Genomic DNA, 55033 nt, shown 5'->3' with positions numbered 1-55033 from the left:
TCCCCGCGATCCAGGCGGATCCGGCGCTCGGTCGCCGTATAGATCACCTTGGCGCGGCTGTCGGTGTTGAGTGTCAAGCGTGAGCCGTCCGCCAAGGTCATGGCGCGATGCTGCCCCTCGTCGGTGACATAGACCGGCCCGCCCTTGATCGAGATGACCCCGACGGCCGCCAGCACGCAGGCCGCCAGCCCCAGTCCGATCAGCGCGGGTCGGATCGCCGAGCGGCGAGGGGCGGAACCTCGGCTCGAGCGCACGGGCGCTGAGCGCCGTGGCGACATCAACGCCACCGCGCCGGGCAGGAACTCCCAGGTTTCGGTGACCTGCTGGAAGGCGACCCGGTGCTCGGGATCCAGCGCCAGCCAGTCCTGCAGGGCCTGGCGGCTCTCCTCCACGCCGGTCTCGCGCTGGATGCGTGTCAACCAGACGGCGGCCTCGGCCCGAACGCGGTCGCGGCGCGATGCATTCGGTGTCACCATTGGTCCATCCACTTCGTCAGCTCAAGGGTCGCGCGCGCGACGTGCTTTTCCACCGCCGCGACGCTCATGCCCTCCTTCTCCGCGATCCGGGCGTAGCTGAGTCCGTCTATCCGGCGCGCCAGCAGAAGTCTGCGCGTCCGTTCGGGCAAGCGTTCCAATCCCTTGGCCGCGTGACGAAGCTTGGAGCGCGCGCGGAGAATCTCATCCGGAGCCGGCGTTTCATCGGCGATCAGCTGCGCGGCGTCGTCGAGGTCGATGAAGGGCGCGGCCCGCCGGCGCCGCGCCGCGTCGATCGACAAGTTCACCGCAGCCACCACGACGCGACCTTCGGTGACGGGGCCGCCCTCACGCCGCCCGAACGCCTCGACCCGCAAGAAGGCTTCTTGGACAAGATCCTCGGCGTCCTGCGCCAGGACGCCGCGTCGGATGACCGCTCCGCGGGCCTTACGCAAGATTTGCTTCAACCCATTCATGGCCAGCCTTCGAACGCGCCCATCTCCGTAGACGAAGGGGGGGGGCAAATCCGACATTTCGGCCCCAGTTTTGTGACGCTGACGTCCGCAAGGGCGTGGCGGCCCTTGCCCTGCTCGACGCGGAGAGGTCGAACAGCACCTCAATTGTTTCCCGCGCGATGTCGGCGGGTTGCTCGGTCATGGCCAACTGCACCGAGACTATCCAGCTGAGCAAGTCGGTGTGTTGGGCCGAGAGCTGATTTCCTCGCGCGAGATTGCTTGTCGTTGGCGCGTGTCTCCGACTATGCGCGATCGCCTGCCTGCCACGTACGACCAGAAGCAAGCCAGGTTCCTCTCTCCAATCGGGACGGCGGCCGTTTCAACGTCGGGCCTGTATCACATGGACCGGCTCGCGCCCGGGACGCCCCACCACATCCGGATGTGGGTGGGGAAGGGGCAGGGCGCCGCCTCGAAGCCAATCCGCGTATAGAGGCGTCGGGCGCTGTGATTGGTCTTCTCGACATACAGGGTCAAGGCGTCAGCGCCCGCCTCGACGGCGGCCTCCTGGACCGCCTGGATCAGGGCGCCGCCGACGCCCGCGCCGCGCGCCTTGGTCAGCAAGCACAGATCGATGGCTTTCCATTCGCGTTCGCTACGATCGAGATACACCGTCACCGGCGACGCGGGCACGCGCGGCTACCTGGAAGGCCACCCGTCGCTGAAGGGCCGCGTCGCGTTCCTGCGCGCCGAGCCGGGTGAGGACCATGCCGCCTTTCTGATGTTCGACAACGCCCTGGTCCGCCAGGACCAGATCCGCCAATACGTCCGCCAGGGCTACATAATCCGCACCCGATCGGACATCGAGGCCTACGAGGCCAAGACCAACGACCTGACCCGCGCCGACGCGGCCTTCGCCAGCGGCGCTCAGATTGTCTCGACCGACTTCGAGCATCCGGGCAATGCTTATGGCACGCCCTATGTCGTGCGGCTGCCGCACGGCGGCGTGGCGCGCGCCAATCCTCTTTCGGAAGGTCGATGACGCGCCACTAGCGGTCTCAAGATCACCCCAGATTCGGGACCTGTTCATCGGGGCCGGCCCGAGGCCCGGATCAAATCCCGTCAGGGGTGCTCCGCCGGTCGGTCTGGCTCGACCTCATCGGAGGAAGGCGGCTCAACGGTCGGTGGCGGATCGTCTGCTGGCCGATCCGGTGTCGCGGTGGCCGGCCGCTCAGCTTCGAGCGCCACTTTCAGCCCCGCCAGACGCTCGCGAAACGCCTCATAGGGCTGGACGAGCGCCAAGAGGTCGTCGTCTAGGCGGCGACGGTCACGCGGCCTCGGACCGCGCGGTATCGAAGTTCGGCGGCGTTGTCTGTATCCGCCGCGCCAGTCGCGCCTGGATCCGCTCCCAGGTCTTGAGCTTGATCGGCTCACCCTTGCGCAGCTTGGTCCAGGTCGTCTCGCTGATTCCATAGACGTCGGTGAGATGTTCGCGCGTGATCGCCGGCAAGGCGGACTTGAGGGCTTCGAAGCGCTCGAGGCTGATGGTGATGGTCTGGATCACGTCGAACTCCAATGGACGTCGAAGGGGGCGCGGCCGGCGCCTGGGAGGTCGGCGCCGGCCGCTGACGATCGCTGGGGGGGGGGGAGCGATCGTTATTCGCGTCCCGCCGAGGCGGGTTTGCGGTAGTCCAGCGCCGGCGGACGGTCGCCCAGCATGGCCTTGTAGGCGAAGTTGGGACCGCGACGCTGGTCCAGCTCGGCCTTGGCCTTCTTGACCACGTCGGGGTTGGAGAAGAGATCCGCGCCCGTCAGGGCCAGGGTCTTGGCGGCGTTGACGGCGCCCTTGACGCCGATCGACGAGCCGGCGGCGGCCACGTTCTGCCAGCTATGGCCAGCCGAGCCCGGAACGAAGGTGGCGGTGCCCAGGCCGACGGTCGGCGTCACCCAGCTGATGTCCGAAACGTCGGTCGAGCCGCCGCCGCCTTCCAGTTCGATCTTGTACGGCTCGATCGTCTTGACGGTGTCGATCGACGGCGCGCCCGGCAGGCTCTCCTGCATCTTCTTGGCGAAGGCCTGCTCCTCGGGCGTCCAGGTGATGCCGCCGACCTTGCGCAGGTTGGCGTCCATCACGCGACCCAGGGTGTCGTTGGGCAGCAGGGCGTAGACGCCGCCGGTGATCTCCTTGTCGACGGTGGTGCCGGTGGCCAGGGCGGCGCCATCGGCGGCCTTCTCGACGCGCGACCAGACGTCCTTGACGACGGCCGGGTCCGGATGGCGAACGTAGTAGTAGACCTCGGCGAAGTCCGGCACGACGTTCGGGGCCGTGCCGCCGGCGGTGATCACATAGTGGATGCGCGTCTTATCGGGCGTGTGCTCGCGCAGGAAGTTGGTGGCGACGTCCATGACCTCGACGCCGTCTAGCGCCGAACGGCCCTTCTCGGGCGCGCCGGCGGCGTGGGCCGAGACGCCGTGGAAGCGGAACTTGCCGCTGATATTGGCCATCGACACGCCCTGGACGGCCGAGTTCGCATTGGCCGGGTGCCAGTGCAGCGTGGCGTCGACGTCGTTGAACAGGCCGTCGCGAACCAGATAAACCTTGCCCGAGCCGCCTTCCTCGGCGGGCGTGCCGAACACGCGCAGCTCGCCCTTGATGTTGTTCTTGACCATCCAATCCTTGATGGCGACGGCGGCGCCGACCGAGGCGGCGCCGAACAGGTTGTGGCCGCAGCCGTGGCCGGCGATCTGGCCAGGGATGCCGGTCTTGACCGGAGCGACCGTCTGGGCCAGGCCGGGCAGGGCGTCGAACTCGGCGAGGATGGCGATGACCGGGCCAGCGCCGTTCTTGAAGCTGGCCACGAAGGCGGTCGGTTCGCCCGCGACGCCAGCCTTCACGTCGAAGCCGGCGGTCTTCAGCTGGCCTTGCAGCAGGGTCGAGCTCTTGACCTCCTGATAGCCGACCTCGGCGAAGCCCCAGATCTTCAGGGCCGCGTCCTGGATCTGCGGGGCGTCGGCGTCGACGGCCTTCAGAATCTGAGCGCGCGCGGCGTCGTTGAGCGGCGCGGCGTGGGCCTGGGTCGCGAGCACGCTCGTCGCCATGCTGGCGGACAGAAGGGCGAGCTTCAGAGCGGAAAGCTTCATGGAACGGTTTCCCCGGGTGGCGAAGGACGACGCCAGACGGGCGCCCATCTATACGACGTAGGGCGAAGCGCGCCCCTCACCTGGAGCGTGAAAAATTTGTCGCGCCGCGCGTCAGGCGCGGGGACGCACCAGTTCGACCCGCTCATCGTCGGCGCGGCCGACGTCGGCCAGGCCGTAGGTCTTGAGCGCGGCCACGAACGCGTCGATCTGGCCGGTCTTGAAGACGCCGCTGACCGGGGTGGCGCCCAGGGCCGGATCGGCCAGCGCCAGCTTGCGCTCGGAGAAGCGATTCATTTCGGCGACGACGGCCGACAGCGGCTCGCCGTCGAACACCAGCCGCCCCTTCAGCCAGGCGGATTCCTTGGCGGTGTCGACCGCGGAGATCAGCCAGTCGGCGGGATCGGCGGCCACGAAGCGCGAGCCGGCCGACATCTCGACGCGGCGTTCGCCCCCATGTCCATTGGCGGGCGCGTCGGCGGCGATGCGCACCCGGCCCTCGACCAGGGTCACCGACAGCTTGCCCGGCTCCATGCGCACGTCGAAGGCCGTGCCGACGGCCGTCACGCGCTTGTCGCCGGCCGCGACCACGAAGGGGCGCGAGGGATCCTTGGCGACCTGGAAGAAGGCCTGGCCGCGCAGCAGCGTCAGCCGGCGCTCCTCGGCCCAATGGTTCACCCGCACGGCGGAGTCGGTGCTGAGCGTCACCACCGAGCTGTCGGCGAGACGGAAGGTCGAGCGCTCGCCCACCGCCGTGCTGAACACCGGTTCGTCGGCCGGCGGGACGCCTGCGGTCTCTCCGCTCAGCCAGCGCTTGCCGAAGATGCCGCCGCCGACAGCGGCGACCAGGCCGGCGGCCGCCAGGCCCAGGGCGCGGCGATCCAGATGCGGACGCTTGTCGCCGGCGTTCAGCGCATCGGCGCGCAGGGCCGCGAACGCGGGATCGCTCTCAAGAGCGGCGACGCCGTTCCAGGTCCGGTTGAGATCTTCCCACGCGGCGGCGTTGCGGGCGTCGGCCTTCAGCCAGCGCTCGAATTCCCGCCGGTCGCGCGGCGGCACGTCATCGCCTTGCAGTCGCGCGAACCAGAGGGCGGCCGCGCTATCCGGGTCGTCGTGTATCTCTTTGCCCGACGTGGTCGACGTCATCCTGGTCTCGCAGACGCTCGTGCAGGTGACGCAGCGCCTTCATCACATGTTTCTCGACAGCGCTGACGGAGACCCCCAGGCGCTGGGCGACGAGCTTGTAGCTCATCTCCTCGAAGCGCACGAGAATGAAAACCCGTCGCGTGCGTTCCGGCAGCTCGTTGAGGGCCGCCATGGCGCGCGCCATCTGCTCACGTCCCTGTAAGACGCGCTCGGGCGAGACTTCATCAACGGGATGATGAATTTCTTGCAGTTCGCAGTGATCGGACCGTCGGCGTGTGCGATCGCGACGTCCGCGATCGATCAGGACATTGGCGGCGACCTCGAAGAGATAGCCCTCGACATTGGTCACCACGGCGCCCGGCTGGCGTTTCTGGATCCGGAGAAGAACCTCCTGCACCAGGTCCTCGACGTCGTTGGCGTTCGCGCGACGGGAGAAGAAGGCGCGGAGCGCCGGCGTGAAGCGCGCGCCGCTATCCGACAGGTCGCGGACCCGCTCGGGAGCCTTGGACGGCTCGCGGCCCCAGATCATTGTTTTCGCCCCGACATGACAGTCAGGTGAAATCGCGCTCTCGCCTGTGTCAAGAGAGGTTCCCCGCATGAGGCCGCGAGGACGCAACCTTTGACTGGTTGCCTATTGGCTATGCAATACGCGATCTTACGCCGTCAGGATGCGCCGCGAAGTACGGCGGGCCGGCAAAGCAAGGCATGGTGCGCGCCCTCGACGGCGTGAGATTCCAGGCCGCCAGGGGAGGTCGGAATTCGTTGTTGCCCAGGGTCAGAGGCTCGGAAGCGTGCGCGAGGCGTGGCGCGGTCTTGGCCCTGCTGTGCGCTACGGCCCTGACAACCGCGCCGACCGCGGCGGCGGTCGCCGCGCCGCGGCGCCCGGACGCCGCCCTCCGCTTCGACATCCCCGCGCAGCCCTTGAGCCAGGCGCTGAATCAGCTGGCGCTGAGGAGCGACCGCGAGATCCTGTTCTCGCCCGCCCTGACCCAGGGCAAGCGCAGCGAGAGCCTGAGCGGGGTGTTCACGGCCGAGGCGGCGCTGCATCGACTGCTGGTGGGGTCGGGGCTGAGCGTCCAGCTCGAGGGGCGCAGCTTCCTGGTCGTGCCGGCCGCCCGACCCGCCAGAACCTCCACGACGAACGCGCCGCCGGCTGCGCCGCCACCGCCGCCACCCGTGGCGATCGATTCGGTCGTCGTCACCGCCCTGAAGCGCTCCAGTCTAGCGCGGCAGACGCCGATCAGCATGACCGTGATCTCCGGCGAGCAGTTGTCGCGAGCGGGCATAGTCGACCTGGAGAAGGCCGCGCCGTTGCTGCCGGGACTGAAACTGATCTCCACCGCTTTTGGCCGGCGCCTGGTGCTGCGCGGCGTCTACGGGGCCGGCGAGGCGACGACGGGCCTCTATTACGACGAGACGCCGATGACCGGGCCGGTCGGCACCACGGCGGATCCCGGGGTGATGGCGCCGGAGCTGGCCCTGGTCGATGTCGACCGCGTCGAACTTCTGCGGGGACCGCAGGGCACGCTCTACGGCTCGGGCGCGATGGGCGGGGCGCTGCGGATCCTGTTCAGGCGTCCGGACCTCTCGGCGGACTCCGCTTCGGTCGGCGGTTCGCTGTCCTCCGCCGCCCACGGCGGGCAAGGCGGCGGGGCGAACGCGGCATTGAACCTCGTCGCGATCCCCGAGACCCTGGCCCTGCGTCTTACGGCCTACGACCAGCGCCAGCCCGGCGTGATCGACAACGTCCGGCTGGGCCTGAAGGACGTCGACGCTTCTCGCGTGCGGGGTGCGCGGCTGGCGGCGTTGTGGGCGCCGGGATCGCGGTTGTCGGCCCTGGTGTCGGCCACGCACCAGGCCAGCCGCCGAGACGACATCTCGGCCTGGAACGACACGGCCGGCCCCTGGCGGACCGTCCATGCCGCCCGTGCGCCCTTCGACGGCGACATCGACCTGGCGGCCGCGACCGTGAAATGGCGCGGCGACGCGGTGGATCTCACGGCGGTGTCGTCCTGGTACCGCTGGCGACTGACGCGCCGCTCCGACTACAGCGGCGTGCTGCTGGGCGAGCGGACCAACGCGGCCGGCTGCGCGCGGATGTTCACCCTGGCCCAGGCTTGCGACGCCACGCAGATGGCCAGCTATTCGGCCTATGTCGACAGCGTCTATCCGGCGATCCTGAACCAGCCGGCGGAGCTGACCGCCCGGATCCACGAAATCCGGGCCTCGTCGGTCGGCGAGGGGCCGCTGACCTGGACGCTGGGCGCCTATCGCGAGGTGCGCGGCGACTCCATCGACAGCCAGGTCCGGCACGTGGATCCCGATACCGGCGCCCTGGCCGAGCCGCCGGTGCTGATCGGCCGCCGCGACATCGAGAACCATCTCGCCCAAAGCGCGGTCTTCGGCGAGATGTCCTACGCCATCGCGCGCCAGACCCAGCTGACCCTGGGCGCGCGGCGGTTCGACTACCTCAAGCGCGACCGAGGGGCGGTGCAGGTCGCCAATGTCGTTTCCGGCACCTGGGCCGACTATGAGATCGACGCGCGGACCCAGGAGCAGGGCTGGAGCCTGAAGGCCCTGGCCAGCCGCCAGTTCGGACCGGGGCTGTTCGGCTACGCCCAGGTCTCGCAGGGCTTCCGCCCCGGTGGCGTCAATGTGGTGCCTGGACTGCCCGAGACCCTGGCGGTCTATCGCTCGGACCGCCTGAACAACTACGAGCTGGGCCTGAAGACGCAGAGCGCCGACCGGCGCTTCACCGGCAATGTGGCGCTGTATCGAATCGACTGGCGGGACATGCAGTACGCCGCCCAGACCCAGAACCGCGCCTTCAACTACGTGACCAATATCGGCGCGGCGCGCATCCAGGGGCTGGAGGTCGAGGCCGCCGCCGAGCGCGTGATGGGCTGGACCCTGGCCGGCGCCCTGACCGTGACCGACGCGCGCCTGACCGCCGACCAGCTGACCAACACCGCGATCGGCCTGGGGCTGGAGGGGGACCGCCTGCCGGTCGTGCCCCGGATGACGGCCTCGGCGTCGATGGAGCGCCGCTGGACCCTGCCCGGCGACCTTGTCGGCCGGCTTCGCCTCGACGGCTCCTATGCCGGGCTCGCGCGCTCAGCCTTCAACGCGGGCAATAGCGACTATCTGAAGATGGGCGGTTACGCCGTCTTCGGCGCCAGTTTCGGCCTGGAGGGACGCGCCTGGACCCTGGACCTGACGGTCGACAACCTGCTGGACCGGGCCGGTCGCGCTACCGCGACGCGCAACACCTCGGGCCCGATCGAGTATTTCGGCGTGGCGCCGCGCATGCTGCGCGTGAGCGTCGAGCGTCGCTTCTGAGCCGGACTGTCCTTTTTCCGGCGCGCCAAGGTGAGGGAGCCTCTCGCCCTTGCGTCTGATCCTACAGGCCGCCGCCGAGCGCGCCGACAACAGGGGATCAATAATGATACAGTTTCGAGGCCTTCGCGCCCTGGCCCTGGGCGCCAGCGCCCTGACGAGCCTGGTGGCCGGCCAGGCGTTCGCCCAGTCGAGCGAACCCAAGGACGCCGGCACGATCGAGGAAGTGATCGTCACCGCGCTGAAGCGCTCCACCACCGTCCAGACCACCCCGATCAGCGTCAGCGCGGTCACCGAGAAGTCGCTGCAGGCGCTGGGCGCGCAGGGCATCCAGGACTACTTCCGCACGGTTCCGAACCTGCAGGTCGACGGCAACTCGCCGACCAGCCGCCGCCTGACCCTGCGCGGCGTGCGCAGCGCCGGTGAAGCCACCGTCGGCCTCTATTACGACGAAACCCCGCTGACGGGCCCGGCCGGCACGACCGCGGACGCCAGCTCGACCAGCGCCGACGTCAACCTGTTCGACGCCGAGCGCGTCGAGGTTCTGCGCGGTCCGCAAGGCACGCTGTACGGTTCGGGCTCGATGGGCGGCACCCTGCGCGTGATTCTCAACAAGCCCGACACCAGCCGCTATGCCGGCGCTATCGAGGCCCAGGGGACCAGCACCAAGGGCGGCAGCAACGGCTATTCGGTCAAGGGCATGGTCAACGTGCCGCTGATCGAGGACAAGCTGGCCGCGCGCCTGGTGCTCTACAAGACCGAAGGCGGCGGCTATGTCGACGACGTCCTGCTGAACAAGAAGGACATCAACGACCAGCACTCCAGCGGCGGTCGCCTGATGCTGGGCTTCACGCCCACCGAAAACCTGACGATCAACGCCTCGGGCCTGTACCAGAAGACCACCCTGGACGGTCAGAACACCTGGTACCCGGCGCTGGGCAAGGAAGAGTACAAGACCAACGCCCGCGTCATCGCCCCGACCAGCGACAACCTGCGCATGTACAACGTCACGGGCAAGTGGGACCTGAGCTTCGCCACGGTCACGGCGACCTCGTCGTACTACAAGTGGACGCTGCTGCGGAATTCCGACTACAGCCCCACTCTGTCGGGCAGCCGCGCCAACGCCACCGCGTGCCGTAACTGGGTCGCCGGCGGTCCGGCCGCGACGGGCTCGACCAACCCGGCCTGTACGGCGACGCAGCTGACGGCCTTCACCGCCTATGCCGACAGCCGTACCCCGGGCGCGCTCTATCAGCCGATGGGCCTGACCTCGTGGAACCACGAGCTGCGCATGACGGGCTCGCTGTTCGACGACAAGGTCGACTGGACCGCCGGCGTCTATCTCGAAAAGCGCGAGGACTATATCGAGAGCAAGGTGGCCAAGGGCGACGCGACCACGGGCGTCATCAATCCCAACGACCTGACCGCCTGGCGCCACGTCGGCACCGACACCAAGCAGACCGCCTTCTTCGGTGAAGTGTCCTACAAGCCGATCGACAAGCTGACCCTGACCGGCGGCCTGCGCCGCTTCAAGTACGACAAGACCGTCTCCGGCCAGGTCCTGATCAGCAACTTCATCACTCAATCCTACGTCGGGCCGGCCGCCCAGGTCGACGCCAGCGCGGATGGCTGGGTCAGCAAGCTGAACGCGTCCTACCAGGTCACGTCCGACGTCATGCTCTACGCGGTGGCGGCCAAGGGCTTCCGTCCTGGCGGCGCCAACAACGTGCCGGGCCTGGCCAGCGCGCTTCTGGCCTATCAGCCTGACAGCCTGTGGAACTACGAAGGCGGCATCAAGAGCCAGTGGTTCGACCGTCGCCTGACGCTGAACGCGGCCGTCTACCAGATCGACTGGTCGAACATGCAGATCTCGGCGACCAGCGCGAACGGCGCCTTCAGCTATCTGACCAACGCCGGCAAGGCCAAGATCAAGGGCTTTGAAATCGAAGCCACGGCCCGTCCGATCTCCGGCCTGACGATCAGCGGCACCGCCGCCATCGTCGACGCCAAGCTGACGGAAGACCAGGCCAACTCGACCATCCTGATCACCGGCTCGACCGGCCTGCGCGGCGACGAGTTCCCGAACGTGGCCAAGTACAGCGGTTCGGCCGCGGTCGAATACACCTGGCCGCTGAACGGCGACCTGAACGGTCTGGTTCGCGCCGACTACGCCTATGTCGGCGAGTCCGCCTCGCAGTTCCGTCCGACCTACGTCTACTACGAGAAGCAGGGCGACTACGGCTACGCCAACCTCCGCGCGGGCGTGGAAGGCGCCGACTGGGGCGCGTACCTCTTCGTCAACAACGTCACCGACGAAGTCGGGCTGATGAGCGTGACCTCGGCTGTGAACAACAAGCAGCAGGTGGTGAGCATCAATCCGCGCACGGCGGGCTTCCAGGTCCGGAAGCGCTTCTAGAGCACAGCGACGGGTGGGCTTCGCGCCCGCCCGTCGCCTCGCACGCCCGGCGCGTTGCGGATCGCGTTGGCGAGCGCCGCGCCGACGCCGCGGATAGCCAGCTCGCCGGCGCCCCTGGCCGGCGCGAGTTCGGCGAGCTCAGTGGAAAACGTTATACCCGCCGATGATCGCGATCATCAGCCATCCGCTAAGCAGGCTGCCCGCGAAGTTACGCGACAGCCAGTTCCTGGTTTTGTTCAACGCCGACATGGAACGCCCCCAACTAAACTGAACCGTAGGCTGCCGAGTGATTCTATCCACAGGCAATCTTGTTCGATGGCGTTCGGCCAAGTTTGGCGGATTTTCTTCTCTTGCAATCGGCTTCGCTGGAAGAAGAGCGTCGCGCGCCTCCAGGAGTTAAGAGATGGTTAACAAGATAATATAAGTTCACAAGTCGACATTTCGACAAGCTTCAGTATGAGAAGTCCCTTCTGAACAGTATTTTTGACGCATAAACCAAAACCCTAATGCGATAACCTGCCGCATTACCCCGATTGAGCGCTCCGGATACATATTGGTTAGCCAAACTGATTTGTACTCGTCGAGTTAGGGGGCGTGCTTGAGCTTCGTTTTTGCCCGTCAGGCCGCGTTCTTGGCCGTGGCGATGTTCATCAGCGGCCTGATCGCTCAGCCCGCCAAGGCTCAGGTCCTTGAGATCGGCGCCGACGGCGCGGTGACGCGCTTCGAAGGGCCGGCCGTATTCACCGACGACGGCGTCAAGGCGCTGATCCAGGACGCGCCCCTGGCGGATCTTTCGATCGGCGCGGACGCCGTTCGTCAGCAGATCTCGACCGCCGCGAGCGCCTACGCCCTCGATCCGAAGCTGGTCGAGGCGGTGGCCTGGCGCGAAAGCCGCTTCCATGCCGGAGCCTTGTCGGCCAAGGGCGCGATCGGGGTCATGCAGCTGATGCCGGGCACCGCCCGCGACCTGGGCGTCGACCCGCACGACCCGGTTCAGAACATTCGCGGCGGCGCGCTCTATCTGCGCCGCATGATGTCGGCGTTCGGCGGCGACGTCCGCCTGGCGCTCGCCGCCTACAACGCCGGTCCCGCCGCGGTCCGCAAGCATGGCGGGGTGCCGCCCTACGCCGAAACCCAAGCCTATGTGACCTCGATCCTCGGCCGCATGGCCGCGACCGGGGCCATTCTCGCCGTTCCAGTCCTCGGAGCCTCCCAGTGATGCGTGAAGTGATGCGTAAGTTCTTCCAGCCGAAAGCCGCCGCCCTGGCGACCGCTCTCACGGCCGCCGCCAGCCAGGCTCACGCCCAGGCCGCCCCGTCCGACCCGCAAGGCTCCAGCGCCCTGCTGGCCGGCGTCATGTGGCTGCAAGGGTCCCTGATGGGCAATGTCGCCACCGCCGTGGCGGTGATGGCCGTGGCCGCCGTCGGCTTCATGATGCTGACTGGCCGCCTCAACTGGCGTTACGGCGCGACGGTCATCCTGGGCTGTTTCATCCTGTTCGGCGCCACCACGATCGTCAGCGGCATCCGCGCCGCCTCGGGCGCGGCCTAAGCCATGGCCGCCCCGCTGGATCGCGACGTGGTGTTCGGCGCCCTGACGCGCCCGCAGATGTTCGCGGGCGTGACCTACAGCTACTTCGTGATCAACGGCGTGGTGACCGCCGAACTCTTCCTGATCACCAAGTCGTTCTGGGCCATCGCCGCCGCCCTGGTGATCCACGCGATCGGCTACGCGGCGTGCCTGCGTGAACCGCGCATCTTCGATCTCTGGCTGACCAAGGTCAGCCGCTGTCCCCGCGTCCCCAATTTCCGAGCCTGGCGATGCAACAGCTACAGCGCTTGAACCCCCAATCGATCAAGGCGAGCAAAGAGACGACGGCTGGCAAGCGTCTGCCGTACGCCCGCCACCTCGACGACGTCACGCTGGAGACGCGCGACGGCCTGCTGATGCAGGTGATCCATCTGGCCGGCCTGCCGTTCGAGACGGCCGACAGTGAGACGCTGAACTACCGCAAGGCGGTGCGCGACGTGATGCTGCGCGGCCTCTCCAGCTCGCGGTTCGCCATCTACCACCACGTGGTCCGCCGCCAGGTCGACGCCAGCACGCAGGGGGCGTTCCCGGACGCTTTCAGCGCCGAGCTCGACGCTGCCTGGAGCGAGCGCCTGGCCGCGCGGAAGCTCTATGTCAACGACCTGTTCCTGACGATCGTCCGTCGTCCGTTGCAGGGCCATGGCGGCGTGATCGACGGCGTCCTGCGCGCCCTGAAGGGGACCGGCAAGGCCGAGGCCGCCGCCCTCCAGGCCGCCGACCGCCGCGAGCTGGACAGCGCCCGCGACAGCCTGATCTCGGCGCTGATGCCTTATGGCGCTCGCGTGCTGGGCGTTTATGACGGGGCCACGGGCCGCTGCTCCGAGCCGCTTGAATTCCTGTCCTGCCTCTACAACGGCGAGATGCGCCCGGTTCTGGCACCGCAAGGCGACGCTGGCGAGTACCTGCCGTACCGCCGCGTCAGCTTCGGCTTGGAAACGCTGGAGCTGTCGCGCGCCGGCGCTCTGGCGCGTGGCTTCGGGGCCATGGTCTCGATCAAGGACTATCCGGCCCAGACCACGCCGGGGATGCTGGACGATCTGCTGCGCCTGCCGTGCGAGATGGTCATCACCCAGAGCTTTGGCTTCGTGGACCGCCAACCGACCCTGGAGCGGATGAACCTGGCCCTGCGCCGGATGAAAGCCGCTGACGATGACGGCCTATCCCTGCGCGCCGACCTGACCCGGGCCAAGGACGACGTCGTCTCTGGCCGCGCAGCCTTCGGCGAGCATCACCTGACCGTGCTGGTGCGCGGTGAGAGTCTGGACGGCCTGGACCGCTCGGCCGCCGAGGTGATGTCGGCCTTCACCGAGATGGGCGCCATCGCCGTGCGCGAGGACATCAATCTGGAGCCGGCCTTCTGGGCCCAGTTCCCAGGCAACTTCAAGGACATCGCCCGCAAGGCGCTGATCTCGACCGCCAATTTCGCCGGCTTCGCCAGCGGCCACAACTTCCCGGTCGGCCAGGCCGACGCCAACCACTGGGGTCTGGCCGTGACCTTGCTGGAGACGACTTCGGCCGGCCCGTATCACTTCAACTTCCACAAGGGCGACCTCGGCAACTTCACGGTCATCGGCCCGTCGGGCTCGGGCAAGACCGTGGTGCTGAACTTCCTGCTGGCCCAGGCTCGCAAGTACAGCCCGCGCATCGTCTTCTTCGACAAGGACCGGGGCGCGGAGATCTTCCTGCGCGCCATCGGCGGCCGCTACGAGACCCTGCGTCCGGGCCAGCCGACGGGCTTCAACCCGCTGGCCCTGCCGGACGGGGCGGGCGCTCGCCGCTTCCTGACCGAGTGGGTCGCCAAGCTGGTCGCCGCGCCGGGCGAGGTCCTGTCGGTCGACGACATCGCGCGGATCAAGGACGCCGTCGACGCCAGCTTCGACCAGGCCCCGAGCCTGCGCCGCCTGCGCTACTTCGCCGAGCTGTTCCGCGGCGCGCGCCGTCCCGACGCCGCTGATCTGGCTGCTCGTTTGGCTCCTTGGCACGGGACCGGCGAGCACGCCTGGCTGTTCGACAACGAGACCGACGGCCTGGATCTGGACGCCGCCACCCTGGGCTTCGACATGACCCAGCTGCTGGACGACCCGTCCTTGCGAACCCCCGCCATGATGTATCTGTTTCACCGCGTGGAGCAGCGCCTGGACGGCCACCCGACCCTGATCGTCATCGACGAGGGTTGGAAGGCCCTGGACGACGACGTGTTCGTGGCCCGCATCCGCGACTGGGAAAAGACCCTGCGCAAGCGCAACGGCGTGGTCGGCTTCGCCACCCAGAGCGCCCAGGACGCGCTGGAAAGCCGCATCGCCAGCGCCATCATCGAGCAGGCCGCGACCCAGATCTTCATGGCCAACCCCAAGGCCCAGGCCAAGGACTACTGCGAAGGCTTCGGCCTGACCCAGTACGAGTTCGAGCTGGTCAAGACCCTGCCGGACACCTCGCGCTGCTTCCTGATCAAGCACGGCACCGACAGCGTCGTCGCCCGCCTGAACCTGGCCGGCGCGCCCGAGCTTCTGACCGTGCTGTCGGGTCGCGAGACCAGTGTGCGCAAGCTGGACGCCCTGCGCGAACAGCTGGGCGATGATCCACAGGCCTGGATGGCCCAACTGGTGAAGGCCGCGTGATGGCGTCCTGCGCGCAATTGCCCGTCGACGCCCCGATGGTCCCGGGCCTGATCGGCTCGGTCGACTGCCGGGTTCACGACGTGGCCGAAAGCGGCTTCGCGGCCCTGGCTGGGCCGGGCTCGCCGGTCGGCCTGCTGTTGACGGGTCTCCTGACCCTCTATGTCGTGTTCATCGGCTATCGCCTGATCCTGGGGCGTGGGGGCTTGAGGGTCGGCGACGCCGCCCTGTCGATGCTGAAGATCGGTCTGATCGTGGCCCTGGCCACCAACTGGGGTCTGTTCCAGATCCTGGTCTACGACACCCTGACCAAGGCTCCGACCGAGCTGGGCGGTCTGCTGCTGGAGGGCCAGGCCCCGTTCGCCCGCCTGCAGGACGCCTTCGACGGCCTGCAGCAATCGGCGACCCTGATGGCCAGCCGCGCCAGCGTCGGCGCCGCCGCCACCCAAGGCGGACCAGGCTTCGGCGCCTTCGCGGTCAACACCGGCGGCATGACGCTTATCTTGTCCACCCTGGGCGTGCTGCTGGGCAGCAAGGTCGTACTGGCCATTCTGCTGGCGCTCGCGCCTCTGATCGTCGGCCTGGCCTTGTTCGAAGCCACGCGTGGCCTGGTCGAGGGCTGGCTGAAGGCGATGATCGCCCTGGCCCTGGCGCCGCTGATCGCCACCCTGACCCTGTCGCTCGAGTTGGCCATGCTGGCCCCGTCGCTGCGGGCCCTGGCCGAGGCGCGGGCGGCCCAGCAGTTCGCCGCCTTCGACATCAACCCCGCCGTGACGGTGCTGGTGCTGACCACGGTCTTCGCCCTGGTCATGCTGCTGGCGCTCATCGCGCTGGGCGTCATCGCCGCCGGTCTGCGTCTGCCGCGCGGCCTGGCCGGCGCCGCCTGGTCGGACCAGAACGCCGTCCCCGGCGCCTCGCGCTACGCCACCGCTCAGGTCGAGCCGATGAGCCGGGCGGCCGCTATCGCCGCCGCCGCCGTGGCCATGGACCGCCGCCAGACCGCCGCCCCGTCCGCCGACCCGATCGGCCCTCGGATGCTGACCGTCGTCTCGGATCGCGCCCCGGTCACGACCTCTACCGCCCAGGCCGGTCCCGCCGCGCCGCTGGGCCAGACCTATCGCCGCACGCCCGCCCCCTGCCGCGCCGTCTCCACCGCCCGGAGAGACCAGTGACTTTCGCCCATCCTCGCCCGCTCCTCGCCGCGCTCGCGCTCGGCGTCGCCTTGGCCGGCTCCGCTCCTCATGGTGTTGCTTGGGCCACCCAGACGCCGCGTCCCGGCGCGATCGACCCGCGCATCCGCACCGTCGCCTACGACCCTGACCAGGTCGTGCGCCTGACCGGCTATTTCGGCATCCAGACCATGCTGGAGTTCGCCCCCGACGAGCGGATCGAGAACGTCTCGATCGGCGACGCCATGGGCTGGCAGGTGACGCCGAACAAGAAGGCCAACCTGCTGTTCCTCAAGCCCCTGGACCGCACCGCCGCCACCAACATGACCGTGGTGACCGACCGTCGCCGCTATGTGTTCGAGTTGGTCGTCGCCGGGCCCAAGGCTTCGGCGAAGGACCTGGCCTATGTGGTTCGGCTCCTGGTCCCGGCGCCCGCGCCGGTCACCGTCATCAGGCCGACGCCGGCGCTGCCGGCCGCGCCGGTCGTCCGCAATAGCGCCTATGCCGTGAAGGGCGACGCCGTGATCCAGCCGACCCGCGTCTTCGACGACGGCGTGGCGACCTATTTCGGCTGGCCGGCCCGGGCCGACCTGCCGGCGGTGTTCGTGGTCGGCGTCGACGGCGTCGAGGGGCTGGCCAATGCGGTGGTCCGCGACGGCTACCTGGTGGTCGACCAACTGGCCCCGCGTTTCGTCCTGCGCTCGGGCAAGTCCAGCCTGATCGTCACCAACGCCGCCTTCAGCCAAGGGGGCGTTCGATGAGCGATCCCCGCCAGTCCGCCCAGGTCCAGCAGGATCTCGCCGCCGCCGACGCCCAGGCGCGTCCGGTCGTGGCCCGCGCTCATGCCGGCCTGCCGACGCCGGTGATCATGGCCGGCTTTGGTCTGGTCGGCGTCGGGGTCTTCCTGTGGATGGCCGGTCATCGCGCCGACGCGCAGCCACGTCCGCCGCGCAAGGCCGAGGTCATCGCCGCCACGACCCAGGCCGCGCCCGCCGCACCGCCGACGGTCATCCCCGGTCCGCAGTTCACCGAGAACAACAGCCTGCCGCCGACCCCGGCCCAGGTCGCCGTGATGAACGCCGAGCCGCCGCCGCCGACCCCGCCGGCCGATCTCGACCAGCGCCGCCGCGCCCCGACCCTGGTGGTCGACTTCAGCGGCGCCCCGGCTCTGATCAAGGCCAGCATGCCGGCCAACCAGGCTGGGCCGATGGCTGGCAAGGCCGCCGACACCGGTCTGAACGCGGACGAAAAGTTCGCCGACCGCGTCGGGGCCAGCGACGCCGAGCCGGCCAGGGCCACGGCCATGCGCAATCTCGACGCCGTCATCCCGCAGGGCGCGGTGATCCCGGCGGTGATGGAGACGGCGATCAATTCCGACCTGCCGGGCCTGGCCCGCGCCATGGTCACCCGCGACATCAAGAGCTTCGACGGCTCGACCGTGCTGATCCCGCGCGGCAGCCGGGTGATCGGCCAATACAAGTCTGGCGTGGCCATGGGCGCCTCGCGCGTCTTCGTGGTCTGGACCCGGGTGATCCGGCCGGACGGCGTCTCGATCCAGATCGCCTCGCCCGCCGCCGACCCGCTGGGGCGCGGCGGGCTGGAGGGCAGGGTCGACCGCCACTTCTTCAGCCGCTTCGGCGGCTCGATCCTGATGTCGGTGCTGAACGCCGGCGTCGCCGCGATCGGCAACGCCCGCTCCACCTCGCAGATCTATATCGGCTCGGCGTCAGAGGCGGCCAACCTGGCCGGCGCGGTGATGAAGAGCGACCAGGTCGCCCCGACCATCCAGACGCGGCAGGGCGCGCCGGTGACGATCTTCGTGGCCCGCGACCTCGACTTCTCCGGCGTGCGCAAATGACCGCGCCCGCGAAGCTCCCCTCTTCAGGAATGGGCGTCTATCTGGAGGCCTATCTCGCTCCGCTCGCGCCGTGGCTGGCCGAGCCGGCGGTGACGGACCTCTACGTCAATCGCCCCGGCGAGCTGTGGGTCGAGCGCCTCGGCGGAGCCGCTGAACGTGTCGAGGTCCCGGCCCTGGACGAGACCAACCTCTGGCGGCTGGCCCGCCAGGTCGCCAGCCTGTCCAGTCAGGGCGTCAGCCGCGAGCATCCGCTGCTCTCGGCGGTGCTGCCCGACGGCGCGCGGGTGCAGGTCGTGGCCCCGCCGGCGACGCGCGAGGGCCTGGCCCTGGCGATCCGCAAGCACGTGGTCAGCGATCTGTCCCTGACCGACTACGCCGCGTCCGGCGCCTTCGATCAGGTCCTGGCCCCGAAGGCCAATGCGGACGCCATCCTGAGAGCTTTCCTGGACGCTGGAGACATCCGCAACTTCCTGGCCGGAGCCGTGCGCGCCGGCAAGAACATCGTCATCAGCGGCGGCACCTCCACCGGCAAGACCACCTTTCTCAACGCCCTTCTCAAGGAGGTCCCGCTCGACCAGCGCCTGGTGCTGATCGAGGACGCGCCGGAGATCCGCCTCGTCCACCCCAACGCCGTCGGCCTGGTGGCCGTGCGCGGCGAGCAGGGCGAGGCGCGGGTCACGACCGAGGATCTGCTGCAGGCCTCGCTGCGCCTGCGGCCGGACCGGATCATCCTGGGCGAGCTGCGCGGCGCCGAGGCCTTCTCGTTCCTGCGCGCGGTGTCCAGCGGCCATCCGGGTTCGATGACCACCGTCCATGCCGACGATCCGGCGGGGGCGGTCGATCAGCTGGCGCTGATGGCGCTGCAGGCCGGGGCCAATCTTCGCCGCGCCGACGTGGTCGATCACGTCCGGCGCGTCGTCGACATCTTCATCCAACTTCACCGCCAGAACGGCGTCCGAGCGGTCCGCGAGGTCGTCTTCCAGGACCCCTAAACCCCGCTCCTCCCTTCAACCTTTCCTGGCTTTCCAGCTTAAGGCGCGTCGGCCTCTCGCGGCGCGTCAGGGACCTTGTCATGCGTAAACAGGACTTTGGCTCGGCGGCCGCGCTGAGTTTGGCTTTCTTCCTCACCGCCTGTGGCGGCGGAGGCTCAAGCGGGAACACCGGCGGCGGATCGTCCAGCGCTGAAAAGCCCGCGTCGATCGCGACCGGCGGTCTGGGCGGCACCTCGCCGGCGGCGTCGGGGGACTTCACCCGCGAAACGGCCGCCCGCCTCGCCAAGCAGGGCAGCTTTGGGCCGACGCTCGAGCTGATCGATCATATTTACGCCCTGGGCGGCGCGGAAGCTTGGCTGAACGAGCAACTGGCGCTGTCCTCAAGCAGCTACGCCGACATGGCGGCCAAGCCCGTGCCGAGCAACTTCTGCTCGACCCTGACCGGGATCGATCTGACCAACTGCAATCGCGACAACTTCACGGCCACGCCGATGCAGATGCGGTTCTACGCCAATGCGATCGGCAAGGATGACCAGCTGCGCCAGCGAGTCGCCTTCGCCTTGTCGCAGATCGTCGTCGCCTCGGCCGTCGACGTCGGCAACACCGCCGGCCTGGCGGCCTTCAACCAGATCCTGCTGAGCAACGCCTTCGGCAACTACCGCGACATCCTCAAGGCCGTCACCCTGAACCCGTACATGGGCGACTACCTGGACATGGCCGACAGCAACAAGAGCCAGCCCAACGAGAACTACGCCCGCGAACTGATGCAGCTGTTCTCGGTCGGCACGGTCCTGCTGAACCCCGATGGCACGCCGCAGACGGACAACGCCGGCGCGACGATCGCCACCTACAGCAACACCGACGTCAAGGAAGTGGCCCGGGCGCTCAGTGGCTGGACCTACGCCCGCCTGAACGGCGCGGCCCTGACCGACAACACCAACCGCGACTGGACCAAGCCGATGGTGGTCTATGCCGCGCGCTACGACGCGGGCGCCAAGAGCTTCCTGGGCAAGACCGTGCCGGCCAACGCCACCCAGCAGGCCAGCGTCGACGCCGTGGTGGACGCTGTGTTCAACCACCCCAACACCGGCCCCTACATCTGCAAGCGGCTGATCCAGCAACTGACCATCGCCAATCCGACTCCGGCCTATGTCGGGCGGGTCGCGGCCGTCTTCGCCGACAACGGCGCGGGCGTGCGCGGCGACATGAAGGCGGTGGTCAAGGCGATCTACCTGGACAGCGAGGCCCGCGCCGGCTCGCAACTGCCGGGCAAGGTCAAGGAGCCGGTGCTGCTGGTCACGTCGCTGGCCCGGGCGATCGGCTACACGACCGACGGCTACGCCTTCACGACGCGCGACGCCGGCATGGGCCAGGCCCCGTTCCGCGCGCCATCGGTGTTCAACTACTACCCCTACGACTTCCCGTTGCCGCAAGGCGCGGGTCTGCTCAGCCCGGTCACCAAGCTGATGACCACCTCCACGATCATCGCCCGCCACAACTTCCTCTACGACTGGACGGTCGGCGGCGACGCCACGCGCAACGAGTTCAAGCCGACCCTCGGCGCCACCGGCACGATCCCCAACTGGGCCAGCTGGGAAGCCAGCGGGACGAACGATGGCAAGACCATCGACCGCATCAACCTCGTTCTGCTGAACGGCACGATGACGTCCGCCCAGCGCCAGGCGCTGACGACCGCCATGGCCGCCGTCAAGAACACCGACCCCGCCCTGCAGGCCCGCAAGCGCGCCCAGGTCGCCCTCTACATCGCGGCGTCGTCGCCGCTCTTCCAAGTCGATCGGTAGGCTTAACCATGACCGTTTCTCGTCGCGAAATCATGCAGATGGTCGCGGGCGGCTCGGCCGTCGCGGCTCTGGGGCAACTGGGCCTCTCCAGCGCGCTCGCCGCCGACGGCGGCGGTTACCGCGCCATGGTCGGAGTCTTCCTGTTCGGCGGCAACGACGCCTGGAACATGGTGGCGCCCACCGACGGCCGCTATGCCGACTACGCCAAGCAGCGCGGAGCCAGCCTGGCCCTGGCTCAGAGCAGCCTCGTGCCCCTGACCGGCACGGCCTTCGGCCTGCACGGCTCGATGACCGCCCTGAAGTCGGTCTGGGACGACGGCGGCCTGGGCGTGGTGCTCAACACCGGCACCCTGTTCGCGCCCCTGACCAAGGCCCTCTACACCAGCCGCCCGGACCTGCGCCCGGTCAACCTGATGTCCCACGAGGACCAGCAGAACCAGTGGCAGGGCATGCGCATGCGCGCCACCAACAAGGACGGCTACATGGGGCGAATCCACGACCGCGCCGGCGGCGCGGCCAACCTGCCGCCGCTGATCTCGATCGGCGGCTCGAACCTGGCCCTGATCGGCGACCGCACCGCGCCGCTGATCCTGCCGTCGTCGGGCTCGATCGTCCGCAACGGCTACAACGCCGCCAGCACCGACGCGGCGGTGAAGGCCCGCCAGGCCGCCCTGGACGTCTTCGCCGACGCCTCGTCGTACGGCGCGATCACCGACCTGACCGGCAGGGGCATGTCCTCGGCCTACGCCCAGGCGGTGCAGGCCAACAGCATCATCACGGCGACGACCTCGGCGGTGGACAAGTACTTCGTCAACCCGGCCACCGGCGCGGCCCTGACCTCGGACATCTCCCGCCAACTGCTGCGCGCGGCCCGGATGATCGAGGCGCGCAACACCCTGGGCCACGCCAAGCAGACCTTCTTCGTCAGTCAGGGCGGCTACGACACCCACACCAACCAGGTGGCGGCGCACAAGAACCTCTATGCTGATCTCGGCAACGCCCTGGCCGGGTTCTACAACGCCATGAAGGCCCTGGGCCTGCAGGACAACGTCACCGCCTTCACGATGTCGGACTTCGGCCGCGTCTACAAAGGCAACGCCAGCGGCGGCAGCGATCACGCCTGGGGCTCGAACCACCTGGTGGTCGGCGGGGCGCTCGCCAACGGCAAGGTGCACGGCCGCTATCCGGACGTGACCTTCGGCGGCCCGGAGGACGCCTCCAACGACGGCCGCTGGATCCCCTCGATCGCCACCGAGGAATATATCGGGGCCATCGCCCAGTGGTACGGCGTCAGCGCCGCCGATCTGCCCTATGTGTTTCCGAATTGGGGCGCCTGGAACGGCGGCGGGCGTGGACCGGTGCCGCTATTTAGCTGACGGCTTGCCAGGCCGGGACGGGCGCCCTTAAGCAAGGTGCGTGTCTCGGCCCGGCCCAGCAGCGAATGGCTTCGATCACCTCCGGCTGATCGCGGCCGCGCTGGTGGTGGTTCACCACGCCCGCGTGCTGAACGGCGCCGCGCCCTGGATGATCGGATGGGGACCCGATCCCCTAGGCCCTGATCTGGGAACCCTGGGCGTCGGGATCTTCTTCGTGATCAGCGGCTATCTGGTGACCGCCAGCCTGCGCCGCACCCCCGGCGTCGGCGCGTTCCTGGCCAAGCGGGTGCTGCGCATCGCGCCGGGCCTGCTGGCCGCCCTGCTGCTGACCGCCTTCGTGCTGGGACCTTTGGTCAGCCGCCTGCCGGTCGCGGACTATTTCGGCGGCGCCGCGCCGCTGCTCTATGTCCTGAAGAACCTCAGCCTCTACGCGGTCACCTACGACCTGCCGGGCGTCTTCTCCGATGCGCCCTATCCCGATGTGGTCAACGGCTCGCTGTGGAGCCTGCGGCTGGAGTTCACCGCCTATCTGGGTCTGGCCGCTCTCGGCGCCCTGCGGCTGGTCCGCGCGCCGGTGCTGGCCGGGCTGGCGCTGCTGGTGGGCGGGGCGTTCATGGTCGTCCACTTCACCGGCCTCGACGCGCGGGGCGAACTGGCGCGGCTGGCCTCGCTGGCGACCTTGAACGGCTGGCTGTTCCTGTGCGGCGCGGCGCTCGAGGCGTTCAGGGCGAAGCCGCCAGCCTGGACGGCGACGATCGGCCTGGCGCTGCTGCCGACGCCGGCCTGGTTCCTGGGTCTGCCCCTGGCCGTCGTGGCCCTGGGGCGGATGACGGCGCCAAGGTTGCCGGCCGACTTGTCGTATGGCCTCTACATCTACAGCTTCCCGCTGCAGCAGGTGCTGGCCGAGCACGGTCGCCTCAACGTGCTGACGTCACTGGCCCTGACCCTGCCGTTCGCGGCGGCGTCGTGGTTCCTGGTCGAGAAACCCGCCCTGCGCCTGAAGGCGCGGCTGCCCGGCGCGGTGAGCCCAGTCCCCGCGCCGGTCGATCAGCCGCTTTAGGGCTTCGGCTTCTTCTTCGGGGCCAGCTCTTCCGGCGACAGCTTGCGGACCTCGGTTACCGGATAGCGCTGCACGCCGATCGGGCCTGGCGCGATCACCGTGGCGTCCATGCCCTGACACACCCACGAACCGCCGCGCGCCTCGACGCCGATGCGCAGGCTGGTGTCGATGTCGCGGGCCGGCGAGAACAGGGTCAGGCGCCAGACATTGCGTGGGCCGATCGAGACGTCGACAGTCCGATCGTCGACGACGCTGAAGCCGTTGATGTCATCGGCCCGGAAGCACTGGCTGCGATCGGGCTTGGGCTTTTGCGGCTTGTCGGCCGCGTGGGCCGGGGCGGCTGCAAGGACGGCCAGCACGGCCGCCGAGGCGATCAGGACATGCATGAACTCTGACTCCGAAGGGCGCCCGCCGCTGAAGTTTTCGCGCCGAAGCCTGTGGAACTCAAGTGGCGCCGGGCTTGGCCAGCCGCAAGATCGCCATGCCGACCAGGGCCGTGTCAGAGCTTCGCTAGAAAGCGGTTGGCGAAGAACAGGCCTACCAAACCGAGGCCGCAGGCGACATAGGCCCCGAACGCCAGGAACTGGCCCCAGGCGATGTCGAAGTGACCGAACGACTTCACCAGCAGCAGCGAGATGCTGCCGACATAGCCGAACGAGTCCGCCACATAGATCAGGAAGCCGGCCGTGCCGACCTTGCCGGTGGCGGCGATCATCCGGTCGAACAGCATGGCGTTGAACGGCGTGTAGCCCATGTAGAGTCCGGCGCCAGCCAGGATCATCCACCAGACCGGCGGCAGCACGTGCAGTTGGTAGGCCAGGGTCGAGGCGCCCAGCAGGACGAAGCCAAGCGCCACGAAGCCGAGGTTGAACGCCACCGCGCGACGGTTGTCCTTGACCCCCATCAGGGCGGCCAGGCCGACCAGAACGATGGCGGCCACCGGCAACTCCGACAGGGTGAAGATCGAGGCGGCGTTCGGAAAGCCCAGCTCGGCCCAGATCTCGGCCGAGAAGTTGTCGCGGAAATCGCGCAGGGCCGTCAGCATCACATAGACCGCGATCAGCAGGATCAGGGCCGGGGCGTGGGCGGCGAACAGGGCGGCGCGATCCTTGGCGTTCATCGGCGCGCGACGTACGCGCTCGGCCTCGTCGGCGGGCGAGGGCGGCGGCAACTGGGCCAGGGCGATCACGGCGATCAGCATCAGCGGCGTGAAGACCAGACCCGCCACGGCCGGCATCCATTTCTCGTCAACATTCGACAGCAGCAGCATCTTGCCGACCGACTTGGCCACGCCCGACGACAGGATGAAGCTGGCGCACAGCATGGCCCCCAGCACCTCGGTCAGGCGGCGGCCCTCGAGAAAGCCGAAGACCAGACCCCAGATCATGCCCAGGCACAGGCCGTTCAGATACAGCGCCATCGGCCCGATCGCCGCGGGCAGCAGGCCGAACAGCAGCAGCGCCATCTGGGCCCCGAAGATCAGGCCCAGGATCGCCACGGCCCGACGGCTGGCCCGCATCTCCGAGATCACCTTGACCCCGATGAACTTGGCGGTGGCGTAGCCGGCGACCTGGGCGATCACGAGGGCGATCTTGAAGTCGAAGGCGAACGGCCAGCCGTCGGGATGGGCGAAGGCGGCCGCGGCGAACGGCTTGCGATAGCCGAACATGGCGAAATAGACGGCGAACGACGAAAGACCGCCGTAGAGGGCGAACACCCAAGGCGAGGCCGAGGCCAGGAAGCGGGTGACCGCGCCTCGCGGGGCGTTGGCTTCGGCCCTGGCGTCCATGCGAATTTTCGTCCCCGAGGCTGAAGCTCCTCAGCTAGCCTGCTTCGTCGGGCGCGGGCAATCGAGGGAACGAAGGCGCTCCGTGGTCGGAGCGCCTTCAGGGCAGGCTATCGGCTGGGGGCGTTCGGGCCGACCTGGAAAACGATCGGAATTGTGACCTTGCCGCCGGCGGTCGGCTTGCCGTCCAGCGAGGCCGGCTTCATCTGGAAGTACTGGGTCAGCGCCAGGGTCGCCTCGCCGAAGCCAGCCTCCGTCGGGCTTTCCGAAAGCACCGTGCAGTTCTCCAGATGCCCGTCGAGCTTGACGTCGCAACTGACCGTCGACCGGCCGGGGAGGTGCGCCTTTGCGGCCTCGGCCGGATAGTAGCGCACCAGATCCTGGGCGGTCGGCTTCGTGGCCCAATCCGGCGCGATGAGCGAAGGCTTGGCGGGCGCGGGGGTGGCGGCCCAGACCGTCCCGGCGCCGGCCAGGGCGATCGCCCCGACCAGGACCAGACCCGCGCGCCGGCGGGCGGTCGTCGTGGAGATATTGTTCAGCATCGTCAGTCTCTCCTTCAGGGGATGGACGCCGGTCGCCGGCCAATGGCAGCCGAACGGCGCGGAAAAAGGGGTCATGGCGGCGCCCAGCAGCAGCTCGGCATAGAGCCGCCGGTCGTCGGGCCTGGCCAGGGTGACGGCGGCGTCGCAGGCGATCTCCTGGTCGACGCGGAGACGGCGGGCGCCCAGATGGGCCAGGGGGTTGAACCAGGCCAGGCAGCGCAGGCCCACCACCAGCCCGTTGACCGCCGCGTCGCCACGCGTCTGGTGGACGCGCTCATGTTCGAGGACCAGACGGCGAGCCGGGCCGGTGAAGCGCGTCTCGAAGTCGGTCGGGACGACGATGCGCGGTCGAATGGCGCCCAGCAGCATCGGTCCGCCGCCCAGGTGCTCGCCGCGCAGAATATCGGGATCGCTGTCCAGCGGCGTCAGGCGGCCGAGCGCGCGGACGAATTGAACCTGGCGCACCGCGAACAGGGCCGCGGTGACCAGCGCCCCGCCCATCCAGACCGCGATCAGCAGGGGCGTCAGGCTGGCCGCCTGTCGGGCGACGGGGGCGAGGCCGCGCGCGCCGGCTCCGACCAGGGTGACGACCGGCGCCGCGATCGCCGGCGGGGCATGGACGGGCAGCAAGCCGGCGAGCAGGCAAACCGGCGCGACGAGCCACAGGACGTAGGCCGCTAACGCGCCGAAGCGCTCCCGCACGGGCCGGCGCAGGGCCAGGATCGCCAGGACGGCGAGGGCGAGAACCAAGTTGGCCTGGAGGAGGGCGGAAAGGATCGCCGCGCTCATTTGCCGATCTTCTCGATCAGGGCCTTCAGTTCGGCGATGTCCTCGTCGCTGAGCTTGTCGCTTTCGGAAAAGTGGGTGACCAGCGGCGCCAGCCGTCCGCCGAACAGGCGATCCAACAGGCCCTGGCTCTCGGTCCCGACATAGGCCTGACGCGAGACCAGCGGCGAATAGAGATATCGGCGGCCGTCGGCCTGGGCGGCGACCGCCTTCTTCTTGACCAAGCGGCTGATCAGCACCTTGACCGTGCCCTCGGTCCAGCCCTGGGGCTCGCCGACCTCGCTGATGATGGCCTCCGAGGTCAGGGGGCTGCGCCGCCACAGCGCCTCCATCACGACGCTTTCCGCCGAGCTGATCTTCATGGTCGCATCTCGATGACAGTTGTCAACGAATCGACGTTGACACTTGTCATCGCTGTGGTCAACCACCGTTCTTCGGAGGCGTGAGCAAACAAAAACGCCCCCCGCGAGGCGAGGGGCGTTTTCGGTAACCGGATCGGAAGAGGTCGCTTAAGCGGCCTTGACCAGCGACTTGGTCAGGATGCCGATGGCGGCTTCGCGGTCGATGCGCTCGATGGCGGCGACTTCGCGGGCCATGCGGTCCAGGGCCGATTCATACAGCTGGCGTTCCGAGTAGGACTGTTCCGGCTGGTTCTCGGCGCGGTGCAGGTCGCGGACCACCTCGGCGATCGAGATCAGGTCGCCCGAGTTGATCTTGGCTTCGTATTCCTGGGCGCGGCGCGACCACATGGTGCGCTTCACGCGAGCGCGGCCCTTCAGGGTGGTGAGGGCTTGCGAAACGGTGCCGCCTTCCGCCAGCGGACGCAGACCGGCCGTCTTGGCCTTCTTGGTCGGGACGCGGAGGGTCATTTTTTCGTGGTCGAAGGTGATGACGTAGACTTCGAGCGACATACCGGCCACTTCCTGGGTCTCGACCGCCTGAATGGTGCCAACGCCGTGCGCGGGGTAAACGACGTGGTCGCTGACCGAGAATTCCAGACCGCTCTTGCTCATGTTCGTCCTCATCTATGCAGGCCCGCGGGGCCCGAACGCCGTGTCCATTCCAAATCAAAAACGACAGGTTCTTGCTCCGCGGAAGAATGTGCGCGGGGCCAGGCCTGTCAGGATTGGGAATAGATCTCTAAGACACCCTTCGCCTTCGATCGGGCGAGCCGGCTCAAACTGGTTTGCTGAAACGGCTTCTTCGACAAGACGGACTGTCGCGATTAGCCGCAACCGTCACGTCGACAGCGACAATAGCATAAAATTCAGCCCTATGAAAGGGTTGCGTCCGGCAAAGGCGGAGCGCCGCCAAGCTTTCGGGGCTTGGCGGGGGATCAAGCTTGAGAAATCGAGACGGGGCGTGGCAGTCGAAAATGTAAGCGGTTTCGACGCCCGCCATGCTTCTAGTGCTGGAAGCGGAGCCTGCTGACCCGTTTCTGATGTCCCACCAGAAACGGGCGTGCTGGCGAGCTTACGAGCCCTTGCCGGGCTTTTCGCTGAAGTATTTCTCGAACTTGCCGGTCTCGCGCTCGAAATCCTCGCGGTCGGCGGGCGGCTCGCCCTTGACGGTGATGTTCGGCCAGACCTTGGCGTAGTCGGCGTTGATCTTCAGCCACTTGCCGTCCGGTTCGTCCTCGGTGTCCGGCTTGATGGCGTCGATCGGGCACTCCGGCTCGCAGACGCCGCAATCGATGCATTCGTCGGGATTGATGACGAGGAAGTTCTCGCCCTCGTAGAAGCAATCGACCGGGCAAACCTCCACGCAGTCCATGAACTTGCAGCGGACGCAGGCGTCGGTGACGATGTAGGTCATCGAAAACTCGAATGATGTCGGACGAAGTTCGGCGCGCGCGTTTTCGAAGCCTAGGGCCCGCTTGTCAATGCGGCTTGGCCGCACGCGCGCCCAGGAATTCTCTATGCGTCGCCAGTCTGGGGTCTTTCCGCGGTCGAGCCTTCCGACGGGCGCGACAAAGCGCCCGATGGCGTGGAGCGCCGAGAACACTTTCTTATCGAACGAACGCCAATATGTGGGACTGGAAACGCTCAATAAAAACAAGTCGGGAAGCCGACACGCATGAAGATTGAAGCCTTGGCCGCCCAACCGATTCCGGAACCCGACGGCGCCAGGCGCGCCCTGGCCAAGGCGCGCGCCCGCGCGTTCGGCGAGTTCATTGGGGAGATTCCATTCGCCGCGGCCTTGCTGGATCGCGACCTTGTGCTGGTCGCCGTCAGCCGCGAGTGGGCCCGGCAGGGCATCGCGCCCGGCCTGGCCCTCGGCGGAGACGCTGGAGCGGGCGGTCTGGTGGCGTCCGAGGACGTCGGGTCGCTGCTAATCTGCGCCGAGGCGGGGATCGCCTTCTCGCGCTACCTGCCGACCGTCGACGCCGAGGGCGCGCAGCACGTCTGGCGCACCGAGTTCAGCGCCTGCCGGGACGGCGCTCCGGGGAGCGAAGAGACCTACGCGGTGATGGTCACCGCGCGCGATGTCACCGGCTATGCCGACAGCGTGCTGCGCGCCGAGCGGGACAAGCAGCGCCTGACCATGGCCCTTGAGCTCGACGACCTGCTGGTCCGCGAATACGACCTGCGGACCAAGGAGGTCTATTTCTCGGGCCACGCGCCCGAGCTGCAGAAGTACTGCAGCTTCAAGGACGATCCGCTGGAGATCGTCGATCCCGAGGACCGCCAGCGCTGCGCCAACCTGGTGGCCACCCGCAAGATCGGCGAGGCGAGGGTCTTCGAGTTCAAGCTCAATCGCGAGGACGGGGTCGAGACCTGGGTCCGCTCGGTGGGCAAGGTGTTCGTCGGGGCCGACGGCAAGCCCGAGAAGCTGGTCAACCTGTTCAAGGACATCACCGACCGCCGTCGCCAGACCGAGGCGATCGAGACCCTGGCGTTCAAGGATCCGTTGACGGGCCTGCCCAACCGCGCCCTGTTCCAGCACCGCTTCCAGGAGGCGGTGGCGGCGTCCGAGACGTTGGGCGAGATGTTCGGCCTGATCATGATCGACGTCGATCACTTCAAGGACATCAACGACAGCCTGGGCCACGACGCCGGCGACGCCCTGCTCAAGCGCCTGGCCGGCATGCTGCAGCGCGCCTTCCGCAGCAACGACACGGTGGCGCGCCTGGGCGGCGACGAGTTCGCGGTGATTCTGCGCGGCCTGCACGGCGAAGCCGACATGACCCGACCGATCGGCAAGCTGCAGGACCTGCTGCGTCAGCCGATCGAGCACGGCGGCCGCAGCTTCACGGCCAGCGCCAGCATCGGGGCCGCTCTGCACGGCGACCCGGACGCCGATCCGGCCCACATGATCAAGAACGCCGACATCGCGCTCTATCGCGCCAAGGAGGCCGGCCGCAACCGCAGCATCGTGTTCGAGCCGTCGATGCGCTCCGAGGTCGAGCGGCGGCTGGAGCTGCTGCGCGACGTCCGCGCGGCCCTGGTCGAGAACGAGTTCACCCTGTTCTACCAGCCGGTGGTCGACATCCGCGAGAACAAGGTCGCCGGCTTCGAGGCCCTGATGCGCTGGGTTCACCCCGAGCAGGGCGTGCTGACCCCGGCCCGCTTCATGGCGGCGTTCGAGGACCAGGACCTTTCCTTGAAGCTGGGCGACGTCGCCTTCGAGGCGGCTCTGAGGCAGATGCGCCGGTGGCTGGACGACGGCGTCGAGTTCGGCCGCGTGGCGGTCAATATCAGCTCGGCCCAGTTCCGGTCCGGCCGCCTGGCCGAGGAGATCCAGGAGCGCCTGGCCCGCTGGAACGTGCCGTGCGAGCGCCTGACCATCGAGGTCACCGAAAACGTCTATATGGGCTGGGGCTCGGACTTGGTCAGCGACACCGTCCGCCGCCTGCACCAGGCGGGCGTGATGATCGCGCTGGACGACTTCGGCACGGGCTATGCCAGTCTCGCCAACCTGCGCCAGTTTCCGATCGACCGCCTGAAGATCGACAAGTCCTTCGTCCAGAACACCGAGGACGAGGCCATCGTGAAGGCGGTGATCACGCTCGGCACATCCATGGGCATGAAGGTGGTCGCCGAAGGGGTCGAGGACGCCGCGCAGCTGAAGGCGCTGGAACACTATGGTTGCGACCAGGTCCAGGGCTACCACTTCGGCCGGCCGATGCCGGCGAGCGAGGTGGCGGGCTTTCTGAAGGGGTTCGGGGTCAACCCCTAGTGGCCTCGGGCCCGCGGTCTCGTATAGCCTTCGGGCATGACTCTGACGATGGGAAAGGCGCCGTGGCGGTCTCGCGGCTTCGTGGGGCGGTCCATCTGGGTGGTGGTCGCCGTCGTGCTGGTGCAGCTCTGCGCCAGCGTCGCCTTCTATAGCGCCATCGATCGCCAGACCCTGCGCGAGGACCACGCCCGGCGGATCGGCGAACTGCTGGTCGTCGGCCAGCGGGTCGCCAGGCTGGGCGAGGCCGATTTCGACAAGGTCATGACCTCGCACTACATGGAGGCCAAGGTCGTGATCCTGCCGCCGGAAGGGCCGCCGGTCACCCGGACCCGGATGGCCGAGGCCAGCGCCATCGCCGACTATGTCCGCCAATGGGAGCCGAGCCTCGCCGCGCGGCCGCTGCGCCTGTGGTCCGAAAGCCGGCCCGAGGGCGGCCGCGACCTGGTCGGGGTCATGGGGCTGGAGGACGGCCGGTGGCTGACCTTCCGCTCGCGCAACTTCCCCCGGCCCTGGCCGATCGCCCTGCGCGCGGTGGCCACGACGCTGGTCTTCTCCCTGGCCTGCGTGGCCCTGGGCGCCTACGCTCTGCGCCAGCTGGGCGAGCCCCTGCGCCGCCTGACCGAGGCCTCGCGCCACGTCGGCGCGAGCCCCCCGTCGTCGATCCTGGTCGAGGGCCCCAACGACCTCGTCGAACTGGGCCGGGCGTTCAACGACATGCAGCGCCGCATCGCCGGTCTGATCGAGGACCAGGCCCGGGCCATGGAGGCGCTCAGCCACGACCTGCGCACGCCGTTGGCCCGCCTGACCCTGGCGGCGGACTATATCGAGCCGGACGACATCAAGGCCCTGGTGGCCGACAATGTCGGCGAGCTGGACGCGATGCTGCGGTCGCTGTCTGACTGGCTGCGGGCCCAGCACTCGGCCAGCACCGCCGAGGTCGTCGACCTGCCGTCGTTGATCCTGGGCGTGACGGCGCGGTGGCCGGACGTGGTGCGCTACGAAGGCGGCAAGGCCCTGGAAGTGACCACCCATCGCGGGCCGCTGGAGCAGGCGCTGATCCGGCTGGTGGACAACGCCGTGCGCTTCGGTGGCCAGGCGCGCGTCCGGCTTGTCGCGGACGGTCCGGAGGGGCCGCTGATCGAGGTGCTGGACCAGGGACCGGGCCTGACCGCCGACGCCATGGCCCGCATCTACGAACCGTTCTTCCGAGGCGACGCCGCGCGGGCCCGCGACACCGGCGGCTTCGGCCTGGGCATTCCCACCGCCGAGCGCCTGATCAAGCGCTTCGGCGGCAGGCTGGTGATCGGCAATCGTGAAGGCGGCGGCGTCAGCGCGAGAATCTGGCCGCCGGTGGCGATGTCGGAGGGTTACCCCTCCACCGCCTCATAGAGCCCGCGCGCCTCGGTCGCCGGGCCCCGGCGTTCGCCGCAGTCCAGCACCCGCACGGCGATCAGGCGGCCGCCAAGACCGAACACCACGACATCGCCGGGTTTGACGGCGCGCGAGGGCTTGTCGATGCGGCTCTCGGTTCCGGAGCGGGTCAGGCGGATGCGGCCCTCGTCGACGAACCTGGCGGCCAGCGAGCGGGTCTTGAAAAAGCGGGCCCGCCACAGCCACACGTCGGCGCGGACGGAGTCTCCCTGGATATCCGTCATGATGCGGCCTGCTTACCAGCCGCCTGGGCGGCCGGCTTGCGGCGGCGCGGCTTCTTTCGCCTGGGCGGCGGTTCGGTCAGCTTGGCCAGGGCCGCGAACGGCGAGTCCGGGCGCGCCTTGACGGGGGTCTGGTCCAGCTTGGCGGCCCCACGGCGCTTCCAGACGATCGGCTGATCGGGCTTGGCGCGGATGGCGGGGGTGTAGTCGAGGGCGCGCAGGACGTTGGAGGCCTGCTTGGCTGTCCAGCCCAGCGTCTCCAGCGCCGCGTCGGTCAGCACCACCCCGCCGTGCTGCTGCTCGGCGCGCAAAAGGGCGTCCAGCGCCTCCAGCGCCTCGACCGGAATGCTGAAGCCGGCCACGGCGCGCAGCCCGCTGGCCGACAGTTCGCGGGCCGAGGGCTCGGGCGAGGGCAGGGGCTCCAGGGTCGTCAGCGCGCCGCGCCAGCCGGTCGGGTTCAACGCGCGGGCCGCGGCGATCGCCTCGGCCTTCAGCACGGCGGGGCAATAGAGGCTGAAGGCCCCGATCCGCACGCCCAGGCTCTTGAGGGTGCGGCGCTCGGCCTGGCTCAGCGCTTTCAGCTCCGGATCGACGGGGCGTTTGTCCAGCACGCCGCCGGCTTCCAGCAGGCGGTGGGCGACGCCGCGCGGCAGGCCGCGAAGCTCGCCGCCGGCCAGGGCGCGCTCCAGCTTGCGCAACGGGGCCAGGTGCTTGTCGACCTCCGAGGCGAGAAAGGCGTCCAGCCGCCGCTCGGCTCGCTCGCGCACGGCGGCGGGGCCCAGCTCGCCCAGCAGGCGGGCGCGGGGCGACAGCAGGGGCAGGTCGCGGCGCACGGCCCCGGCCGCCTCGCCCCGCCACAGGATCGCGCCGTCGGGCGTCAGGGCGAACGCGTCGTCGGCTTCGCTGGCCAGCAAGCCCAAACGCTTGGCGATCTCGGGCCCGACCGCGCGCTGGGCGGCGTTGCGCAGGGCCTTCTCTTCCAGGGGCGAGGTCGCCTTGACCGGGGTGAAGGCCACGCCCGACAGGTGGCCGACCACGTGACCCTCGACCGTGACCTCGCCGTCCTGGCCGACGCCGGCATAGAGCGTCTCGCGCTCGCCCAGCTGCTTCATCAGCGCGCTGGTGCGCCGGTCGATGAACCGGGCCATCAGCTTTTCGTGCAGGGTGTCGCTGATCCGGTCCTCAAGCTGGCGGGTCAGGCCTTGCCAATGGGCGGGATTGGCCACCCAGTCCGGGCGGTTGGCGATGTAGCTGAGCGTGCGCACGCCCGACAGCCGGCCGGCCAGGCTGTCGATTTCGCCGTCGACGCGGTCCAGCGCCTTGTACTGGCTGTTGATCCAGTCCTCGGGCAGGCGCTTGCGGCCGGTGGTCAGGTCGTCGAACAGGGTGCGCGCCATGCGCTGATGGTCGTCATCGGTGGTCTTGCGGAAGTCCGGAGTCTGGCAGACGTCCCACAGCCGCAGCAGGGCCAAGCGGTCGGTCTTGCAGCGTTTGATGACGTCTTCCTGCTGAGCCAGGGCGCGCAGGGTGCGCTCGTCCAGGGCCTCCTGCGACAGCGACAGGCCATTGCGCTTGGGCGTCTCGTTCAGCGAGCGCAGCAGGCCGGGCAGAGAGCCGAAGTCCAGCCGCGCGTTGCGCCACTCGGCGGCCTGGATCGGCTCGAAGGTGTGGCTCTCGACCGCTTCAACGAGATCCTCGTCGATCTCCTCGCAGTCGCCCGTCACACCAAAGGTGCCGTCGCGGGTATAGCGTCCCGCCCGGCCGGCGATCTGGCCGACCTCCTGCGGATAGAGCCAGCGGGTGCGCTTGCCGTCGAACTTGCGCAGGCCGGCGAAGGCCACGTGGTCGACGTCCATGTTCAGGCCCATGCCGATGGCGTCGGTGGCGACCAGGAAGTCGACCTCGCCCGACTGGTAGAGCGCCACCTGGGCGTTGCGGGTGCGGGGGCTCAAGCTGCCCATGACCACGGCCGCCCCGCCGCGTTGGCGCCGGATCAGCTCGGCGATCGCGTAGACCGCGTCGGTGGAGAAGGCGACGATCGCCGTCCGCCGCGGCAGGCGGGTCAGCTTCTTGGAGCCGGCGTAGGAGAGGTTGCTGAACCGCTCCCGCGACACGATCTCGGCGTCCGGCAGCAGTCGACGCACCAGCGGGGCCATGGTCCCGGCGCCCAGGAACATGGTCTCGAACTTGCCGCGCGCATGCAGCAGCCGATGGGTGAAGATGTGGCCGCGCTCGGGATCGGCGCACAGCTGGATCTCGTCGACGGCCAGGAACTCGACCTCGCGGGCCAGCGGCATGGCCTCGACCGTACAGACGAAATAGACCGCCCGCGCGGGGACGATCTTCTCCTCGCCGGTGATCAGCGCCACCGAGGCCTTGCCGCGCAGCTTGACGACCCGGTCGTAGATCTCGCGCGCCAGCAGCCGCAGCGGCAGGCCGATCATCCCCGACCCGTGGGCCAGCATCCGTTCGACGGCCAGGTGGGTCTTGCCGGTATTGGTCGGGCCCAGGACCGCGGTCAGCTTCGAAGGAGCCAGGCCGGTCGAACGATCACTCATGGATTCAAGGTGGGGCGGGAATCGTGACGAGGCAAGCGGCAGCGGTGCTTACGGTCGGCTGAACACCACCTTGCCGTCCACCACGGTCAGCACCGGCTGAGCCGTCAGGATCTCCTTGGGCTCGACCGTCATCAAGTCCTTGTCGAAGGCGGTGAGGTCGGCCTTCTTGCCGGCCTCCAGCGTGCCCAGCTCCTTCTCGCGAAACACGGCGTAGGCCGGCGCCAGGGTCAGCATCTTCAGGGCCTCGGCGCGGGTGACGGCTTCTTCCAGATGCCAGTCGGCGTTGGCGAAGCCGTCCAGCCCGTGGCGATAGACGGCGGCGTAGAACTCGATGCGCGGATCGCCGACCTCGACCGGGGCGTCCGAGCCCGCCGCGACCACGACGCCGGCGTTCAGGAAGTCCTTCCAGCGATAGCCCTCGTGCAGGCGGGCCTTACCCAGGCGCGCGGGGGCGAAATAGAGGTCGCCGATCGCGTGGCTGGGCTGCATTGAGGCGATGACGCCCAGCTTGGCGAAGCGCGGCACGTCGGTGTCGGCGACGATCTGGGCGTGCTCGATCCGCCAGCGGGCCGTCGTGTCTCCGGCCAGGCTCTGCTCGAACCAGTCCAGGGTCATGCGGTTGCCGCGGTCGCCGATGGCGTGCATGGCCACCTGGGCGTTCACGGCCTTGGCCTGCTTCATCAACTCCAGACCCTTGTCCCGCGGGGTCAGCTGCAGGCCCAGGCCCTCGGCGTCGCTGTAGGGTTCCAGCAGGGCCGCGCCGCGCGAGCCCAGGGCGCCGTCCATATAGAGCTTGATCCCGCGCGTCCGGATCAGGCCGGTCGCATCGGTCCGCGGACCCTGGCTCAGCACTTCGGCCGCGCCGCTGGGGTCCATGTAGTTGTCGACGCGGATGTGGAAGCTTCCCTTGGCGGCCTCATCGCGCAGCAAGGCGAGATCGTCGGCCATGACGCTCATATTGGCTAGGCCGGTCCAGCCGCGCGCGGCGTAGAGCGCGCCGGCCTTGCGCAGGGCTTCACGCTTAAGAGCCTCGCTGGGCGGCGGGATGACGTTCGCCACCAGGGACTGGGCGTGGTCGATCAGCATGCCGTCGGGCTGGCCGTCGGGGCCCTTGAGAATCTGGCCGCCGGCCGGCGCGGCGGTGGCGGCGGTGATCCCGGCTTTGGCCAGGGCGGCGCTGGAGGCGACGCTGGCGTGGCCGTCCGAGCGTCCCAGCACCACGATCCGCCCCGGCGCCGCCGCGTCCAGGTCGGCCTTGGTCGGGAAGCGCTTCTCGGGCCAGTGGGTCTCGATCCAGCCCCGGCCATAGATCGCGCCCTCCGGGTGGGTGGCGGCATAGGCCTTCACGGCGTCGACCAGCTCGGCCACCGACTTCACCTGATCGAGATTGAGGGTCAGCTCGCGCAGGCCGATGCCGGTCAGGTGGGCGTGGGCGTCGACGAAGCCCGGATAGGCGGCCGAGCCCTTCAGGTCGATGTCGCGAACGTCCTTCGCGGCCTTGGCCTTGGCGGTGGCGAGATCGCCGACGAACAGGATCCTGTCGTCGCGCAGCAGCACCGCCTCGGCGGTCGGCTTGGCGTCGACGCCGGTGTGGATCGGGCCGCCGTGGATCAGGATGTCGCCGGCGTTCGCGGCCGTGAAAGAGGTCGCGGCCAGCAGGGCGGCGAGTAGGATCCGGCGCAAAGGCGACCTCCGAAGCTTAGCAAGTTTCGGAAAACGTACGGCGCGCCCCTCCCAAGTCGCAACAGGCCTGCTAGTTTTTCGTCATGAGCGCCCAGCGTTTTGTCCTGTTCGATACGATCATCGGCCGCTGTGGCGTCGCCTGGGGCGAACGCGGCCTGATCGGTGTGCAACTGCCGGAGAGCTCGCCCGGCGCGGCCTGGGCCAGATTGCGCAAGCGCTTCCCCGATGCGGTCGAAGACGAGCCGACCGCCGAGATCGAGACGGTCATGGAGCGTATCCGCGGACTGTTGGCCGGCGACCGCGACGACCTGACCGACATCCCGCTCGACCTGGACGGCCAGCCAGCCTTCAACCTGCGGGTCTATGAGATCGCCCGGGCCATCACGCCGGGCGAGACCTCGACCTATGGCGAGGTGGCGAAAGCGATGGGCGAGCCGGGCGCGGCGCGGGCCGTCGGCAAGGCCCTGGGCGAGAACCCCTGGCCGATCGTGGTGCCCTGCCACCGGGTGCTGGGCGCCTCGGGCCATATGGGTGGCTTTTCCGCGCCGGGCGGCGCCGAGACCAAGGCCCGACTGCTGACGATCGAGAAGGCGCGGACCGACAAGGTCCCGACGCTGTTCGACCTGGAATTCTCGGTCGCGCCGCGGCGTGGGGGCTGAGGTCCAGACGACCCTCCGCCCACGTCTCTTAACGCAAGATAACGCTTCCTCGAACAGGGGCGAAACGAATCATGACCGAATCAGCGACGTCGGCCGATTCAGTGTTTGTTCCCTACAAGCTATTGTAGCTTAAAGCGGATTAACCACAAATCGGTTTCGCCGAGCGGCGTTACCTCGATGTCGTTTCCGGGGCCTTTTCCGCCGTTTTCTCTTCCGGCGCGCACTCGGCCGCGACGCGCTTGGCGTTCATGCTGCCGGCCAGGTTCATGCCGCTGATGGTCTTGATGTGGATGTCCATCTTGAAGCTCTCGGGCGTGTAGCTGCCCTCGGCCGTGACCGGCGAGACGCGGTCCTTCTTGTCGGTCCAGGTGCCCTTCAGCTGGATCTTGCCGTCCTTGACCACATTGGTGGTGTAGTCGCAGCGATAGCGCCGGGTGCAGATGCCGCGCGAGAACTGCTCGGCGTCGGCCGGCTTGAGGCATTTGCGCTCGCTGCTGACCGGGATCACGCCGACCTTGTAGTCGTACTCCCACTGGCCGGGGAGAATCGTCGCCTTGCTTGAGGCCGAGGTCTTGGCGGCCGCCGCGTGGACCGCGGGCTGGGCGAGGGCGACGCCCCCAAGAACGCCTCCCGTGGCGAGGACCAGAATGGAAGCGGCGAGGGCGGTCGAACGCATGCGGCGGGTCTCCTTCATACCGCTCCTATATAGAGAGGCATATGAACCCTGCTTGAAGGCGGAGGTTGGGCGACCGGTTCCTTGTCGGACGCCGGCGCGGGGATCCTTGGCCAGACGCCTTGACTCGGGGGCGACCCTTCGCCTATATCGCCCGCTCTCGCGCGGTCGGCCTGGTCCAGTCGCGTGTCCGAATTCATATCTTATCGGGACCAGGCTCTTCACCGAGCCAGACGGTTTCGCCCAAGCCAAGGTAACCACCATGTCGCGCCGTTGCGAACTTACCGGTATCGGTCCGATGGTCGGCCACAATGTGAGCCACTCGAACATCAAGACCAAGCGCCGTTTCCTGCCGGCCCTGTCGCCCGCCACGCTCCAGTCGGAGTCGCTGGGCCAGAGCTTCAAGCTGCGCATCAGCAACGCGGCCCTGCGCACCCTCGACTTCAAGGGCGGCCTGGACGTGTTCCTGCTGGGCGCCAAGGACGAGCAGCTGTCGCCGCGCGCCCTGAAGATCAAGACCCAGGTCAAGGCCAAGGCCAAGGCCGCCGCGACCGCCCAAGCCGCCTAAGGCTTTACGGTCTCGACTGACGATTGAAAGCCCGCCGGGAGCGATCCCGGCGGGCTTTTCGTCGTGGGTCCTCGGCTGGCGGTTCAGGCGCGCTCAATCCAAGACTCGACCCGCCTCCCAATGTGCGCTTCCTTGGGTTGTTACGCCCTGCGGATGCAGGCTGTGATTTCAGGGAAGCTGAGGATCTATGACCGAGGACATTTTGCTCGAGTGCGCGCCTGACCTCCTGGCGACCGTACGGGAAGAACTTGGCTCGCTCGCCATCGAACCGGTTGATGCGATGGAGAGGAAGAATTTCGACGGCAGTTCATCAGTCTGGATCGTTCTCGCCACGCTGGCGGTCCAGGCTCTGCCGAACTTCGTGACCCTGATCGCCAAACATATCGATCGAGGTGGGGTCACGAAGATTCAGATTGGCGACATCATCATCGAGAACCCCCAGGAAAAGGATCTTGAGATCCTGCGCGAGCTGATGGCCAAGCGCCTCTCGACATAGGCGTCGCCGTGGATCCGGCTCAGACCACGCGACTGCTGCGTGCCGCCCGCCTCGCCATGGGCGGCCGAGCCGACGTGCGGCCCTATGCGGGCGAGGGCGAGGACGATTGGACCTTCGCTCTTGTCGCTGAGAGTCTAAACGTCGAGTCGGAAACGCCGTTGCTGATAAGCACTGTCGACGGTGGACGCCCTTCCGTCTTCTGCCTCAAGCATCCCGACGCCCTCGTCGTCGTGATGAACCCACGACAGGCGCGGGCCTTCGAGGACTTCCGCAGGCTGTTCACCGGCCTCTATGAGGGAGAGGGTCTGCGGCTGGTTGCGCGTCGCACCCTGTTCAGGACCGTGGCCCAGTTCGCTTTGCGGCCCGGGAGTGATGAGGGCGCGGCTGCTGCGTTCGCGGAGGTTCTGGCGACAGTTCCGCCACCGGCCAACCCATCGCATGACCTCGTCGAGATCTTTCGGGGTTCGGCGGACATAGCGGATTGCGCCTACATTATAAGTCGCTTCTTCGCTCTGGCCCATGAGGTTGGTCATGCGGTCGTTAGCGCGGACAAGGTCAGCGCGCGTTTCGCTCGGGGTTTCTCTGACGAGCTGATTGAAGGCGCGCTGGCGCGTGGGATCCTGGCCCTCGTCAAGCAGGCTCCTCGATTCCAGAATGCATCCACTTACTTTATCGGACCGGAGCGCCTTCCGCTCTGTGATCCCGCCCATATTCGCGAGGAAATAGGGGCGGATCTCTTCGCTCTGAATGTTCTCATCAACCCGACCGTGGCCGCTATGGGGCGTGAGAGCTCCAGTCCGCTGGATCTGAGGGTCTTCGCGCTCGAACATGCGCGCATGTCCTTGGCGAGCACTTACATCGCGCGTTGCCGTCGGATCGGGCTGGCCTTGGCGGCGGGTGAGGTCTCCCCTGTCGCGGACGTCGAACTGGCGCTGCAAGGCATTGTCGACAACATCCGCCTGCGAATGACCCAACACCAGATGACCTACACCCTGGCTCGGCTGTGGTCGCGCGAGGAGGAGCCTCCTCAGGCGAACCTTGATCGAATGAGCGAGGTGCTGCGAGAGATCGACGCCCACCTGCGAGCATTCCTACCAGCGATCGAAGCGGCGATGGCGGATGTCATGGCCTTCCTGGCGGCGACCTTCAGAAGCGATCCGTTGGACAAATACCCCGACCTGTTCACGGAGGTCTTCGAACATTGGTCAGTGGACATTCCAGCGTCCAATCCTCTGGCGGGGCTGGGCGGCGCCAATTTTGGCGCGGTCGACGAGGCGCGGGACTTCCTCGCCCTAGCCGAGGAGGTCGGGGCGTCGGGCGCATTGCTTTTGCAGTTGCGCCGGATCGTGGACGAACGCACCGACTGAGGCGGGGAGGCGGGGAGGCGGGGAGGCGGGGAGGCGGGGAGGCGGGGAGGCGGGGAGGCGCGCCTCAGACAAAGCAAAACCCGCCGCGACTGAGCCGCGGCGGGTTTTGAACGCTTGGTACTGGTAAGCTTGGTACTGTTACGCTTGGTACTAAAGCCTGGGGTCGCTTAGCGCGCGACGACGGCGCCCGAAGCCGGGTTGGCCGAGTTGAACGCGCTCAGGGCCGGGTTGTTGATCTTCGACACGGCGTCGTTGACCGAGGCGCGGATGCAGGCCGGGTACAGGTAGCCGGCGAGGGCTTCGCCACGGACGTCCTGCCAGCAGACGGTCGAGGCGGCCTTGACGATTTCAGCGCGGACTTCGGCGGCCGACTTGCCGGCGAGCTTGACGCGGACTTCGGCGGCCGAGGCCGGAGCGGCGGCGAACAGGGCGATGGCCGAGGCGGCCAGAACGATGGAGCGGATCATGTCGATGTTCCGAAAGAGGGTTGGGTTCAACCCCCTCCAGACGCGTTCCTCTGACGGCCCGTCCCCGGTCTATCGCCTGCTCAGCCCGTCTCGTCGCCTATAGCAACGTTCGCATGGGTTATCAACGATTATGTTGCAGTGCACCCAAGGTGGAGTTGGGCGTTATTGCGCGTGCGAACAACCGATTGCAGACCAGAAAAAGCCCGCGAAATGGGGGTTTCGCGGGCTCTGTCGGGAAGCGTCGACCGCTCTTAGCGGGTGGCGATTTTCAGGAAATAGACGCCGCGGCCCTGGGCCTTGTCGTAGGCGATCAGGTCGCGGCTGTGGGCGCGGCTGATGGCGTCGCGAGCGATGTCGCGCACGCAGTAGGGGGCGATCTGGACAGCGTAGGGGTTGCCGAACAGGTCTTCCTGGCACAGCTGCTTGGCGGCCTGGACGATTTCGGCATGGACGGTGGCGGTGTCGCGGCCGGCGACCTTGACCTTGATTTCGCCAGCGCTGGCCGAGGTGGCGGCGGTGGTGGCCATGAGGGCCGTGATGGCGATAACGAGCAGACGGATCATGTTGTGTAGTCCCGGAAAGGAGGTTGAGTTCAACCGCCTCCCGACGCGTTCCTCTGACGGCCCCCAGGATCTCGCCTCGTCGTCCGTCGGGATCCATAAGTATATGGTACCGGTACCTTTCGCAAGTGCGAAATCGGTTTGTGCGACAAAAAGTCTAATACAATCATATAGTTGGCAATGAAACCGTCTCGTCTGAAACGAAACGGCCTTAGCGCCTGCGAACGGGCTTGCGGGGCGCCTTGGGCGGCATCGGCGGCGGGAGGGGCGGGGCCACCCAGTCGAAGGCCAGAAGCAGGGTGCGCTGGTTGGCGCCGATCGCCTGGTCGTCGGAGATCAGATAGAGGCGCGTCGCGCCGGCCGGCGCGCCCAGCGGCGGGGCGGTGATGGACACGCCTTCGAAGTTGTCCCGCGGCATGGAGCCTTCGATCCGCAGCGTCGCGGCGGTGCGTTGGCGGGCCGTGGGCTGGGTCGGGTCGGAGATGAAGCGCACGATCGAGCGCCAGCCGCGGACGGGGTCATAGCCGCGATGCAGGCTGGCGATGGCCGCGCCCTGGAAGGGGGCGAAGCCGGTCAGGCCCCAGGTGAAGTCCGGCCCCGACTGCGGCGGTAGCGCCTTGCAGTCGGCCGACAGCCGGCACAGCCACACCTCGCCCTCCTCGCCGCCGACGATATAGGCGTCGGGCCCCGCGGCGGGATAGGCCGAGATCGCCTCCATGCCCTCGTTGTCCGGGAAGATGGTGGCGGGCTTGGGCGCGGGGGCCGGAAGGCTCCACGTCCCATCGGGTCCGACCGCGTAGCGCCAGATGCGGTGGTCGCGCTCGAAGCTGACCAGGCGGTCGCCATTGGGCAGCACGGCCAGGCCCTCGGCGTCGGCATGCTGCTTGTTCCGCAGGGGCTGGCCATCCGGTCCCTTCAGCGGCGCCAGCTTGGCGTCGGTCAGGCCGACCAGCTTGCCGGCCGCGTCGAACTGGATCTTGGCCTCGAAGACGTCGCCTTCGTCGCTGATCGCCGTCAGCTGGCCGTCGGCGGTGACCGACAGGTCCGACAGGCCGTGCAGGCGCGAAGTGGTCGCGCTGGTCAGGGCCAGGCCGCCGGCATAGGTGAAGCCGCCGTTCAGGGTGGTCTTGGCTGGGTTGGCGGCGTCCAGCGGCACGGGCGTCGCGGTGACGGCGATCTCGGGGCCGACCTTGACCGGCGCCGGTGGTGTGGCGACGACTGGTGGCGGCCTGCGCGGCGTGCACTGGGTGGCGAAGCCGCTCAGGCCGCCGACCATCCCCAGGACGAGCGCGGCGCGAAGACCGATCACGCGGAAACCTTGCCGGCCTTCGAAACCTGCGGCGTCACGACGGGCGGCGGGGCGAGCAGGCCGCGCGCGCGGGCGATCTGGCGCGGCTCTTCCTCGAACAGGGCGGCCAGCTGCTCGACCAGCACCCCGCCCAGTTGCTCGACATCGACGATGGTGACGGCGCGGCGGTAGTAGCGCGTGACGTCGTGGCCGATGCCGATGGCGATCAGCTCCACGGGGCTCTTGGTCTCGATCTCACCGATGACCTGGCGCAAGTGACGCTCCAGATAGTGGCCCGAATTGACGCTGAGGGTGGAGTCGTCCACCGGCGCGCCATCGGAAATCACCATCAGAATGCGGCGGGCTTCGGGCCGGCCGATGATCCGCTGGTGGGCCCACATCAGGGCCTCGCCGTCGATGTTCTCCTTCAGGAGCCCTTCGCGCATCATCAAACCGAGGTTCTTGCGGGCCCGGCGCCACGGAGAATCGGCGGCCTTGTAGATGATGTGGCGCAGGTCGTTCAGGCGGCCCGGGGCGGCGGGCTTGCCGGCCTTGATCCACTCGTCGCGGCTGGTCCCGCCCTTCCAGGCGCGGGTGGTGAAGCCCAGCACCTCGGTCTTGACCCCGCAGCGCTCCAGGGTCCGAGCAAGAATGTCGGCGCAGATCGCCGCCACCATGATCGGCCGTCCCCGCATCGAGCCGGAATTGTCGATCAGCAGGGTCACGACCGTGTCGCGGAACTCCTGGTCCTCTTCCTGCTTAAAGGACAGCGGGGCGGTCGGGTCGATGATCACCCGCGTCAGGCGGGCGACGTCCAGCATCCCTTCCTCGAGATCGAAGGTCCAGGCGCGGTTCTGCTGGGCCAGGAGGCGGCGCTGCAGCTTGTTGGCCAGGCGCGAGACGACGCTGGAGAGCGCCGACAGCTGCTGGTCCAGATAGGCCCGCAGGCGCGTCAGCTCCTCGGCGTCGCACAGGTCCTCGGCGTCGACGACCTCGTCGTGGGCCGTGGTGAAGATCTTGTAGAGCGGCTCGCCGCCCTGCGACGCGCCCGGGTCGGGGCGGGCCGGCTTGGCGCCGTCGCCCATCTCGGGCTGCTCGTCGGACTCCTCGGGCTCGCCCTCCTGGTCCGACTGGACCATCTCCTCGTCGCCGGACTCGGTCTCGCGGTCGGAGGCCTCGCTCTCCTGCGGCGAGGAGCCCTCGGGCTGTTCGCCTTCGCCCTCGCCCTGATCCTCGTCGGAATTCTCGGTCGCGCCTTCCTCTTCGCCGTCGTCCTCGTCGGCGCTTTCGGTGGCGTCGGACATTTCCTCGCCCAGGTCGAGATCGCGAAGGATCTCGCGGGTCACGCGGGCGAAGGCGGCCTGGTCGTCGATGGCGGCGGCCAGGCGATCCAGGTCCTTGCCGGCCTGCATCTCGATGTCGTTACGCAGGATGTCGACCAGGGCCCTGGCGCCGTCCGGCGGCGCGTCGCCGGTCAGGCGCTCGCGGACCATCAGGCCGAGGATCTCGGCCATGGGCGCGGACTGGCGGTCGGTGGCGACGGCCCGCGTCAGGCCCTGCTTCTCCAGCCGGGCCTCGAGGGCGGCGGTCAGGTTTCCGCGCACGCCGCCCAGGGCGTTGGCGCCGATCGCTTCCAGCCGCGCCTGCTCGATGGACTCGAAGGCCGCCTGGCCGTCGGGCGAGCTGGGGCGCGCGCGGGCGTGGGCGATCGGGTCGTGGTGAGCCAGGCGCAGGGCCATCTGGTCGGCCAGGCCCCGGATGCGCGCGGCCTCCTTGGAGTTCAGGTCGCGCGGCGGATGCGGCAGCACCGCCCGCTTGCCCAGGAGCTGCGGGCCATCGCCCGAGAACACGACCTCCAGGTCCGGCATTTCGGCGAGCGAGCGCGCGGCGTGCGCCAGGGCGCGCTTGAAGGGTTCGGTCGGGCTTTCGGGCTTGGAGGCCATGGCTTCGAGTTAGCGGCGCCGGGCGGCGAAAACAAGGAACGCCGTGCGCGGACGAGACGTTGATTTTCCATCGGCGCCGCTTCGGCGCCTCTGGAATCTGTAAGCGGCGCCGCTCGGACGCCTTCGTGAGGGAACGCAAATGCTCAAGTGGGCCATCATTCTCGCCGTTGTCGCTCTGATCGCGGGCGCGCTGGGCTTTACCGGCGTGGCCGGCGCGGCGGCGGCCGGCCCGAAATAGAACCGCTCACAGAGGCTTCCCCGCTCGCGGGGGAGCATCTGCCTAGCGTCCCGCGTACGCCTTGGCCACGTACGCCTTAGCCTGGCGGGCCACGAGCGCGTTCAGGTCGCCCATCTCCAGATTCACGTCGATCAGGTGCAGGCCCCAGTCCTTGAGGGTCTGGTCACCGACCATGATGTCGCCGGCGATGTCGTCGGTGCGCGGATCGGCCGGGTCGGCGTTCACCTTGATCGACAGATAGGTGAAGTCGCCTTCGCTCACGCATTTGGCCGAGATCAGGCCAGGCAGCGAGGCGAATGGCGTCGTCACCTTCACGTCCTTGGCGAACGGCTTGGGCTCGCCGCTCGACAGGAAGGCCTTGCTGCTGAGATAGGCGTGCACGGGCGTCTCGTCGCTCGAGGCCTTGCCGGCGACCAGGGCGGCGGGGTTCACGCAGCCGGCGCGACGGCCCTGTTCGTCGGTCTTGCCGAAGCGGCTGTTGGCCGGCGGCGGGCTGGAGGCGCGGAACGAGACGTAGGTGACGAGACAGCCGGCCTGATCGGCCTTGTCGCACAGCGGGATCGAGCCGAACTTACCGTCGGTCACCGGTGTATTCATGCCGATCACATAGGCCGAGATCATCTGCTTCTGGGCAGGCTTGCCGTCCACCTCGTTCTTCAGCAGGTCCAGCAGCATCCGCGAGCCCTGGCTGTGACCTAGCAGCACAACACCCCTGGCCTTCCCATTGGGTCCCTTGTTCTCGTTGGCCAGGTACCAGCGCCAGGCGTCGCGCACGTCGCCGTAGGCCAGGACGCCGTCGCCCGGCGAGGGCTGACCCGTCATCACCGCGCGCAGGGCCGCCAGGGTCACCTGGCGGTACATCGGGGCGTACACCCGGCACTGGCCGCCGAAGCGGGCCAGCTGCTGCTCGACCACGCGGCGCTCGGCCTCGTCGATGACCATGTCGCTGTTGCCGCCCGCATCGGTCGAGACCGTCGGATAGATATAGAAGCAGTCATAGGCGGGGCTGGCGGCTGGCTTGAAGGCTTCGGTCGAGGTCTTGCCGTCGGCCTCGACGATGGTGGTGGTCTGGTCGACGGCGCAAGCGTCCTGGCGGCCAGGAAGGCACAGCCAGTTCTCCGTCTTGCCGTAGTCATTGGGGGCGGTGTTGGTCGGCGCCTGGGCGCAGGCCGCGCTCGTCAGGGTCAGGCCCGCCACCAGGCCCAGGGCCGCCAGAGTCTTCGAAGCCAGAGTCTTCGCCATCGTCTTCTCCCCGAACGCTTGTTTGGCGCGGACAATGGCCGAGAGAACGCGGATCGCCAAGAGGGCTTGGCGCGAGGCTTGCGACACGGGCCGGGACTGTCCCGCCGAGGGACGTTCCGTGTTCCGCATCGAGGTCGGCCATGAGCCCCAAGATCCTTCTCCGCGTCGGCGTGCTGGCCGCTTTCGCCAGCCTCACCCTGGCTTCGCCCGTGTTGGCCGACGGCTATGAGCGTCCGCCCGCCCGTCAGGCGCATGCGCCAAAACGGGTCACGACACGCACCAAGGTGGTCTATGTCGATCGCGTGGTGGAGCGCCGCGTGCCGGTCTATGTCGACCGTCCCACCACCCAGATCGTCGAGAAGGTGGTTGACCGGCCGGTGATCGTCGAGCGCCCGGTCGTGGTCGAAAAGCGCATCGAGGTTCCGGTCGAGAAGCTGGTCCAGGTCCCGGTCGAGAAGATCGTGGAGCGACCGGTCTATATCGACCGTCCGGTCGAGAAGATCGTCGAGAAGCGGGTCGAGGTGCCGGTCGATCGTCCGGTCTATGTCGATCGCCCGGTTCCCGTGGATCGCCCCGTGCCGGTCCCGCAACCCGCGCCGTGCCAGCGGGCCTGCGGCGGCGAGGTGGTCGAGAAGATCGTCCAGGTGCCGATCTACGTCTATGTCGATCGTCCGGTCTATGTGCCGGTCCAGCCGCAAGGCGGTTGCCAGCCGCGCGTCTGCGGCGGCGCTGTTGTCCAGCAGCAGTGCAGCCCGTGCGGCGGCGGTCATCGCTATGAGGACAGCTATTACGAAGAGAGCCGCGAGCGTTCGTCCTACGACTATTCGGAGTCTCGCTACAGCGCCGGCGGCGGCTGGAACGCGGGTTCGGCCGGCAGCTCGGCGTGGGGTAACTATATCGAACCGCCGCCCCTGCCGATGGGCTATGTCGGCGCGCAGTCAGGCGGGCGCGGCGGCGGCTATGGCGGTCCCGGCCTGGCCGGTGGCGGCTATGCGGGCGGTTACGCCGGCGGTTCTTCGAGCGGCTACGCTTCGAGCTCGGCCTCGGCTTCAGCCTCGGCGTCGTCCTCAATCCACATCGGCGGCGGCTATCACGGCGGCGGTGGCGGCAAGGGCGGCTGTAGCGCCTGCGGCGGCGGCGGCAAGCGCCACTAGAATTTCAGAGCGAGAGCCAGCGCCTCGGGTTCTTGTCGCCCAGGGCGCGGGCCTCGCCGGGTTTCAGGCCCAACTCGCGCATCCGGTAGGCGACGATCTCGCGCAGGGCCTCGACGGGCTCCTGGCCTTTGACGGGGCTGGAGGCGACGGAGCCGGCGTTCATCGCCAGGTCCACGGCCGCCCACTCGGCCTGGGCGCGATCGGCCTTTCCGACGGCGAAGTAGTGACGGACAGGCACACGCTCGCCCAAGACCTCGACCATCACGCCGATGACCCAGCCTTGAACGATCAGATCGGCGTCGGGGCGTTGACGGAACATCAGGCGCATGTAGCGCCCGCATGGCCTCGCGGATAGGGGTCTAGCCGATCAGCTGAAACGCGGCCTGACTGATCAGGCCCAGCACAAGCCAGGCGGAGACGCCCAATACGATGAGGTTGGCGCGGGACGCGCGGCGTCGGCGATGAGCGGAATACAAACGCACGAACGACATTCCAGCCTCCATGCTCTGCAAGGTGAGCGAAAGGTTAACGTCGAACCTTCGCCTTGGATGCACCGCCTTTTCGCCTGTCACGGGAAGTTGAAACCGTCGTTGTGCGGACAAAGAAAAAGGGCGGGACCTCGCGGCCCCGCCCTCAATCACTTCAGCGATAGGCTGAACTTCTAAATTAGAAGTACATGTCGCCGCTCGGGATCGGCTTGCCGATCCCGATCTCCTTGGAAGATGGGCGACTTTATGAACTTCTCTTAGAAGTCCATGTCGCCCATGCCGCCCGGCATGCCGCCGCCCGGAGCGCCGGCCGAGGCCTTCTTCGGGGCTTCGACGATCGCGGCTTCCGTGGTGATCAGCAGGCCGGCCACCGAGGCGGCGTCCTGCAGAGCGGTGCGGACAACCTTGGCCGGGTCGATGACGCCATCGGCGACCAGGTCGACATACTGCTCGGTCTGGGCGTTGAAGCCGAACGTCGCGTTGTCGCTTTCCAGGATCTTGCCGACCACGATCGAGCCTTCGACGCCGGCGTTTTCGGCGATCTGACGGATCGGAGCCTGCAGGGCGCGACGGACGATGGCGATGCCGGCGGTTTGGTCGTCGTTGTCGCCGGTCAGGTTCGCCAGGGCCTTGGAGGCCTTCAGCAGAGCCACGCCGCCGCCCGGGACGATGCCTTCGTCGGCGGCCGCGCGGGTCGCGTTCAGGGCGTCGTCAACGCGGTCCTTCTTTTCCTTCACTTCGACTTCGGTCGAGCCGCCGACGCGGATGACGGCGACGCCGCCGGCCAGCTTGGCCAGACGCTCTTGCAGCTTTTCCTTGTCGTAGTCCGACGTGGTGTCTTCGATCTGGCGCTTGATCTGGGCGATACGGGCCTCGATGTCGGCCTTCTCACCAACGCCGTCCACGATCGTGGTGTCGTCCTTGGTGATCGAGACCTTCTTGGCCTTGCCGAGCATGTCGAGCGACACGTTCTCGAGCTTGATGCCCAGGTCTTCCGACACGACTTGAGCGCCGGTCAGGATGGCGATGTCTTCCAGCATGGCCTTGCGGCGATCGCCGAAGCCCGGAGCCTTGACGGCGGCGACGCGCAGGCCGCCACGCAGCTTGTTGACGACCAGCGTGGCCAGGGCCTCGCCTTCGACGTCCTCGGCGATGATGACCAGCGGACGGCCCGACTGGACCACGGCTTCCAGCACCGGCAGCAGCGGCTGCAGCGACGACAGCTTCTTTTCGAACAGAAGGATCAGCGGCTCTTCCAGCTGAACTTCCATCTTGTCGGCGTTGGTGATGAAGTACGGCGACAGGTAGCCGCGGTCGAACTGCATGCCTTCGACGACGTCGAGTTCGGTCTCGGCGGTCTTGGCTTCCTCGACGGTGATGACGCCTTCGTTGCCGACCTTGTCCATGGCGCGGGCGATCATGTCGCCCACTTCCTTGTCGCCGTTGGCCGAGATGGTGCCGACCTGAGCGATTTCAGCGTTGGTCGTGACCTTCTTCGACGACGACTTGATCTCGGCGACGACGATGGCGACGGCCTTGTCGATGCCGCGCTTCAGGTCCATCGGGTTCATGCCGGCGGCGACCGACTTCAGGCCTTCCTGAACGATGGCTTGAGCCAGGACCGTGGCGGTCGTGGTGCCGTCACCGGCCTTGTCGTTGGTCTTGCTGGCGACTTCGCGGATCATCTGCGCGCCGAGGTTCTCGAAACGATCGCTCAGTTCGATTTCCTTGGCGACCGAGACGCCGTCCTTGGTCGAGCGCGGAGCGCCGAAGGACTTTTCGATCACGACGTTGCGGCCCTTGGGGCCCAGGGTCACCTTCACCGCGTTGGCGAGGATGTTGACGCCGCGCAGCATCTTGTCGCGCGCGTCCGAAGAGAAATAAACGTCTTTAGCGGCCATGTGTATGAGCCCTTCTAAAAGAGAAACTTGGGGTCGAAAGCGAAGAGGACGGAGGAGGCCTTAAGCCTCGACCACGCCCAGGACGTCGCTTTCCTTCATGATCAGGAGGTCCTGACCGTCGACCTTGACTTCCGTGCCCGACCACTTGCCGAACAGGATGCGGTCACCGGCCTTGACGTCCAGGGCGACGACTTCGCCCTTGTCGTTACGCGCGCCGGGGCCGACGGCGACGACTTCGCCTTCCTGCGGCTTTTCCTTGGCGGTGTCGGGGATGATGATCCCGCCCTTGGTCTTGGTTTCTTCTTCGACGCGCTTCACGAGGACGCGGTCGCCCAGGGGACGAAATTTCATGGGTGTTCTCCGTCGGAACGGTTTCAAGTAAGGCTGCGTCGGACCAGGGGAGCTGCGTTGTTAGCAGTCGCTCCCATCGAGTGCCAACGTCGGCTGTGAGTTAGGGATGAGGCTCGGGGGAGTCAAGGACGACGACCGCGAACTTTTTGCGGCGCGGTTAATGAGGGAGGGTTCGATGTTCGATCATGTGGGGTTCGGAGTGGCCGACTTCCACCGTTCCGCGGTCTTCTACGACGCCGCGCTACGCCCGTTGGGGATCCGCCAACTGTATGTCGTGCCCAAGGAATTCACCGGCGGGGTGGACGCCGTCGGCTATGGCGTCACGCGGCCGATGTTCTGGATTTCCGAGCAGGACGCGACCCAGGGCAAGCTCCACGTGGCCTTCGCGGCCGAGACGCGCGCCCAGGTCGATGCTTTTTACGCGGCGGCGTTGAAAGCCGGCGGAAAAGACAATGGTCCGCCCGGACTTCGCCCACATTACGATAAGGACTATTACGGCGCGTTCGTTCTGGACCCGGACGGCTTCAACGTCGAGGCCGTCTGCCGCGCGCCAGAATAGCGTCGAGAATAGCAGGAGTAACAAGGCCCATGTCGAGCTACGTTCTGTCGCTGTTTCTGGCGGTCCTGGCCTGCGTCATCGGCGGAACCCTGGGCGGCATGATCCTGGCGCGGCCGCAGACCATGCTGGGCTTGGCGGGTCTGGCCGATGACGACACCCCCAAGCCGCCGCTGTTCGCGGAAGGGCGGGCCCTGGGCGGGGTGCTGATCGCCTCGCACGGCGTGGCGGCGCTTTATCTGGGCTATCAGCCGCGCATCGGGGCCGCCATGGCCATGGCCTTGGCCGTCGCCTGGCTGGGCGCGGCGGCGGGTCGGGCGATCTCGGCGGTTCTGGACGGCGAGGCCGGGCGCTACAATAGCGGCGCCATGGTGTTCAACGCCCTGATCGGCCTCACCCTGAGCCTGCCGTTCTTCAATATCGGCCGCGTGGTGATCGAGGGCGCGAGGCTGGCTTAGATCGCCTTCTCGTGGGCGAGCAGCCAGCGTTTGCGCTCTATCCCGCCGCCATAGCCGGTCAGGGTCCCGTTCAGGCCGATCACCCGGTGGCAGGGCGCGACGATGCTGAGCGGGTTTGAGCCATTGGCGTGGCCTGCGGCACGGATAGCGGCGGGTCGGCCAGCGCGGCGGGCCAGTTCGGAATAGGTGATCGTCTGGCCGGCGGGGATTTGCGTCAGGGCCGTCCAGACCGCGTGCTGGAAGGCCGTGCCGTTGGTCGCCCAAGCGATGGTGTTCAGGGTGTCGAGCTCACCGGCGAAATAGGCGGCCATGGCCTCGCGGATCCTGGCGGGCGCGGCGCCGAGGTCAGGCCGCAACGGGCCGTAGTGGGTCTTCAGCAGCCGGTCGAGGCGAGGCTCGTAGTCGTGGAAGTCCAGCGCGCGCAGGGTCCCGGCCTCGTCGGTGACGATCAGCAGTTCGCCGATCGGCGAGGGCGCGCGGTCGAGGAAGAGGCGAGCGGGGCGACTCATGGGGCGATCATCGCCGGGTGAGGCGAGGGTGTCCGCCCGGAATTTGCTCTAGTGACCAAGTCCGTTTCCCCGGCGAAAGCCGGGGCCCAGATCGAACCCGCGACGTCGCGGATCTGATCTGGGCGTAGGTCGGATCATCCCCAGACGCTCAGGCTGAATCTGGGCCCCGGCCTTCGCCGGGGAGATCGGGATTTGGGATAGGGGAAAGCGCTAACCTACCGGATCCCCGGCACGTGCAGGGCGGCTTCCCTTTCGGCCTTCTGCTTGTAAACGAGGTCGCCGTACTTGCCGTATTCCATGCGGGCGATGGTGCGCTGGTGCACTTCGTCCGGGCCGTCGGCCAGGCGCAGGGTGCGGATGCCGGCATAGGCCTTGGCCAGGCCGAAGTCGGTGGTCACGCCGGCGCCGCCATGGGCCTGGATGGCGTCGTCGATGATCTTCAAGGCCAGGCGCGGGGCCGCGACCTTGATCATGGCGATCTCCAGGCGGGCCGACTTGTTGCCGGCCTTGTCCATCATGTCGGCGGCCTTCAGGCACAGCAGGCGGCACATCTCGATGTCGATGCGGGCGTCGGCGACGCGCTCCTCCCACACGGAGTGGTCCGAGATGTACTTGCCGAAAGCCTTCCGGCTCATCAGGCGCCGGCACATCTTTTCCAACGCGACTTCCGCCGTGCCGATGGTGCGCATGCAGTGGTGGATACGGCCGGGACCCAGGCGCCCCTGGGCGATCTCGAAGCCGCGGCCTTCGCCCAGCAGCAGGGCGTCCTCGATCGGCACGCGCACGTCCTTGAGGATGACCTCGGCGTGGCCGTGCGGGGCGTCGTCATAGCCGAACACCGGCAGCATACGGACGATCTCGATGCCCGGCGCGTCCAGCGGCACCAGGACCTGGCTCTGCTGCTGGTGGCGGCTGGCGTTGTCGGGATCGGTCTTGCCCATGACGATGGCGACCTTGCAGCGCGGGTCGCCCACGCCCGAGGACCACCACTTGCGGCCGTTGATCACATAGTGGTCGCCGTCGCGCTCGATGCGGGTCTCGATGTTGGTGGCGTCCGAACTGGCCACGGCCGGCTCGGTCATCAGGAAGGCCGAACGGATCTCGCCGTTCATCAGCGGGCGCAGCCACTTTTCCTTCTGCGCCAGCGTGCCGTAGCGCATCAGCACTTCCATGTTGCCGGTGTCCGGCGCCGAGCAGTTGAAGACTTCCGAGGCGAAGCCGACCTTGCCCAGCTGTTCGGCGATCAGGCTGTATTCCAGGTTGGTCAGTTGGACGCCTTCGAACTGGAAGGTGTCGTCGACGTGCACCTGGCCGCTGTGCGGGGGCATGAAGAAGTTCCACAGGCCGGCGGCCTTGGCCTTGGCCTTCAGTTCCTCGACGACCTGGACGACCTTCCAGCGCTCGGCGCCCAGGACGTCCATCTCGGCCTCGTAGACCGGAACCGCCGGATAGATGTGCTCGTCCATGAACGCGGTGACGCGGTCCAGGAAGGCGCGCTGCGTGGGGGAGATGTCGAAGTCCATGGTCGTTCCCTCTGCCCGGTTCTCAATGTGTCAAACGCTTGTTTGAAGTGTTTGTAGACCGGCTTTACGCGGGCGGCAAGCGGTCCTGTCTTGCTCAAGGAGACTTTCGAAGCGGGTTGTCAGGCCACGCGTCCTGTCGGACAACGGGGCCATGCTGAACCTGACCGCCGACACCCTGCAGGGCCGCTATGTCCGGCTCGAACCGATCACCATCGATCACCGCGACGCGCTGCAGGCCGCGGTCGACTGCGATCCCGCCAGCTGGGAGATCATGTCGGTCAACGGCTGCGGCGAGGGCTTCGAGGACTTCTGGGGCGCGCTGCAAGGCGAGACCGACCGTGGCGAGCGCATCGGGTTCGCCATCCGCCGCCTGTCGGACGGCAAGATCGTGGGCACCTCCAGCTACCTCAACATCCGCCGCCTGCATGGCGGGCTGGAGATCGGCTCGACCTTCCTGAATCCCGACGCGCGCTCGGGTCCGGTCAATCCGGAGAGCAAGCGCCTGCTGCTGGCCCACGCCTTCGAGAAGGCCGGCGCCATCCGCGTCGAGTTCAACATCGACGTCCGCAACGCCCGCAGCCAGGCCGCCGTCGAGAAGCTGGGGGCCAGCAAGGAAGGCGTGCTGCGCAATCACAAGGTCACCTGGACCGGGCACATCCGCGACACGGCGGTGTTCTCGATCACCGACTACGACTGGCCCGCGGTCCGCGAACGGCTGGAATTCCGCCTCAGCGAGACGTTCGTATAAAGGGCGCCAAAAAAGTTCCCCTCGCTGGCGAAATAAAACGTCGTTATCTGGTCGGTTGTAACCGTTCAAAAAGCTTCGGCCGCTAGGGTCTGGCCCATGACGGCCATTTGCTGCCTGCGTATCCTGTTCACGGTTGGCGAGAGCCAGCCGGGTGAAGTCCCCAAGCACAAGGCTCAGGGGGTGGCGGACGCGTTCCTGAAGGCCCGCTGGCGCGCGCCGCGCAAGTGCGGGGCCGTGGCGCCGATGGCCTTCGTCCTGGCCGACAACCGCGTCGAGACCCTCGACCCCACCGAGATGCAAGCCCTGGCCGCCGAACTGGAGAAGGTGCTGTTCCCGGGGCGCCCTATTGGTCAGATCGCCCTGATGACTTTCGAGGGCGACGAGCAAGCGGTTCTGCAGTTCGCTGCCCTGTCGCAGGCCGAGTTGGCCGGGCTGATGGCGGGCGAGGGCTATGAGGGTCCGGCCGGCCGAGTCCATGTTGTCACGGCCGACAGCGTCGAGCCCCGCCCCAGCACGCGCGCGGAGGCCAAGACCCTCGCCGAGGACAAGGCCAGCGCCAGGAAGCCGGGTTTGGCCGCCGCCACGACCGTGACGCCAGAACGTCCGGCCAAGGCGGCCGCGCCTGTCTCCACCGTCCCCGCGGCGGAACCGGTCAAGCAGGTCGTCGCTCAGGCTGTTCCGCCCGCCGTCGCGGCCGCCGCGCCGGAAAAGCCCAAGACTCAACCGGCCCCGGCGTCCAACCCTGGCGCCGCCAAGATCGCGGCCCCGCCGCCGCCAGCCCAGACCGGCTGGTGGGGCGTCTATGATCTGGCCCAGGGCGCCTTCGTCGGCTCGGCGATCGGCATGCGCTCGGACCTGATCGGTCCGCCGCCCGAGGACGACGGCAAGCTGCTGAAGCGCGACCTGATCTGCCTGACCGACACCCAGGCCGCCCTGAAGACCGCCCCCTTCGGCCAGATCCAGGCGCCGTTCGGCTTCTGGAACCTGACCACCCCGGCTTCGCAGGAGGCCTATAAGAGCCGCCTGTCGCGCTATCCGCTGGACCAGCAGCCGCGCCTGACCGCCACGATCTACGCCACGCCGCGCGAGGCCTCGATCGGCATGCTGCAGCAGATGCGCCTGTTCCTGAAGGGCAGCTTCTCGCGGATGGACGTCCAGGTCACCGATCCGACCTTCCCGATCTCCGGCCTGCCGCCCGAACTGGTCGACAGCATCACCCTGGTGCTGAACGGCGA

The 55033-nt window shown here is 68.0% G+C and carries 53 protein-coding genes and 1 pseudogene (2 of these 54 running past the window's edge); 26 read left to right on the top strand and 28 right to left on the bottom strand.

The annotated features are described in order from the left end of the window. The 3 genes from AC1RNC_RS12105 to AC1RNC_RS12095 form a co-directional block, all read right to left on the bottom strand. On the bottom strand, window positions 1-476 hold the 5' portion of the coding sequence (locus tag AC1RNC_RS12105; RefSeq protein ID WP_492886494.1) for a FecR family protein. The gene continues 502 nt to the left of window position 1, outside the view; only the first 476 of its 978 coding nucleotides appear in the window; the start codon lies at window positions 474-476; the stop codon falls past the left edge of the window. After that, window positions 470-928 carry an RNA polymerase sigma factor gene (locus AC1RNC_RS12100; RefSeq protein WP_492886492.1) on the bottom strand — a complete coding sequence of 153 codons (459 nt, stop codon included), beginning with the start codon at window positions 926-928 and terminating at the stop codon, window positions 470-472. The genes AC1RNC_RS12105 and AC1RNC_RS12100 overlap by 7 nt, the downstream gene beginning before the upstream one ends. Window positions 929-1324: 396 nt before the next feature. Beyond that, window positions 1325-1549 carry a GNAT family N-acetyltransferase gene (locus AC1RNC_RS12095; RefSeq protein WP_492886490.1) on the bottom strand — a complete coding sequence of 75 codons (225 nt, stop codon included), beginning with the start codon at window positions 1547-1549 and terminating at the stop codon, window positions 1325-1327. A 10-nt stretch (window positions 1550-1559) separates the two neighbouring features. On the opposite strand from AC1RNC_RS12095, the gene AC1RNC_RS12090 reads away from it, so the two are divergent. Next, a complete protein-coding gene (locus AC1RNC_RS12090) occupies window positions 1560-1967 on the top strand; it encodes a Ca2+-dependent phosphoinositide-specific phospholipase C (protein WP_492886488.1) in 408 nt (135 codons plus the stop codon). Between the two features lie 285 nt (window positions 1968-2252). On the opposite strand, the gene AC1RNC_RS12085 is transcribed toward AC1RNC_RS12090, so the two are convergent. The 4 genes from AC1RNC_RS12085 to AC1RNC_RS12070 form a co-directional block, all read right to left on the bottom strand. Continuing rightward, the gene (locus AC1RNC_RS12085; protein WP_492840440.1) at window positions 2253-2489 is read right to left on the bottom strand and encodes a hypothetical protein; all 237 of its coding nucleotides are present in this window, start codon (window positions 2487-2489) and stop codon (window positions 2253-2255) included. Window positions 2490-2581: 92 nt separating this feature from the next. Next, a complete protein-coding gene (locus AC1RNC_RS12080) occupies window positions 2582-4066 on the bottom strand; it encodes an amidohydrolase (protein ID WP_492886485.1) in 1485 nt (494 codons plus the stop codon). Between the two features lie 111 nt (window positions 4067-4177). After that, entirely contained in the window at window positions 4178-5209 is a 1032-nt protein-coding gene (locus AC1RNC_RS12075; protein ID WP_492886483.1) for a FecR family protein, read from the bottom strand. Further along, window positions 5163-5738, bottom strand: a complete 576-nt coding sequence (locus AC1RNC_RS12070; RefSeq protein WP_492886481.1) for an RNA polymerase sigma factor — start codon at window positions 5736-5738, stop codon at window positions 5163-5165. Before AC1RNC_RS12070 ends, AC1RNC_RS12075 begins: the two co-directional genes overlap by 47 nt. 236 nt (window positions 5739-5974) lie before the next feature. On the opposite strand from AC1RNC_RS12070, the gene AC1RNC_RS12065 reads away from it, so the two are divergent. The 13 genes from AC1RNC_RS12065 (at window position 5975) to AC1RNC_RS12005 (ending at window position 23423) form a co-directional block, all read left to right on the top strand. After that, window positions 5975-8548 (top strand): TonB-dependent receptor, encoded by a 2574-nt coding sequence (locus AC1RNC_RS12065; protein WP_492886479.1) that lies wholly within the window; start codon window positions 5975-5977, stop codon window positions 8546-8548. A gap of 103 nt (window positions 8549-8651) precedes the next feature. Beyond that, window positions 8652-10961: a TonB-dependent receptor gene (locus tag AC1RNC_RS12060; protein WP_492886477.1), complete on the top strand. Its 2310-nt coding sequence runs from the start codon at window positions 8652-8654 to the stop codon at window positions 10959-10961. 598 nt (window positions 10962-11559) lie between these two features. Next, window positions 11560-12180: a lytic transglycosylase domain-containing protein gene (locus AC1RNC_RS12055; RefSeq protein ID WP_492886475.1), complete on the top strand. Its 621-nt coding sequence runs from the start codon at window positions 11560-11562 to the stop codon at window positions 12178-12180. Beyond that, window positions 12180-12512, top strand: coding sequence for a TrbC/VirB2 family protein (locus AC1RNC_RS12050; RefSeq protein WP_492886473.1), 333 nt, complete (start codon window positions 12180-12182; stop codon window positions 12510-12512). Before AC1RNC_RS12055 ends, AC1RNC_RS12050 begins: the two co-directional genes overlap by 1 nt. Before the next feature lie 3 nt (window positions 12513-12515). After that, window positions 12516-12803 carry a VirB3 family type IV secretion system protein gene (locus tag AC1RNC_RS12045; RefSeq protein WP_056045755.1) on the top strand — a complete coding sequence of 96 codons (288 nt, stop codon included), beginning with the start codon at window positions 12516-12518 and terminating at the stop codon, window positions 12801-12803. Further along, window positions 12782-15169, top strand: coding sequence for a VirB4 family type IV secretion/conjugal transfer ATPase (locus AC1RNC_RS12040; protein ID WP_492886471.1), 2388 nt, complete (start codon window positions 12782-12784; stop codon window positions 15167-15169). Before AC1RNC_RS12045 ends, AC1RNC_RS12040 begins: the two co-directional genes overlap by 22 nt. Continuing rightward, a complete protein-coding gene (locus AC1RNC_RS12035; RefSeq protein ID WP_492886469.1) occupies window positions 15169-16338 on the top strand; it encodes a TrbL/VirB6 family protein in 1170 nt (389 codons plus the stop codon). Before AC1RNC_RS12040 ends, AC1RNC_RS12035 begins: the two co-directional genes overlap by 1 nt. After that, a complete protein-coding gene (locus AC1RNC_RS12030; protein WP_492886467.1) occupies window positions 16335-17096 on the top strand; it encodes a TrbG/VirB9 family P-type conjugative transfer protein in 762 nt (253 codons plus the stop codon). The genes AC1RNC_RS12035 and AC1RNC_RS12030 overlap by 4 nt, the downstream gene beginning before the upstream one ends. Further along, window positions 17093-18193 carry a TraB/TrbI/VirB10 family type IV secretion system protein gene (locus tag AC1RNC_RS12025; protein ID WP_492886465.1) on the top strand — a complete coding sequence of 367 codons (1101 nt, stop codon included), beginning with the start codon at window positions 17093-17095 and terminating at the stop codon, window positions 18191-18193. The genes AC1RNC_RS12030 and AC1RNC_RS12025 overlap by 4 nt, the downstream gene beginning before the upstream one ends. Continuing rightward, a complete protein-coding gene (gene virB11, locus AC1RNC_RS12020) occupies window positions 18190-19185 on the top strand; it encodes a P-type DNA transfer ATPase VirB11 (protein WP_492886463.1) in 996 nt (331 codons plus the stop codon). Before AC1RNC_RS12025 ends, virB11 begins: the two co-directional genes overlap by 4 nt. 80 nt (window positions 19186-19265) lie before the next feature. Next, complete coding sequence (locus AC1RNC_RS12015) at window positions 19266-20987, top strand: DUF1800 domain-containing protein (RefSeq protein ID WP_492886462.1); 1722 nt, start codon at window positions 19266-19268, stop codon at window positions 20985-20987. An 8-nt stretch (window positions 20988-20995) separates the two neighbouring features. After that, complete coding sequence (locus tag AC1RNC_RS12010) at window positions 20996-22363, top strand: DUF1501 domain-containing protein (protein WP_492886460.1); 1368 nt, start codon at window positions 20996-20998, stop codon at window positions 22361-22363. A 40-nt stretch (window positions 22364-22403) separates the two neighbouring features. Continuing rightward, the gene (locus AC1RNC_RS12005; protein ID WP_492886458.1) at window positions 22404-23423 is read left to right on the top strand and encodes an acyltransferase family protein; all 1020 of its coding nucleotides are present in this window, start codon (window positions 22404-22406) and stop codon (window positions 23421-23423) included. On the opposite strand, the gene AC1RNC_RS12000 is transcribed toward AC1RNC_RS12005, so the two are convergent. The 6 genes from AC1RNC_RS12000 to fdxA all read right to left on the bottom strand — a co-directional run bounded on the left by AC1RNC_RS12000 (window position 23420) and on the right by fdxA (window position 28352). Beyond that, window positions 23420-23809, bottom strand: a complete 390-nt coding sequence (locus AC1RNC_RS12000) for a DUF6491 family protein (RefSeq protein WP_492886456.1) — start codon at window positions 23807-23809, stop codon at window positions 23420-23422. The two genes, AC1RNC_RS12005 and AC1RNC_RS12000, sit on opposite strands and share 4 nt — an antisense overlap. Window positions 23810-23922: 113 nt before the next feature. Beyond that, on the bottom strand, window positions 23923-25212 hold the full coding sequence (locus tag AC1RNC_RS11995; RefSeq protein ID WP_492886454.1) for a DUF5690 family protein: 1290 nt from the start codon (window positions 25210-25212) through the stop codon (window positions 23923-23925). Window positions 25213-25319: 107 nt separating this feature from the next. After that, window positions 25320-26540: a TonB family protein gene (locus AC1RNC_RS11990; protein WP_492886452.1), complete on the bottom strand. Its 1221-nt coding sequence runs from the start codon at window positions 26538-26540 to the stop codon at window positions 25320-25322. Then, a complete protein-coding gene (locus tag AC1RNC_RS11985; RefSeq protein WP_492840401.1) occupies window positions 26537-26899 on the bottom strand; it encodes a BlaI/MecI/CopY family transcriptional regulator in 363 nt (120 codons plus the stop codon). Before AC1RNC_RS11985 ends, AC1RNC_RS11990 begins: the two co-directional genes overlap by 4 nt. A 147-nt stretch (window positions 26900-27046) precedes the next feature. After that, on the bottom strand, window positions 27047-27550 hold the full coding sequence (locus tag AC1RNC_RS11980; RefSeq protein WP_125155284.1) for a CarD family transcriptional regulator: 504 nt from the start codon (window positions 27548-27550) through the stop codon (window positions 27047-27049). A 460-nt stretch (window positions 27551-28010) separates the two neighbouring features. Continuing rightward, on the bottom strand, window positions 28011-28352 hold the full coding sequence (gene fdxA, locus AC1RNC_RS11975) for a ferredoxin FdxA (RefSeq protein WP_492840397.1): 342 nt from the start codon (window positions 28350-28352) through the stop codon (window positions 28011-28013). A 261-nt stretch (window positions 28353-28613) separates the two neighbouring features. On the opposite strand from fdxA, the gene AC1RNC_RS11970 reads away from it, so the two are divergent. Both AC1RNC_RS11970 and AC1RNC_RS11965 read left to right on the top strand, forming a co-directional pair. Then, entirely contained in the window at window positions 28614-30716 is a 2103-nt protein-coding gene (locus tag AC1RNC_RS11970; protein ID WP_492886449.1) for a putative bifunctional diguanylate cyclase/phosphodiesterase, read from the top strand. Between the two features lie 36 nt (window positions 30717-30752). Then, window positions 30753-32105, top strand: coding sequence for an ATP-binding protein (locus AC1RNC_RS11965; RefSeq protein WP_492886447.1), 1353 nt, complete (start codon window positions 30753-30755; stop codon window positions 32103-32105). Here AC1RNC_RS11965 and AC1RNC_RS11960 read toward each other — a convergent pair. The 3 genes from AC1RNC_RS11960 to AC1RNC_RS11950 are packed head-to-tail and all read right to left on the bottom strand — an operon-like array spanning window position 32084 to window position 36609. Further along, window positions 32084-32371 (bottom strand): RNA-binding S4 domain-containing protein, encoded by a 288-nt coding sequence (locus tag AC1RNC_RS11960; protein WP_492886445.1) that lies wholly within the window; start codon window positions 32369-32371, stop codon window positions 32084-32086. The genes AC1RNC_RS11965 and AC1RNC_RS11960 overlap by 22 nt on opposite strands. Then, complete coding sequence (locus tag AC1RNC_RS11955; RefSeq protein WP_492886443.1) at window positions 32368-34926, bottom strand: helicase-related protein; 2559 nt, start codon at window positions 34924-34926, stop codon at window positions 32368-32370. Before AC1RNC_RS11955 ends, AC1RNC_RS11960 begins: the two co-directional genes overlap by 4 nt. 48 nt (window positions 34927-34974) lie before the next feature. Next, window positions 34975-36609, bottom strand: coding sequence for an amidohydrolase (locus AC1RNC_RS11950; RefSeq protein WP_492886441.1), 1635 nt, complete (start codon window positions 36607-36609; stop codon window positions 34975-34977). Between the two features lie 83 nt (window positions 36610-36692). Between AC1RNC_RS11950 and AC1RNC_RS11945 the strand changes: the two genes are divergently transcribed. Next, a complete protein-coding gene (locus tag AC1RNC_RS11945; protein ID WP_492886439.1) occupies window positions 36693-37268 on the top strand; it encodes a methylated-DNA--[protein]-cysteine S-methyltransferase in 576 nt (191 codons plus the stop codon). 169 nt (window positions 37269-37437) lie between these two features. On the opposite strand, the gene AC1RNC_RS11940 is transcribed toward AC1RNC_RS11945, so the two are convergent. Continuing rightward, window positions 37438-37944, bottom strand: coding sequence for a DUF3617 domain-containing protein (locus AC1RNC_RS11940; protein WP_492840383.1), 507 nt, complete (start codon window positions 37942-37944; stop codon window positions 37438-37440). A 259-nt stretch (window positions 37945-38203) separates the two neighbouring features. Here AC1RNC_RS11940 and rpmB point away from each other — a divergent pair, with 259 nt between their 5' ends. From rpmB to AC1RNC_RS11925, 3 genes are all read left to right on the top strand, one after another. Continuing rightward, entirely contained in the window at window positions 38204-38509 is a 306-nt protein-coding gene (rpmB, locus tag AC1RNC_RS11935; protein ID WP_492840381.1) for a 50S ribosomal protein L28, read from the top strand. A gap of 187 nt (window positions 38510-38696) precedes the next feature. Beyond that, a complete protein-coding gene (locus AC1RNC_RS11930) occupies window positions 38697-39005 on the top strand; it encodes a hypothetical protein (RefSeq protein ID WP_492886436.1) in 309 nt (102 codons plus the stop codon). An 8-nt stretch (window positions 39006-39013) separates the two neighbouring features. Continuing rightward, window positions 39014-40372 carry a hypothetical protein gene (locus AC1RNC_RS11925; protein WP_492886434.1) on the top strand — a complete coding sequence of 453 codons (1359 nt, stop codon included), beginning with the start codon at window positions 39014-39016 and terminating at the stop codon, window positions 40370-40372. Between the two features lie 167 nt (window positions 40373-40539). On the opposite strand, the gene AC1RNC_RS11920 is transcribed toward AC1RNC_RS11925, so the two are convergent. The 4 genes from AC1RNC_RS11920 to cobT form a co-directional block, all read right to left on the bottom strand. Continuing rightward, on the bottom strand, window positions 40540-40839 hold the full coding sequence (locus tag AC1RNC_RS11920; protein ID WP_492840377.1) for a hypothetical protein: 300 nt from the start codon (window positions 40837-40839) through the stop codon (window positions 40540-40542). 251 nt (window positions 40840-41090) lie between these two features. Then, entirely contained in the window at window positions 41091-41402 is a 312-nt protein-coding gene (locus AC1RNC_RS11915) for a hypothetical protein (protein ID WP_492840375.1), read from the bottom strand. A gap of 208 nt (window positions 41403-41610) precedes the next feature. Continuing rightward, entirely contained in the window at window positions 41611-42708 is a 1098-nt protein-coding gene (locus AC1RNC_RS11910; RefSeq protein ID WP_492886432.1) for an esterase-like activity of phytase family protein, read from the bottom strand. Then, window positions 42705-44630: a cobaltochelatase subunit CobT gene (gene cobT, locus AC1RNC_RS11905; protein WP_492886430.1), complete on the bottom strand. Its 1926-nt coding sequence runs from the start codon at window positions 44628-44630 to the stop codon at window positions 42705-42707. The genes AC1RNC_RS11910 and cobT overlap by 4 nt, the downstream gene beginning before the upstream one ends. Window positions 44631-44769: 139 nt before the next feature. Here cobT and AC1RNC_RS11900 point away from each other — a divergent pair. After that, window positions 44770-44865, top strand: a pseudogene (locus AC1RNC_RS11900) (DUF1328 family protein); the annotation flags it as partial. A gap of 45 nt (window positions 44866-44910) precedes the next feature. Here AC1RNC_RS11900 and AC1RNC_RS11895 read toward each other — a convergent pair. After that, entirely contained in the window at window positions 44911-46110 is a 1200-nt protein-coding gene (locus tag AC1RNC_RS11895; RefSeq protein ID WP_492886428.1) for a DUF3089 domain-containing protein, read from the bottom strand. Window positions 46111-46250: 140 nt separating this feature from the next. Here AC1RNC_RS11895 and AC1RNC_RS11890 point away from each other — a divergent pair, with 140 nt between their 5' ends. After that, on the top strand, window positions 46251-47264 hold the full coding sequence (locus AC1RNC_RS11890; RefSeq protein ID WP_492886426.1) for an IMCp domain-containing protein: 1014 nt from the start codon (window positions 46251-46253) through the stop codon (window positions 47262-47264). Window positions 47265-47268: 4 nt separating this feature from the next. Here the strand turns inward: AC1RNC_RS11890 and AC1RNC_RS11885 are convergent, their stop codons facing one another. From AC1RNC_RS11885 to groES, 4 genes are all read right to left on the bottom strand, one after another. Then, window positions 47269-47583, bottom strand: a complete 315-nt coding sequence (locus tag AC1RNC_RS11885) for a hypothetical protein (protein ID WP_492886424.1) — start codon at window positions 47581-47583, stop codon at window positions 47269-47271. Window positions 47584-47623: 40 nt separating this feature from the next. Beyond that, window positions 47624-47755 carry a hypothetical protein gene (locus tag AC1RNC_RS11880; RefSeq protein ID WP_492886422.1) on the bottom strand — a complete coding sequence of 44 codons (132 nt, stop codon included), beginning with the start codon at window positions 47753-47755 and terminating at the stop codon, window positions 47624-47626. Window positions 47756-48009: 254 nt separating this feature from the next. Beyond that, a complete protein-coding gene (groL, locus tag AC1RNC_RS11875; RefSeq protein WP_492886420.1) occupies window positions 48010-49653 on the bottom strand; it encodes a chaperonin GroEL in 1644 nt (547 codons plus the stop codon). A 60-nt stretch (window positions 49654-49713) separates the two neighbouring features. Next, window positions 49714-50004: a co-chaperone GroES gene (groES, locus tag AC1RNC_RS11870; protein ID WP_013080760.1), complete on the bottom strand. Its 291-nt coding sequence runs from the start codon at window positions 50002-50004 to the stop codon at window positions 49714-49716. A gap of 175 nt (window positions 50005-50179) precedes the next feature. Here groES and AC1RNC_RS11865 point away from each other — a divergent pair, with 175 nt between their 5' ends. Continuing rightward, a complete protein-coding gene (locus AC1RNC_RS11865) occupies window positions 50180-50563 on the top strand; it encodes a VOC family protein (RefSeq protein ID WP_492886418.1) in 384 nt (127 codons plus the stop codon). Window positions 50564-50592: 29 nt separating this feature from the next. Beyond that, complete coding sequence (locus AC1RNC_RS11860; RefSeq protein WP_492886416.1) at window positions 50593-51018, top strand: DUF4345 family protein; 426 nt, start codon at window positions 50593-50595, stop codon at window positions 51016-51018. On the opposite strand, the gene AC1RNC_RS11855 is transcribed toward AC1RNC_RS11860, so the two are convergent. Continuing rightward, on the bottom strand, window positions 51015-51527 hold the full coding sequence (locus AC1RNC_RS11855) for a methylated-DNA--[protein]-cysteine S-methyltransferase (protein WP_492886414.1): 513 nt from the start codon (window positions 51525-51527) through the stop codon (window positions 51015-51017). The genes AC1RNC_RS11860 and AC1RNC_RS11855 overlap by 4 nt on opposite strands. Before the next feature lie 215 nt (window positions 51528-51742). Continuing rightward, window positions 51743-53050 carry an acyl-CoA dehydrogenase family protein gene (locus AC1RNC_RS11850; protein ID WP_492886412.1) on the bottom strand — a complete coding sequence of 436 codons (1308 nt, stop codon included), beginning with the start codon at window positions 53048-53050 and terminating at the stop codon, window positions 51743-51745. A gap of 151 nt (window positions 53051-53201) precedes the next feature. Between AC1RNC_RS11850 and AC1RNC_RS11845 the strand changes: the two genes are divergently transcribed. Beyond that, window positions 53202-53798: a GNAT family N-acetyltransferase gene (locus tag AC1RNC_RS11845; RefSeq protein ID WP_492886410.1), complete on the top strand. Its 597-nt coding sequence runs from the start codon at window positions 53202-53204 to the stop codon at window positions 53796-53798. 96 nt (window positions 53799-53894) lie between these two features. Further along, on the top strand, window positions 53895-55033 hold the 5' portion of the coding sequence (locus tag AC1RNC_RS11840; RefSeq protein ID WP_492886408.1) for a hypothetical protein. 229 nt of this gene lie beyond the right edge of the window; the window shows 1139 of its 1368 coding nt (coding positions 1-1139); its start codon is at window positions 53895-53897; its stop codon lies off the right edge, out of view.

This window comes from Caulobacter sp. GW822-FHT01G02 (genome assembly GCF_058802865.1).
This window is presented reverse-complemented; position numbering and strand designations above follow the sequence as displayed.

What these genes read in the sequence shown, in the direction of transcription:
- AC1RNC_RS12090 (WP_492886488.1), top strand. Translation starts at nt 1,560, where the DNA reads ATGGCTTTCCATTCGCGTTCGCTACGATCGAGATACACCGTCACCGGC.
- AC1RNC_RS12080 (WP_492886485.1), bottom strand. Translation starts at nt 4,066, where the DNA reads ATGAAGCTTTCCGCTCTGAAGCTCGCCCTTCTGTCCGCCAGCATGGCG.
- AC1RNC_RS12075 (WP_492886483.1), bottom strand. Translation starts at nt 5,209, where the DNA reads ATGACGTCGACCACGTCGGGCAAAGAGATACACGACGACCCGGATAGC.
- AC1RNC_RS12070 (WP_492886481.1), bottom strand. Translation starts at nt 5,738, where the DNA reads ATGATCTGGGGCCGCGAGCCGTCCAAGGCTCCCGAGCGGGTCCGCGAC.
- AC1RNC_RS12060 (WP_492886477.1), top strand. Translation starts at nt 8,652, where the DNA reads ATGATACAGTTTCGAGGCCTTCGCGCCCTGGCCCTGGGCGCCAGCGCC.
- AC1RNC_RS12050 (WP_492886473.1), top strand. Translation starts at nt 12,180, where the DNA reads ATGCGTGAAGTGATGCGTAAGTTCTTCCAGCCGAAAGCCGCCGCCCTG.
- AC1RNC_RS12045 (WP_056045755.1), top strand. Translation starts at nt 12,516, where the DNA reads ATGGCCGCCCCGCTGGATCGCGACGTGGTGTTCGGCGCCCTGACGCGC.
- AC1RNC_RS12040 (WP_492886471.1), top strand. Translation starts at nt 12,782, where the DNA reads ATGCAACAGCTACAGCGCTTGAACCCCCAATCGATCAAGGCGAGCAAA.
- AC1RNC_RS12035 (WP_492886469.1), top strand. Translation starts at nt 15,169, where the DNA reads ATGGCGTCCTGCGCGCAATTGCCCGTCGACGCCCCGATGGTCCCGGGC.
- AC1RNC_RS12025 (WP_492886465.1), top strand. Translation starts at nt 17,093, where the DNA reads ATGAGCGATCCCCGCCAGTCCGCCCAGGTCCAGCAGGATCTCGCCGCC.
- virB11 (WP_492886463.1), top strand. Translation starts at nt 18,190, where the DNA reads ATGACCGCGCCCGCGAAGCTCCCCTCTTCAGGAATGGGCGTCTATCTG.
- AC1RNC_RS12015 (WP_492886462.1), top strand. Translation starts at nt 19,266, where the DNA reads ATGCGTAAACAGGACTTTGGCTCGGCGGCCGCGCTGAGTTTGGCTTTC.
- AC1RNC_RS12010 (WP_492886460.1), top strand. Translation starts at nt 20,996, where the DNA reads ATGACCGTTTCTCGTCGCGAAATCATGCAGATGGTCGCGGGCGGCTCG.
- AC1RNC_RS12000 (WP_492886456.1), bottom strand. Translation starts at nt 23,809, where the DNA reads ATGCATGTCCTGATCGCCTCGGCGGCCGTGCTGGCCGTCCTTGCAGCC.
- AC1RNC_RS11995 (WP_492886454.1), bottom strand. Translation starts at nt 25,212, where the DNA reads ATGGACGCCAGGGCCGAAGCCAACGCCCCGCGAGGCGCGGTCACCCGC.
- AC1RNC_RS11990 (WP_492886452.1), bottom strand. Translation starts at nt 26,540, where the DNA reads ATGAGCGCGGCGATCCTTTCCGCCCTCCTCCAGGCCAACTTGGTTCTC.
- AC1RNC_RS11985 (WP_492840401.1), bottom strand. Translation starts at nt 26,899, where the DNA reads ATGAAGATCAGCTCGGCGGAAAGCGTCGTGATGGAGGCGCTGTGGCGG.
- AC1RNC_RS11980 (WP_125155284.1), bottom strand. Translation starts at nt 27,550, where the DNA reads ATGAGCAAGAGCGGTCTGGAATTCTCGGTCAGCGACCACGTCGTTTAC.
- fdxA (WP_492840397.1), bottom strand. Translation starts at nt 28,352, where the DNA reads ATGACCTACATCGTCACCGACGCCTGCGTCCGCTGCAAGTTCATGGAC.
- AC1RNC_RS11970 (WP_492886449.1), top strand. Translation starts at nt 28,614, where the DNA reads ATGAAGATTGAAGCCTTGGCCGCCCAACCGATTCCGGAACCCGACGGC.
- AC1RNC_RS11965 (WP_492886447.1), top strand. Translation starts at nt 30,753, where the DNA reads ATGACTCTGACGATGGGAAAGGCGCCGTGGCGGTCTCGCGGCTTCGTG.
- AC1RNC_RS11960 (WP_492886445.1), bottom strand. Translation starts at nt 32,371, where the DNA reads ATGACGGATATCCAGGGAGACTCCGTCCGCGCCGACGTGTGGCTGTGG.
- AC1RNC_RS11955 (WP_492886443.1), bottom strand. Translation starts at nt 34,926, where the DNA reads ATGAGTGATCGTTCGACCGGCCTGGCTCCTTCGAAGCTGACCGCGGTC.
- AC1RNC_RS11945 (WP_492886439.1), top strand. Translation starts at nt 36,693, where the DNA reads ATGAGCGCCCAGCGTTTTGTCCTGTTCGATACGATCATCGGCCGCTGT.
- AC1RNC_RS11940 (WP_492840383.1), bottom strand. Translation starts at nt 37,944, where the DNA reads ATGCGTTCGACCGCCCTCGCCGCTTCCATTCTGGTCCTCGCCACGGGA.
- rpmB (WP_492840381.1), top strand. Translation starts at nt 38,204, where the DNA reads ATGTCGCGCCGTTGCGAACTTACCGGTATCGGTCCGATGGTCGGCCAC.
- AC1RNC_RS11930 (WP_492886436.1), top strand. Translation starts at nt 38,697, where the DNA reads ATGACCGAGGACATTTTGCTCGAGTGCGCGCCTGACCTCCTGGCGACC.
- AC1RNC_RS11920 (WP_492840377.1), bottom strand. Translation starts at nt 40,839, where the DNA reads ATGATCCGCTCCATCGTTCTGGCCGCCTCGGCCATCGCCCTGTTCGCC.
- AC1RNC_RS11915 (WP_492840375.1), bottom strand. Translation starts at nt 41,402, where the DNA reads ATGATCCGTCTGCTCGTTATCGCCATCACGGCCCTCATGGCCACCACC.
- cobT (WP_492886430.1), bottom strand. Translation starts at nt 44,630, where the DNA reads ATGGCCTCCAAGCCCGAAAGCCCGACCGAACCCTTCAAGCGCGCCCTG.
- AC1RNC_RS11895 (WP_492886428.1), bottom strand. Translation starts at nt 46,110, where the DNA reads ATGGCGAAGACTCTGGCTTCGAAGACTCTGGCGGCCCTGGGCCTGGTG.
- AC1RNC_RS11890 (WP_492886426.1), top strand. Translation starts at nt 46,251, where the DNA reads ATGAGCCCCAAGATCCTTCTCCGCGTCGGCGTGCTGGCCGCTTTCGCC.
- AC1RNC_RS11885 (WP_492886424.1), bottom strand. Translation starts at nt 47,583, where the DNA reads ATGTTCCGTCAACGCCCCGACGCCGATCTGATCGTTCAAGGCTGGGTC.
- AC1RNC_RS11880 (WP_492886422.1), bottom strand. Translation starts at nt 47,755, where the DNA reads ATGTCGTTCGTGCGTTTGTATTCCGCTCATCGCCGACGCCGCGCGTCC.
- groL (WP_492886420.1), bottom strand. Translation starts at nt 49,653, where the DNA reads ATGGCCGCTAAAGACGTTTATTTCTCTTCGGACGCGCGCGACAAGATG.
- groES (WP_013080760.1), bottom strand. Translation starts at nt 50,004, where the DNA reads ATGAAATTTCGTCCCCTGGGCGACCGCGTCCTCGTGAAGCGCGTCGAA.
- AC1RNC_RS11865 (WP_492886418.1), top strand. Translation starts at nt 50,180, where the DNA reads ATGTTCGATCATGTGGGGTTCGGAGTGGCCGACTTCCACCGTTCCGCG.
- AC1RNC_RS11860 (WP_492886416.1), top strand. Translation starts at nt 50,593, where the DNA reads ATGTCGAGCTACGTTCTGTCGCTGTTTCTGGCGGTCCTGGCCTGCGTC.
- AC1RNC_RS11855 (WP_492886414.1), bottom strand. Translation starts at nt 51,527, where the DNA reads ATGAGTCGCCCCGCTCGCCTCTTCCTCGACCGCGCGCCCTCGCCGATC.
- AC1RNC_RS11850 (WP_492886412.1), bottom strand. Translation starts at nt 53,050, where the DNA reads ATGGACTTCGACATCTCCCCCACGCAGCGCGCCTTCCTGGACCGCGTC.
- AC1RNC_RS11845 (WP_492886410.1), top strand. Translation starts at nt 53,202, where the DNA reads ATGCTGAACCTGACCGCCGACACCCTGCAGGGCCGCTATGTCCGGCTC.